This window comes from Comamonas odontotermitis, assembly GCF_020080045.1.
Taxonomy (GTDB): Bacteria; Pseudomonadota; Gammaproteobacteria; order Burkholderiales; family Burkholderiaceae_C; genus Comamonas; species Comamonas odontotermitis.
In genome coordinates, this window is record NZ_CP083451.1 from 1 (window position 1) to 57,307 (window position 57,307).

Genomic DNA, 57,307 nt, shown 5'->3' on the forward strand with positions numbered 1-57,307 from the left:
TGGATAACTTTTGCACAAGCTACAATAGCCAGTCAATCAACATTCCCCCTTATCCACAATTACAAGATTGAGTGGGGCGAATATTTCCGCGAGATACGCAATGGATGAAGCCAGCCTGGGCCAAGGTCTGTGGCGCGCAGTTGTAGAGCAACTGGCCCAAGAAATGCCCGAGCAACAGTTCAACACCTGGATCAAGCCGCTGACCGCCGTCGTGTCAGACGACCTGTCCAAGGTCACGCTCTATGTCGCCAACCGGTTCAAGTTGGACTGGATCCGCGCCCAATATGCCGGCCGACTGGCTGCCATGCTGGAGGAAACCTATGGTCAGCCCGTCGCCATCGAATTGGCCATTGCCCAGCGCGATGCTGCCGTGCGCACCGTGGTGCGCCCGGTACGCACCGGCGCGCCAGCGGCAGGTTACGCCAGCGGCACGTCGTCTGGCATGGGCTTGGGTCCCTCGTACGGCCCGGCCAACCGCAGTGGCGGTGGCTACCAGCAGAACGCGCAAGATTATGGCAGCGACGGCTTTCGGGGCAATGCCCAGCAGCATGCGGCTCAGCACGAGGCTGCCCCTGCCACAGCCGGTGGTGGAAGCTCTGAAATTGATAGCATCAACGGCAGCGGCAACTTCCGCAACCGGCTCAATCCAGCCCTGACCTTTGACACCCTGGTCGAAGGTACGGCCAACCGCATGGCCCGCTCGGCCGCCATGCATGTGGCGGCTTCACCCGGCCATCTGTACAACCCACTATTCATTTATGGCGGCGTGGGCCTGGGTAAAACCCACCTGGTGCATGCCGTGGGCAACAAGCTGCTGGCCGACAACCCGGACGCCAAAGTTCTCTACATCCATGCCGAGCAATTCGTCTCGGATGTGGTCAAGTCCTACCAGCGCCGCACCTTCGACGAGTTCAAGGAGCGCTACCACTCGCTCGATCTGCTGCTGATCGATGACGTGCAGTTTTTTGCCAACAAGGACCGCACCCAGGAAGAATTCTTCAACGCCTTTGAAGCGCTGCTGGCCAAGAAGAGCCACATCGTGATGACCTCCGACACCTATCCCAAGGGCTTGGCCAACATCCACGAGCGTCTGGTGTCGCGCTTTGATTCGGGTCTGACGGTCGCCATCGAGCCGCCCGAGCTGGAAATGCGCGTGGCGATTCTGATCAACAAATCACGCGCCGAAGGCACAGAAATGCCTGAGGAAGTGGCGTTCTTCGTTGCCAAGAACGTGCGTTCCAACGTGCGCGAACTCGAAGGCGCGCTGCGCAAGATCCTGGCCTACTCGCGCTTCAACCAGAAAGAGATCTCGATCCAGCTGGCACGCGAGGCACTGCGCGATCTGCTGTCGATCCAAAACCGCCAGATCAGCGTGGAAAACATCCAGAAGACCGTTGCCGATTACTACAAGATCAAGGTGGCGGACATGTACAGCAAGAAGCGCCCGGCCAGCATCGCCCGCCCGCGCCAGATTGCCATGTACCTGGCCAAGGAACTGACGCAGAAGAGCCTGCCCGAAATCGGTGAACTGTTCGGCGGCCGCGACCACACCACCGTGCTGCACGCCGTGCGCAAGATTGGCGGCGAACGCCAGCAGCTGACCGAGCTCAACCAGCAATTGCATGTGCTGGAGCAGACTCTGAAAGGTTAACCAATGGAAACTTTCGTTTTATCCGAAACAATCGTTTTCGCAAATCGCCTGCTTTGCGCAGGCACAATGGCAGATGGGACAGGGGCAGAGGGGGCTCCTTGCATGGCTGCTGTCCGCAACAACTCCGCAATTTGACAAGAGGTTGAAATGATTATCCTCAAGGCCACACAAGACAAGGTCATCGCAGTTCTGCAATCGGTCGCCGGCATTGTCGAGCGGCGCCATACCCTGCCCATTCTGGCCAACGTGCTGATCCGCAAGACCGGCAACGCGCTGCAGCTGACCACCAGCGACCTGGAAATCCAGATCCGCACCACCGCAGAGCTGGGTGGCGACATGGGCGATTTCACCACCACCGTGGGCGCGCGCAAGCTGATCGACATCTTGAAGACCATGCCTGGCGACCAGACCGTGAGCCTGGAGACGCAGCAGTCCAAGATGATTCTCAAGGGTGGCAAGAGCCGCTTCACCCTGCAGACCTTGCCCGCTGAAGACTTTCCGCTGGTGCAAGAGGCACCCTCGTTCGGCCCCGTGTTCAGCGTGCCGCAAAAGGTGCTCAAGGACCTGATGAGCCAGGTCTCCTTCGCCATGGCGGTGCAGGATATTCGTTACTATCTCAATGGCATCCTCTTCGTGGCCGAAGGCAACACCCTCAGCCTGGTGGCGACCGACGGCCACCGCCTGGCGTTCTCCAGCGCCACGCTGGATGTGGAAGTGCCCAAGCAGGAAGTGATCCTGCCGCGCAAGACCGTGCTGGAGCTGCAGCGCCTCCTGAGCGACGCGAGCGGCGACAACCAGCCCGTGATCGAGATGCAGTTTGCCAGCAACCAGGCGCGCTTTACCTTTGCAGGCATGGAATTCGTCACCAAGCTGGTCGAAGGCAAGTTCCCAGATTACAACCGCGTCATTCCACGCAACCACCCCAACAACGTGACCCTGGGCCGCGCGCCGCTCCTGGCCAGCATGCAGCGCACGGCCATCATGACGAGCGACAAGTTCAAGGGCGTGCGCCTGACCATCGAGCCCGGCACGCTGCGCATTGCAGCCAACAACGCCGAGCAGGAAGAGGCCATGGACGAGCTCGACATCGACTACGGCGGTCCATCGGTGGAAGTCGGCTTCAACGTCACCTATCTGATCGACGTGCTCTCCAACATGAGCCAGGACATGGTGCGCATCGACTTTGCCGACAACAACAACTCGGCCCTCATCACCAATCCGGAGAACGACAGCTTCAAGTACGTGGTGATGCCCATGCGCATGTAAGCGCATTGCTCCTGAAAAGAGAGCTTGCAGCGTATGCTGCAACTCTCTTTGCGATAGATAGATATTTGAATTCAAGACAAAACAGGCGCCTCTAGCTCCTGTTTTTGCAGTACCAAGGCAGCTTCATGACCGCAGAAAACCAGCCGGAACAATCTCCCAGCACGCCAAGCACCCCTGATGCAGGCGGCTACGGCGAAGGCGCCATCCAGATTCTGGAAGGCCTGGAGGCGGTGCGCAAACGCCCCGGCATGTACATCGGCGATACCTCCGACGGCACCGGCCTGCACCATCTGGTGTTCGAGGTGGTGGACAACTCCATCGACGAAGCGCTGGCCGGTTACTGCGACGATATCCTCGTCACCATTCATGCCGACGGATCGCTGTCGGTGGTGGACAACGGCCGCGGCATCCCTACCGGCGTGAAGATGGACGACAAGCATGAGCCCAAGCGCTCGGCTGCCGAAATCGCCCTGACCGAGCTGCACGCGGGCGGCAAATTCAACCAGAACAGCTACAAAGTCTCGGGCGGCCTGCACGGCGTGGGCGTGTCCTGCGTCAACGCACTGTCGGTCAAGCTCAAGCTCATCGTGCGCCGCGAAGGCCAGGTTCACCAGATCGACTTCTCGCGCGGCCATGTACAGAACCGCCTGATCGAAACCGTCGATGGCGTCGAAGTCTCGCCCATGCGCATCGTTGGCACCACCGAAAAACGCGGCACCGAAGTGCACTTTCTGCCCGACCAGGAAATCTTCAAGGAAAACTACGAGTTCCGCTACGAAATCCTGGCCAAGCGCCTGCGTGAACTCTCCTTCCTGAACAACGGCGTGCGCATCCGCCTCAAGGACGAGCGCGACGGCAAGGAAGACGACTTCTCCGGCGCTGGCGGCGTGCAAGGTTTCGTCAACTTCATCAACGCCAACAAGAAGGTGCTGCACCCTACGCCCTTCTACGCCACCGGCTCGCGCCCGGCGGAATCCTACGGCGGCATTCCCGGCACCGAAATCGGTGTGGAAGTGGCCATGCAGTGGAACGACGGCTACAACGAATCCGTTCTCTGCTTTACCAACAACATCCCGCAACGCGACGGCGGCACCCACCTGACCGGGCTGCGCGCCGCAATGACCCGCGTCATCGGCAAATACATAGAGCAGAACGAACTGGCCAAGAAGGCCAAGGTGGAAGTGACGGGCGACGACATGCGCGAAGGCCTGTGCGCCGTGCTGTCGGTCAAGGTGCCAGAGCCCAAGTTCAGCAGCCAGACCAAGGACAAGCTCGTATCCAGTGAAGTGCGTGCGCCGGTGGAAGACATCGTCGCAAAGACGCTGGCCGAATACCTGGAAGAAAAGCCCAACGACGCCAAGATCCTGTGCGGCAAAATCATCGACGCGGCCCGCGCCCGTGAAGCCGCCCGCAAGGCGCGCGAAATGACGCGCCGCAAAGGCGTGCTGGACGGCATGGGCCTGCCCGGCAAACTGGCCGACTGCCAGGAAAAAGACCCTGCGCTGTCTGAAATCTACATCGTCGAGGGTGACTCCGCAGGCGGTTCGGCCAAGCAAGGGCGTGACCGCAAGTTCCAGGCCATCCTGCCACTGCGCGGCAAGATCCTGAACGTGGAAAAAGCACGCTACGAAAAACTGCTGTCCAGCAACGAAATCGTCACGTTGATCACCGCACTGGGCACCGGTATCGGCAAGGCCAGCGAAGACTCAGGCAAAAGCAACAGCGACGACTACAACCTGGCCAAGCTGCGCTACCACCGCATCATCATCATGACCGATGCGGACGTGGACGGCGCGCACATCCGCACCCTGCTGCTCACCTTCTTCTACCGCCAAATGCCCGATCTGGTCGAGGCCGGCCACATCTACATTGCCCAGCCACCGTTGTACAAGGTGAAGAACGGCAAGGAAGAGCTGTACCTGAAGGACGGCCCTGCGCTGAACCAATTCCTGCTGCGTGTGGCACTGCAAGGCGCCAATGTCACCACCGGTGGCGACGCCCCCCGCACCATCGAAGGCGAAGAGCTGGCCAAACTGGCCAACATGCACCTGGCCGCAGAAACCGTGATCGAACGCCTCTCGTCCTATCTGGACGCCGAAGCGCTGCGCGCCATTGCCGATGGCGTGCAGATCAAGCTCGACACCCTGCAAGACGCCATGGACTGCGCCCCGGTGCTGGAAGCCAAGCTGCGTGAGCTGACGACCACCGGCGTGCCCGCCGAAGTGAGCGGTGAACTCGATCCACACACCGAAAAGCCCATCCTGCGCATCAGCCGCCACCACCACGGCAACATCAAGAGCTCCATCATCACGCAAGAGTTTGTTGAAGGCCACGACTATGCCGCACTGGCTGCCGAGGCGCAGAATTTCCACGGCCTGCTCGCAGAAGGCGCCAAGGTCACCCGTGGCGAAGGCGAAAAGGCCAAGATGGAAAAGGTGAGCGACTTCCGCCAAGCCATGCAATGGCTCATCAGCGAAGCCGAACGCACCACGGCCCGCCAGCGCTACAAAGGCCTGGGCGAAATGAACCCCGAACAGCTCTGGGAAACCACCATGGACCCCGATGTGCGCAGCCTGCTGCAGGTGAAAGTCAACGACGTCATCGAAGCCGACCGCGTGTTCACCATGCTGATGGGCGACGAGGTGGAACCCCGCCGCGACTTCATCGAGACCAATGCGCTGCGGGCGGGGAATATTGATGTTTGATTTTGCAGGCGCTCGCTGAGCCTGCAGATATGCTCAGAACCTGCGAGGTACTGACCCCAAAAACGCCCGGCAATGCCGGGCGTTTTCCGTTGCAAGAATGTACCGCCACCTGAATGATCAATTTAATTGATCATCATTCATTTTTCATGAGTAAATAGCATCCACTCCTTTCCATCGTGCATACTGGGAACGTTTGCTTCGCCACTGCTCACCCTGAGTCACGCGATACGGTGCTCTGGCGGCCTGCATTTTTCTGCCCTCAGCCTTTGCCATGAACACATTGCAGCTTTTCGAGCTCATGATCGCCATCCTGCCGGTGATCATCGGTTTGCACTACCTTGCCAACCGTTTGGGCCTTCCCGCTGCTGGCCGGGGGATGTTTGATGGCCTTCCTGCCCGGGCTTCCCGCGTTTTCTCCCGACCCCGAACTCATCCTCGTCATCTTTTTACCCCCGCTGCTGATCGACGGAGCCTGGGGAATCTCGGTGCGCTACCTGCGCAAACACATCATCGGCATTACTTCATTGGCCGTGGGTGCGGTGCTCTTTACCACCTTGGTGGTTGCTGTCGTCACGCACTGGCTGTTTCCTTCGTTGCCGTGGGCGGCATGCGCTGCATTGGGCGCGATTGTTTCGCCACCCGATGCGGTCTCCGCCCGTGCGGTGCTGCAGCAGGTCAAGCTGCCACGCCGGGTACTGATGCTGCTGGAAGGAGAGAGCCTGCTCAACGATGCCACGGGGCTCGTACTCTTTCGTTTTGCGGTTGCGGCTGCCATTACCGGCGCATTCAGCACCACGCAAGCCCTGGGAAGCTTTGCAGTACTCGCCTTGGGCGGGGCGGCGATAGGCGCTGCCGTGGGGGTTGCCTGGGTATTGATCGGACGCCGTCTGCAGGACGAGTACCTCGTCATCACATCCGCACTGTTGGTTTCCTGGGCAGCGTACATTCTGGCCGAGCGGCTCCATGTCTCCGGTGTCATCGCTACCGTCATCGCGGGCATGATTTGTGGCACCAACCAGTACAAGGTGTTCACTGCTGCAGGACGCGTGCGCGGCATCGCCTTCTGGACGGTCACTGTTTTCCTGATGGAAACAGCGGTATTCATGCTGATTGGCCTCTCGCTGCGTGGTGTAGTAGAGCGCATTGGCGGTTTTGGAATGGCGCTGGAACAAATGGCAGTGCCGGTTCTGTCGATTCTGCTGGCCTTGCTGGTTGCACGATTTGCCTGGATTTTTCTATCCGATGGTGCCATCTCGCTTTGCCGGTTGCTGGGCATGAGGCGCTACACCCCTTTGGGTGCACGCGGCGCACTGGTTCTGGGCTGGGCAGGCGTGCGGGGCGTCGTCACCTTGGCACTGGCGCTCAGCCTGCCTGAGGACTTTCCTGGTCGTGACTTCATCCTGGTGAGCGCATTCGCGGTGATCCTGTGTACCGTCCTGGTTCAGGGAACCACTCTCGGTTTGCTGATACGTTGGACGGGGTTGGTGCCACCCGAATCCGACAAGCCCCGCCTGTCCATGAGCGAAGCGGAGGCGGCGCTGATGCAGGTTCAACTGCAGGTCGTACAAAGCAGGGCCTACGACGGGGAAGGCAAGTTGATCCATCCTCAGATGCTGGAGCAGTACAAAAAGAAGGCATCCGTGTACACCAATTACGCGGGTAAGGAATCCGTGTTGATGCCCACGGTCCACGCCCATTTCGACGTGGTGCTGGAGGCAATCGCCGCCGCACATGCGGAGCTGATCCGCCTGCACAAAGTGGGAGACATTGACGAGCATACGTTGGTCGAGCTTCAGAAGAACCTCGATCTGGAAGAGCTGACTGCCATCGCCATTCGAGCTTAAGGCCGCTTCCCCCTCGATTTTTGGGCGCATTCCATGGGCTGTATGCGTATGAGAGACATCAACGACTGCTACAAAAAGCGTTATAGATGATCTCCAACGCAATGCGGCAGCGCGGGCCAAGTACCGGCCCATGGGCCATCTCCCCGGAAGCCTCTTTCAGCGCCAATAGGTATGCACCATCTTCTGCACCCCTGCCAATTGCGGCTGGGTAGCGGTCCAGGTTCGCGCAGCCTGGGTCAATGGCAAACCGCCCGCTATCCACAAGGCAGTGTCAGCGCCATGCCATGACTGGCTGCCAAGCCATTGCAGCACCTGCGCTATTTCGGGGGCTGAGGCGCCGGGCTCACCGCCGCAGATCCACTGCGCCTGCACGCGTGAAGGCGGTACATCAAAAGTGACGCGCTCCTGCGCATGGGCCACCCACAGCAACAGGGCGACGGTTTGGTCTGACGGCAGCATTTGCACCATGCGTGCGGCAGCAGGCAAGGCACAAGCGTCGGCCACAAACACATGGTGACCCGCACGCGCGGGCAGCCCACGGGCCGGGCTGAGGGCACCCACCGTACTACCGGGCACGGCGTGCTCGGCCCATACGGAGCCCGGCGACGGGCCATCGGCATCCGTGTGCAGCAGCACATCGACATCGATCCACGAGCCCGGAACATCGACCGCGCGAATGGTGTAGGTACGGCGCGCCATGCGCGGCTTTCCGGGTGGCCAGAGCAAGCGCCCATCCTCCTGCAAAGCAGGCCAGGCCGGCTCCGCGCCAGCGGTCGGCAGCAGCATGCGGATATGGATGCCAGCTTCCGCAAAAGGCTGGATATCGGTGCACTGCAGACGCAGGCGACGCATCTGCGGGCTCAGTGCCCGGTTGCTGATCACCCGCAGAATATGCAACTGCGTCGGGCTGCGTGGTGCCTGACCTTCCCAGGCAATGTCCCAGCTGCCATCGGGCAGCCCGATCTCGTCGGCATACTCACCCAGGTATTCCGTCAGTGACAGCTGCAGCAATCCGCCCATGGGGACTGTCGTGGGATCTATCTGGCACTCCAATTTGCGGCTGGCCAGCACCCGCAATTGCAGCGCACCCACCTCTTCCAGCGTCAGAAGAACCACATCAGGTTCAGGCTCGCTGATCCCGACGCCCTTGTCGCGCCACAGGCTGGTAAGCCATTGAACGAAGGCCGCCGCACGCGGTATGGTGATGCTTCCTTGAAGGGAAGAACTGGTAGATGCTGTCGTATCCATGGAAAGAGCGGTATTTGCATGCATTGCACTCAACGCTGGTAACGCCTGCAATAGCTGCCATTGGCGCGGTTCAACCAAGAACTGGGACTACAGAACCCAGAAGTCACGGCTGCAAGTATTGCCGCTGCTCAAAACAACCGCCGGTGAATGCTACATATTTACCACAAATGATAATGCACTTGAGAATAATTATCAGTTGAATCGTAGAATTCGCTCCAAGACAGCGGCGTGAGTGCCCGCTTCTTTTTTTAACTTTTTGAATTCTATGTTCTACGCGCAATACACCCCTGTTGTACGAGCCGCATTGATCGCCATGGGTGCTGCAGGCCTGGCCATGCCGCTGATGGCCCAAACCGCCCCATCCACCGACGACACCACCGCCGCTGACAAGACACTCTCGACCGTCACCGTTGTAGGTACCGTCGACGAGCTGCAAAGCCTCGATTTCTATGCGCCCAATTCCAGCGCTGTGATCCGCAAGGACGAGATCGACGCCCTGGGTGCACGTAAGCTCGACCAGGCTCTGCAATACCAGGCTGGTGTGCTGAGCGAGCCTTTTGGCGCAGACAACAAGGTAGAGTGGTTCAAGATCCGCGGGTTTGATGCTTCGGTTTCGCTCGATGGAACCCCCACCTCGCCCAATGGCTACTTTGTCTGGAAGCCTGAGGTATTCGGGGTCGAATCGGTCGAAGTGCTCAAGGGGCCCAGCGCTCTGGTATTTGGTGCCTCCGAGACTGGTGGCGTCGTCAACCTGGTGACCAAACGCCCTCAAAAGCAGCGCGCGCTTGAACTCAACACCGAGGTAGGCAACAACAACCGCCTGGGCTTGAGCGTTGACTATAACAACATCGCCAACAGTGATGGCTCGGTGTACTACCGCCTTGTAGCGCAAGCCCGCAAGGAAGACGGCATGCAGCGCGAGACCAACATGAAGAGCTACTATCTGGCGCCCAGCGTCACGATGGAGTTCAGCCCGCGCACTTCTCTGACGCTTCTGGGCAGCATCCAGCGCGAAGATGGACGCCCGACCAACGGCTTCCTGCCTGCGTACGGCATCATCATCGACACGCCGTATGGACGCATCGACCGCCGACTCAATGCCGGGGAGCCAGGCGTGGATCAGCTCAGACGCACCCAATCGAGCCTGGGGTGGCTGCTGAGCCACCAGTTCAACCAGGATTGGAAGTTCACGCAGAACTACAAATACACCAACCTCGATCTCGACCAGACCAATACTTTCGCCTACGGCTCCAACGGCGACCGTGAGCTGCGGCGTGGCTATACCTATACCGACGGCAAGGCCAAAACCCATTACCTGGACAACCGCATCAGCGGTCGCCTGCGCCTGGGTGACAGCGTGCAATTGCTGCCCACCTTCGGCATCGATTACCTCAAATCCGATACCGATGGTCTGAACAATGGCTTTGGCGCAGTGCCTAATCTCGACATGTTCAACCCCGTCTATGGCGCACCTTTTGACGTGACGGGCACGCCCTACGGCCTGCATTCCAAGCAATGGGGTGCTTATGCATCCACCCAAATGCGCGTAGGCAGCCACTGGAACTTCAACGCCGGCATCCGCCACGACAAGGCCAAGAACAATGGCCGTACCAATGGTGCCGATTCTGGCTATGACGTCAGCAAGAACTCCATCAATGCCGGCGCAATGTACATCACTGATTTCGGGGTCTCGCCCTATATCAGCTACTCCGAATCGTTCAAGCCCGTCGATGGTGTCGATGGCTACGGGAACGCCTACCGTCCCTATGAAGGCCAGCAAAGCGAAATGGGTGTAAAGCTGGAGCCGACTTGGCTGAACGGCGGCAACATTACGCTGGCATACTTCGACGTCAAGGAAAAGAACGCACTGGTCTCGGATGCCTCCAATATCCAGTCGCAGACGGGCAAGCGCACCAACAAGGGCATTGAGTTGCAGGGCGACTTCAAGCTGGGCACCAATACCCGCATCAAAGCTGCCTATACGCACAACAATTCCCGCCAGGATGTGACTGCCACGCAGACAGTGCGTACGCCGCTGATCCCCGACAACCAGGCCAGCCTGTGGGTGAGCCATGCCTTCGCCCTGGCCAACAGCCAGAAGCTGACCGTGGCCGCCGGCGCGCGCTACAACGGCTCCACCGAAGACCAACGCTACACCCCTGGCACACGCATCTCTGGCTATACGCTGCTGGATCTGATGGTGCGATACGACATCAGCCGCGAATGGGCGCTGCAATTCAATGCACGCAATCTTACCGACAAGACTTATGTCAGCGGCTGTGACTTCTACTGCTACTACGGCGGCGCACGCACGGTCGATCTTCAGTTGCAGTACAAGTGGAAGTAAACATGCCTATCTCGAAGGCTGCGCCCAACGCCTGGCGAGTGCAGCCTTCGGCCAGCTAGCCATGGCTCTTCCTGCAAGCAAGTCCGCCCGGCTGCGCCACATGCGCCCCGGGCGTCATGCATTCTTGCGCCAGCCGGGAAAAACCTTATTTTTATGAAAACCTCTTCCATTGCCGAACAGGCCCAGAGCCCTGCGCAGTGGTCGCTGCGGAGCTTGCTGACCGTGGTCTTTCTGGGCCTGACGGCCGGCGTGCAGATGAGCGACTACGGTCTGCAGGCCATCTCGCTGTCGGCCATCCAGAAGACTTTTGCCATCAGCGATGCCGCAGTCGGCGCGCTTCAAGGTCTGGCGGGTGTGCTGGTAGGCAGCGCGCTGGCGATACCGCTGGCTCGCTTTGCCGACCGCTTCTCGCGCAAGCGGGTGCTGCTGTGCCTGGTCCTGGCATCGACAGCCATGATGGTGCTCAGCGCACTGGCACCTAATTTTCCGCTGTTTTTCCTGGGCCGCTCGGCGGCAGGCATCACCGAATTTGCAATGGTGCCGCTGGTGTACTCGATGATTCCCGATCTGGCGCCCGAGCGCCACCGTGTGTTCGCCAATCTTGGTTTTGCTGCCCTGGTCTCGACCGGCGCGAGCGCGGGCTTTTACTACGCTGGCGATATCCAGACTGCTGCCATGGCATGGATTCCCGGCCAACTCGACCCCTGGCGCAAAGCCTTCTTGCTGCTGTCGGCAGCCGGCCTACCTCTGCTGGTGGCGGGCCTGTTCACCGCCAATCCGCCTCGCCATGCGATGCAGGGTGAGGCCACCGACGCGGGTTCACTACAAGGTTATCTGCGCAAGCACTGGCGGCCAATCGCGCTGTTCGTTGGCGTGGCTGGCAGCCTGATGATTGCCGTACAGGGCCTGAACCAGTTGATGGCCTTGGCGCTGGAGCGCCGCTTCGATGCCACGCCAGCACATATCGGCAAGGTGCTGGGAGGACTGGTGCTGGTCGCCACGCTTGGTTGCCTGCCGGTGGTGGGCTGGCTCGACCGCTGGCTTGCCAAGCGCCTGGGCGCCGCAGTGCGCCCCATGTTGATGGGCATATGTGCGCTGTTGGCTGTACCCGCGATTCTGATGCTCTATTCCACCGCTTCACTCCAGCAGGCATTTGTGGTCGTGGGCCTGTTCCTGTTCGTCACCTGCACGGCCAATGCATTGGTGCCCACCATGCTGCAGGATCTGGCCCCGCCACCGCTGCGCGCGCGCTGCTTTGCGCTGTGGAGCTTTGTGGTGTCGGTCTTCAGCGCCTTGGGACCTCTGCTGGCGGGCTTTGTATCCACCTGGCTGGTGCATGGCCGCATGCTCAGCGCCATCGCCATCACTGCAGTGCCCACCTTGCTGATTTCCGCCTATTGCGCATGGCGGCTGTTCCTGCATACGCGTAGCGCAACGCAAAGCGCAGCCCTGGTAGCTGCCGCGCCCGCTACGTAATGCCGGTCGCGCAGCAGGGCATACAGCCGGTTGCGCAGAACGGGCATGCGGCGGCATGCGTTCAACGGCTGGTGTGCTTTTCTACAGCTGCCGCCGTGTGGATGCAATGCGCGGCAAACGCCCATAGCTGCGCAGCCTGCTGCAGCACGCTTTGTGGCTGATCGCTCTCCTGATGGCCGCTGTCCGGGTTGAGCAGCAGCAACGCAGGCGCGCTGCTGCTGGAATGGCGACGGATATTGGCCAGCAGCTTGGCGGGTTCCCAGTAAGGCACCCGGTCGTCCTTGAGACCCGCTGTGCACAACACCGGCGGATACGCGGCATCACGCACATTCTCGTAGGGGGAAATAGCTGCCATCGCGTCGTAGGCATCCGGGTCTGCAAGCGGGTCGCCCCAATCGGGACGCAACAGCGGCACCAGCGGGTGGCCCGCATCGCTCATGGTGTTGAGCATATCGACAAATGGCACCTGCGCGATGACACCTGCCCACAGGTCAGGCCGCATATTCGCCGCGCCGCATACCAGCAAGCCGCCTGCCGACACGCCATGGCTCACCGTCTGCGCTGGCGTGCTGTAACCCATGCGCTGCAGGTGCTGTGCGCAGGCCAGAAAATCGCTCATCGAGTTGCGCTTGTGCTCGCGGCAACCGCCCTGGTACCAGTCATAGCCCTTTTCCGAGCCGCCACGCACATGGGCAATCGCATAGCAGTAACCGGCATCCACCCAGGCCAGCGCCGGCAGTGAAAACGCCGGCTCATAGGCAATGCCATATGCGCCATAGCCGGTGAGCAGCAAAGGCAATGGCTGTAGCTGGCCTCCTGCCAGATCCTTGCGGGAAAGCACGGTGATGGGCACTCGTTCACCATCATCAGCAACCGCGTGCATACGCTCGATCAGGTAGCGGTCCGAATCCAGCCCGCTATAGCTCTCGCGCTCCACCTCGGTGATCTGTCCGTCGCTCAGACGCACATTCAGCCAGCGCGGCGGCTGTGCCAGCGTCTGGTGGGAAATGCGTACATGCGTGGCATCCCAAGGCTGCGCCAGCGGCATCTCCAGCACGTACGAAGGCTCGCTGAATGCAATCACCGTCTCGTGGCCGTCGGGCCGCAGCAGCACGAGGCGATGCAGGCCATCCACGCGCTCCAGCCGCGCCAGGACAGACGCAAAAGGCTGCATTGCAATGATGGGGACACCAAGGCGGTGCGGCACCAGTGGCTCAACCGCTGCCGATGCGTGCAGGCCCTCGCCCGGCTTGCCGACAACCTCCATGCGCAGGATCTGCCGGTCGATTGCGCCATCCACATTGGTCAGCGCAATCAGGCAGCCATTCCACTCGTTGATTTCGTACCGAATGCCGCGTTCACGCTCACGCAACGTGCGTGGCGAATCGCACTCTGCCCCAGCTGCGATCAGGCGCACCTCACTCGTGTCAGGTCCGAACAGAGTCACCGCCACATAGCCATTGGCCGCTGTGCGCGCCACCTTCATGAACAAGGCTGGGTCGTGCTCTTCATGCACCAACTCGGCCACGCCACCAGTCACGGGCGTGCGATAGAGGCGCGAGGGGCGGCTATGAGCATCACGCCAGATCCAGAAAACGTTCTGCGACGACGGTGAAAACACCAGGCCGCCATATCCAAATGCATCCTCCGGTACGAGTTCCTGGGTTGCACCCGTCTGCGTATCGAGCAAGCAGATGCGATGACGATCATTGCCGATCACGTCCTCGGCCCAGATGAAATAGCGCTCATCCGGGCTGGCCTGGTGCTCGGCAGCCCGGTAATAGGCGTGGCCTGCGGCTCGTTCGGCCTCGTCCACCAGCGCCTCAACCCGTCCATCGGCATGGCGGCGTACAAACCGCTTGTGTCCCGGTGTCGCACTGGGCTCCACGCCATAGGTCCAGCCCGCAGGGGGCGATGCGGATGCGACTGCGGGCGCATGCACAACACTGCGCGCATAAGCCATCATTGCCTTGTAGAAGTCCTGTGCAGGTGCTGCCAGCGGCTGCAATAGCTGCTGCGTATAGTCGCGTTCGGCTTGCAGGTGCTGGCGCAAGCGCGGCGGCAGGTTCTCCATGGTGCGCGTGCCCACGGCAGGCACAAACTTCATCCAGGCAAACTCGTCGTTGCGGGTGCGCCCCAGTTGCTCGATCACATGGTCCTCACGCGGAGCCTGAGGCGCTGCCAGAGCAGGCCAGCCTATAGTGAACCGGCTTGCCTCGGCGCGGTTGGCGGTCAAAGAAGATTTCTCGGCAGGAAGCGGTGTGGAAGGGGACACGGGCAAGGCGGTCTCAGCAATAGGTTGAAAGATCAGCAAAGCGCTGCCGCAGGAAATCACGGCGCGATCTGGCGAAACAGGGCCGTCTATTGTTGTAATGCCAGGTATTCCCAGCTTCATATGGGGCCAATTGCGTGAGATGCGCAGCACCCATGGCGCCGCGACCAATGCGCAAGCACAGCGTTTTAGAATGAACCGATGCCAAGCGCACTTCCTCCTGCCGTTTTCCACCAACTCTCACTGGCGCGCAGCGTGCTGGACGCGGGGCTGGGAAGCGCCATCGTCAGCATGCATGTTTTTGGATCGGCTGTGGATACGGGTCTGCAACCTTCCAGCGATCTGGACTTGCTGGTGACCGTGGATGAGGCACCGAGCGAAAGCCAGCGCAGCGCTGTTCTGACGCAGCTCCTCACGGTTTCTGCGCCCCCTGGGACGTCGGTCATTCTTCGTCCTCTGGAAGTCACCGTACTGAGTCTCGCCCATTTGAAGCCCTGGCGCTATCCTGCTCGCCGCGAATTGCAGTTTGGCGAATGGCTCCGCCATGACCTGCTTGGCGGTGTGTTCGAAGCGCCGATGCCGGACCCGGATCTGGCGATCCTGATCACCAAGGTTCGAGACAGCAGCATTGCTCTGTATGGGCCTGAAGCCTCCGCGCTCCTTCCACCTGTACCACAGGCCGACCTTGAGCGAGCCCTTCTGGACACTGTCGGGCAGTGGAACCAGCCCGAGGACTGGGCAGGGGACGAACGAAACATTGTTCTCGCACTCGCCCGCTGCTGGCACACAGCGTGGACGGGCCGGATCTGCTCGAAGCAGGAAGCGGCCACCTGGGTACTTGAACGCGTGGACGACCGCCACAAAGCGATCGTCGCAAATGCCCGTGCTGCCTACCTCGGGTTGGAGCAGGACACTTTGCCCACCCAGCCCGAAGCCGTGCAGGCATTCGTGCGTGATGCTCGCACAGAAGTGGAGCAAAAGCTGGCTGGCTGAACGGCGAATCACCTGGCAGCTCCACTCGCGGTCGATACTGGCCGCTAGTCGAATAATGACCGCTTTGGCCTCTTGCAATGCACAACGACGAAGGAGTGCACGCCTTGGAGAGCGACGATGATCTGCTGCACCTTGAGGAGCGCCTCTCGGCACTCCCCGATCCCAGGCGCCACGGGTATGTTGATGCCCAGGGAGTGCGCATCTGGTTCGCCGTCTTTGGCTCAGGCCCGCCTGTTGTCCTGCTGCATGGCGGCATGGGCAACAGCACCAACTGGGCGTGTCTGATCCCCGAGCTGGTCGACCATGGATACTGCGCCATCACCATTGACAGCCGTGCCCAGGGCCGCAGCTTCTGGGACGGCAAGCCATTGCACTACACGGACATGGCGGCGGACGTTCGGCAAGTACTCGACCATCTCCACATATCCAGAGCCGCCATCGTTGGCTGGAGCGATGGCGCTGACACCGGGCTGGTGTTGGCCGAAACGTCCCCCGAACGGGTACATGCCCTCTTCTTCTTTGCATGCAATGTGGACGCTTCCGGAACCAAGCCGTTCGAGATGACGCCGCGCATCAAGCGTGTATTGCAACACCACCGCAAGCAATATGCCGCGTTGTCGCCAACACCCGACAACTTCGACGAGGTCTTTGAAGCAGTTCAACGCATGCAGTCGAGCGAGCCGAATTACCTGGCGGCTCAGCTTGCACGGATGGATGTACCGACCACGGTATGCCACGCTGAGAATGATGAATTCATCTTTCGTGAGCACCTGGCGTATCTGGCAGACACCCTGGGCAATGCCAGGTTCGTTCTCTTGCCTGGTGTTGGGCACTTTGCTCCCTGGCAACAGCCTGCCCTGTTCAACACCGCCGTCATCGCATTTCTGAAGCGCCTGCATACGCCCACCGAATGAACGGCACCATGAACCGATTCGTGCAGCCCTGCCGACAGCACTCCAGCCGCTGTCAACTCCGCATCACCCGTACGAAGGGTGCGTGCGCTACGCTTCATACCTTCTCTTGATCCCTCCTCCTTGTATGCCTTACATCATCGAAACCTTTGACAAGCCCAACAGCCTTTCCCTGCGTAAAGAGAATCGGGATGCACACCTCGAATTTCTCGATGAGCACAAGGCAGCGCTGATCGCATGCGGCGCCAAGCTGAATGACGATGGCACCGACCAAGGCGGCGGCCTGTATATCGTCGCCGTGGAAAGCGCCGAGGAGGCGCGTGCCTTCATCGAGCAAGACCCTTTTTTCAAGATCGGGCTGTTTGGAGACATCAAGATCACCCGCTGGCGAAAGGCCTATGTCGATGGCGTGTGCAAGCTCTGAAAAGAGTCCTCCAGCTGCATTGCATTGATGGTCGCCCTCTCGTGCTTTCGCTTATGCGACAGCCAACGGTGGCGATAGTGGTTTGTCCTGAGTTGTGTGCGGAACATGCGTTCTACAATGGGCGCATACAGGTTCAGATTTGAAGACCATCTGTAAGATGGCTTCGTCGCGCCTTATGGGTTTGTATCGGCCTCTTGCAGCACATCAAGGAGGCAATGATGCAAACCAGCGCTATAAAAATTCGTGGTGTCCAGGATGTCATATCCTTTATCGACGGACGCCAGGGAATCAAAGGTCGGGCGGGCGTTATCTGGTGGCTCGCGCTTGGCGGCCTGTTTCTCGATGCATTTTCCAATTCTGCACTCAGCGTAGGCCTCGGGCCGATGACGCGCGACCAGCAGCTGACCCCTGCTGAAGTTGCATGGATGACATCGCTTGCTTCATGGGTGTCGATCGCCTTCAATCCCATTGGCGGCTGGATGGCCGACCGCTGGGGCCGCATGCGCCCTCTCATCATCGCCAAGGTGCTCGCCGTCATCGGCGCGCTGCTGGTCACGTTTGCGCCCGACTATTCCACCATTCTGTTTGGCCGCTTCTTTGTAGGTGCAGCGTATGGCATTGATTTCGCCATTGCCATGGCCGTGCTGGCAGAGTTCACACCGGCACGGTTCAAGAGCCGCCTGAACGTATGGCAAGGCATGTGGTACATGGCCGTCTGTACCAACCTGGTGCTTGCGCTGTGGTTCAACTCCTGGGGCGTGGGCGATTCGCTGTGGCGTTACTCGGTTGCAGCCACCGCTGTATTCGGCTGCCTCATCCTGGTGCTGCAGCTTTGCCTGTTGATTGAAAGTCCGACCTGGCTGGCGCGCAAGGAACGCCTCGAAGATGCAGCGCGCTCAATGACACGCATCTATGCCCAGTCATTTGTTGCCGCCCCGGTTTCCGAACGCCTGCCGGTCATCAACCAAGCCAAGCGAGGGCTTGCGAATGTGCTGCTGATTTTCCGCGGCATCTATCTGCCACGCACCATTCTCGCGGCCACGGTGCAGATTGGCCAGTCGATCCAGTACTTTGCGGTGGGCTGGTATCTCCCGCTGATCAGCGCGTCGCTGTTTGGCAAGGATTTTCAGCAAGCCACGCTTGGCGCGCTGGTATTCAACGTCTTCGGCATCGTGGGCGGCTTTCTTTCACCCACGATCGGCCGCATTCTGGGATTGAGACGTGCCTCTGCCATTGGGTTTGCACTGGTCTTTTTGATGCTTCTGGTGCTAGGCCTCTTCAACGGAAAGATGCCAATCTGGGCAGCAGTAGCGGTACCGTCGCTGTTCATTCTTTTCCACTCCGGCGGTCCCGGCGCCAATGGAAAAAGCCTCTCGACGCTGTCTTTCCGCAGCGAATTGCGTGCGGGGGCGAACGGTGTCATTGGTGCGCTGGGTGCCATGGGCGCAGCCCTGGGGCTGCTCGTGTTCCCGCTGTTCCGCCAGCAGTATGGCCTGGAGACCACCTTCCTGATTCTGTCGGTGGTGCCGCTGGTTGCAAGCCTCATCTGCTTCACCATCAAATGGGATCCGACGCGCAGTGCCGTCAACCCGGACAACGAGCCGGACGCCCCCCAGTTTGAAGCCGATGCCGTCAAGGTGGTGGCAGCGCGATAGCCGACAAGAAGAGGAGACAGGCAATGGCCGACAACGACGTTATTTTGTCCATCGATGAAGGCACTTCAGGCACGCGCGCAGCTTTGGTGGGAAGAGACGGCCTCGTCTTCGGCCAAGACTACATTCCGCTGGATGTGTCGTGCCCGCGTCCGGGAACCGTTGAGCAAGACGCAGATGTTTTGCTGGAGAAGACGCTGCTGGTGTGCCGCAGGGTGATTGCACAAGCACAGGCGAGCGGAAAGCACATCGTCGCCATGGCCATTGCCAACCAGCGCTGCTCGGCGGTGCTGTGGGATACCTTGACCGGCAGGTCCCTCGCTCCCGTCATGGTCTGGCAGGATTCAAGGCACCGGGAAGAGCTGGCAGCCCTGTCCTCCCGCTGGGATTCGACCCTGGTGCAGTATGCGGGGCGGCCTGCGGGTGTCCGCTCGCCCTATCTGTGGGCCCGGCACAAGCTGCGAGAGGTACCGGAGATTGCGCAGGCCTACCGTGAAAAGCGCCTGGCCTTTGGAACCATCGATACCTGGTTGCTATGGCACCTTTCGAAGTCACGCGAACTGGTCACAACGCCGACGAACGTGACCTCGGGAAACGCATACGTCCTTCGGGAACACCGGTATCTGGATTCGTGGCTGGATGCGCTGGAGTTTCCGCAAGAGCTACTGCCCAGACTCCGGGAAGACGCCGACGATTTTGGCATCACCCGGCATGAGCTTCTGGGTATCGAAGTGCCCATTCTTGCCTGTGCAGGCGACCAGCATGCTGCAGCCATCGGCCTGGGCTGCCTGGAGCGCGGACAGGCCATGTGCGTGCATGGCACAGGCAGTTTCGTAGACGTTCTGACGGGTGTTGATCTGGCACCGCACGATGGCGCCCATGAGAGTTCCCTCACGATGACCGCCCGAAGAACCCACGGGCTGTCCCGCTTTGCCATCGAAACCTATGTGCCCACCACAGGCTCGGCCCTGAACTGGATATGCGAAAAGCTGGAATGGTTCAGTGATCCCAAGCAGATCAGTGAACTCGCCAGCGGCGCAACCACCTCTCCAGACCTGCTGTTCGTGCCCGCGCTGACGGGGCTTCGCATCCCCTCGATGGAGCCCGCAGCGCGGGCATCGGTACTCGGAATATCGATGGCTACCTCCAAGGCGGAGCTCGCAAAGGCCATTCTGGAAGGCATCGCGCATTCGGTAACCTCCTGCATGGATGCCAACCAGCAAGCGTCTGGCACTCGCGTATCGGAGCTGCTGGTCGGAGGCGGTTTGGCTGGCAGCTCCACCTTGTTGCAGATACAGGCCGACCTGATGGGCATGCCTGTGCGCCGTCTGGCCGAAACCGATAAGGCAAGCCTCAGAGGAATTGCCTTCCTGGCTGGGGGCTCCGGCCTGCTGTGGGATTCGCTGGAAGAGGCCTGCGCTACCTTGAAGACAGACGCTGTCTTCGAGCCGCAGATGGGCGAGGACGAGCGTGCACACCGGCGGGCGATATGGCACGCACGCGTGGCCGACGAACTGGCCCACGCAAGAAAGTACACACGTCTTGAATCAACGGAGAAAGCAGCATGATAGGTTGGCCAACAAACCTATATGGCAAGGACAGCGCCGAATTGACATTGACCGCCCCACTGCGGCTGGAGCGTGCCGAGCAACTGGCACAACTGGGCGACGAGAAATTCGACCTGCTGGTGATAGGCGGTGGTGTCACCGGCTCCTACGTCGCACTGGACGCCAGTCTGCGCGGCTACCGGGTTGCGCTCATCGAGAAAGACGACTTTGCGTCCGGCACATCGTCCAAATCGTCCAAGATGGTTCACGGCGGGCTGCGCTACATCGAGCAGGGAAACCTGGGCCTGGTTCGCCATTCGCTTCTGGAAAGACAACGCCTGCGCCGCAACGCCCGCCATCTGGTGCATCGGCTGCCGTTCCTGTTTCCCGTGATGGAACGCGAGGGCGTGTTTGACAAAAAACTGGCCAAGGCCTTCAACAGCCTGCTGTGGACCTACGATTTCGCCGGTGGCTGGCGTGAGGGAATCCTGCACCAGAAGCTGTCCAAAGCCGAGGTGCTCTCGCACTGCCCGACTTTCCGCGAAGACCACCTGATGGGCGGATTCATGTACTTTGACGCGCGGGTGGACGATGCGCGTCTGACCTTGACGATCGCCCGAACGGCAGTATTCCATGGCGCAACCGTCGTGAACCATTGCAAGGCGGTATCGCTGACGCGCAATGAAAGCGGCAAGGTCGACGGCGCCATCACCCAGGTTGATGGCAAGGAGATCCGCGTGCAAGCCCGGTCGGTGGTGATGGCAACCGGCGTCTGGCTGCGCGATTGGGATGGCCGAAAGAATGGGCAGGAAGCCACACTGCATGTTCGCCCCGCCAAGGGCGTGCATGTGGCCATTCCGTGGCTCAAGATCCGCAACGACTGCACAGTCACCATTCCGGTGCCGGGCCGCAGCAGGCGCGCCACGATCACAAGGTGGGGCAACGTCTCCTACCTCGGCACAACGGATGAAGACTACGAAGGCAGCCTGGATGATGTGCACTGCACACGCAAGGAACTCGATTTTCTGCTGGAAGGCGCCCGCTCGGCCCTGAAAACCGACCTGCAGCCAGAAGATGTGGTCGGCAGCATCGCCGGATGCCGCCCACTGGTCGGGCCGGCTGGTGGAAAAACCGTCGAAATGAAGCGCAACCACGAGATTCATGTCGCTGAAGACGGACTCGTCACCATCGTGGGCGGCAAGCTGACCACCTCTCGCCACATGGCAGAGCAAACTGTGGACACCGTGGAAAAGCAGCTGGGGCGGCGCAAGCGATGCACCACAAAGTCTGCCTTCCTGCTGGGCGCTGCGGGTTACGACTCACAGGCCATCACGGCCACAGGCGGCCTCTCGGCGCATCTGGGTGAGCGCTACGGAACAGAGGCACGTTTTGTCAGCGACATCATGCAGCCCCATCCGTCCCTCCTCAAGCCCATCGTGGAAGGGCTTGCGTACACCGAAGCGGAAGTCGTCTATGCGGTGCGCCACGAGATGGCAAGAACGGTGGAAGACGTGCTGTCCCGCCGGATGCGAGCGCGCCTCATGGCGCGCGACGCCTCCGCCTTGGCAGCAGCGCGCGTGGGCGAGATTCTGCAGGCCGAGCTCCATCTGAGCGCAAACGACATTTCGGAACAGGTGGCCGCATACCGCCATTCTGTTGAACGTGAAAAATCCATTCTTATGGGAGATATCCAATGCTGAGCAAAGATGCAATCAAACGTGGCTACAACCGTCGCAACTACGTGGTGGGCGCCCACACCCCGCCCGCCTATGCGGCAGGCATTACCGGGTTCGATGGCCCGGCAGGCCTTCAGCGCGAGCCGGTTCGGGTGACCCAGGCGCAGGTAGATGCACTGCAGAAAGTGGCAGACAAGGTGGAGACTGCCCGCGAAGCCGTCATTGCTGGAACACGCGACTGGTGGGCCCGTACCATGGTCGCAGAGACTTCGGGGCAGCCCGCCACACCGGATGCAGTCATCGTTCACGCCTCTCAGGTCGCGCAGATCCAGGCCGTGATGCGCATTGCCAACGAACATGCCATTCCGGTGACCGTGGCAGGCGGTCGCAGCAACGTCACCGGCGCGGCGCTTCCCGTGCGGGGAGGCATCGTCCTGGATATCTGCCAGCTCAACAAGCTGGTCGATTTTGATGAAGTCAGCCAGGTGGTGAATGTGGAAGCAGGCATGTTCGGAGACGTCTTCGAGGAGACCATCCAGGGCCAGTTCAAGATGACCATGGGCCACTGGCCTTCGTCCTTCGGCATCAGCACCGTGGGAGGCTGGGTTGCCTGCCGGGGCGCGGGCCAGCTGTCGACCCGGTACGGCAAGATCGAGGACATGGTGTATGGCATGGATGTAGTGCTGGCCGACGGCAGCCTCATCACCGTGGGCGGATACCCGCGCGCAGCCATCGGCTCCGACCTGCAGCAGCTGTTCATCGGCTCGGAGGGCACGCTGGGCATCATTGTTCGCATCCGCTTCAAGCTGCACCGCCTGCCTGACTATGGCAAGGCCATTGCCTACGAATTCGGCACCTTCGCGCAAGGCCTGGAAGCCTGCCGCCAGATCATGCAGCAAGGGGCTAACCCCGCCGCCTTGCGCCTGTACGATGCGCTGGAAAGCGGTGTGCAGTTCAATCGCCCTGCGACCCATGTGCTGATGATTGCAGACGAAGGTGCTCCAGAAATGGTCGACGCCGTCATGCAGATCTGTGAGCGCGTGTGCAAGGCCACCGGCACCGAACTGGACGGCGCGGCCATTTTGGAGCGCTGGCTGGACACGCGCTACCTCACCGGCAAAAGCGCGGAAGGCTTCAAGAAGAGCCCCGGTTTTGTCGCCGATACGCTGGAGATGTCTGGCTGCTGGCGTGATCTCCCCGCCATCTATGACGAGGTGGTCAAGGCCATCGCATCGGTGCCTGGCACGCTGGCCGGCTCCGCCCACCAATCCCATGCATATGTCGATGGCGCGTGCCTCTACTTCTCGCTGCGCGGCGAGGTCGAAGTGGACAAGCGGGCCGACTGGTACCGCGCCGCCTGGGATGCGGCCAATGCAGTCATACTTCGTTACAATGCCACATTGAGCCACCACCACGGCGTGGGCCTGCTGCGCGCGCCTTATATGGCCGAGTCGCTGGGCACGGCATTTTCATTGCTGCAGTTGACCAAGAAAATGCTGGATCCCAAGAATCTGCTCAATCCGGGCAAACTTGGGCTGTCCGACGAAGTAACGCCTTAACCGAAACGATTGCCACCATGGACCGCTCCCTGGGCGCAAGGCTCGCCAGATACCCCGTCATGGCTACCCTCTACGGTGCCGAGCAGATGGGCGCATTCCTGGCCAGCGATGCCGAAGTCGCCATCGTCGCGAATATCGAGCTGCGAAAGCTGCGCCTGGTGGTCTCCACGATCACCAAGGCAGACAAGCTCGCCATCGTGAACATCGACAGCTGCGACGGCATATCACAGGACAAGGGGGCGGTGGACTACCTGGTCGATATTGGTGCCAGCAGCCTGCTGTCCACCAGAATGGCGACCATCCAGCGGGCCAACAAGGCGGGCCTGCTCACCATGCTCAAGGTGTTCGTGACCGACCGGTCCACATGGCCACGCAGCGTCAAGGCCATCGAGCAAAGTGACCCCAACCTCGTCCAGATCATGCCGGCGCCGATGCTGGCGCACATCTCCGAGGCCGAGAAGCAATCCATGCCGCCCATTGTGGCGTCCGGTTTCATCTGCAACCAGGAACACGTGGCACTGGCGCTGCGCTCAGGCGCGTGTGCGGTATCCAGCAGCGATGCGGAGCTGTGGAGCCGGGCTTCTTGATATCACGCAGCCCATTCTCTGCGTCAAAGAAATAAAAAAAGGAGCTGCCTGCGCGCATCGGTATTGGGTTCTCAAGCGTTTTAGCCATCAAAGCCCATTCTGCTCTGCGCAAGCAGCTATGCTTTACCAAATCTTCGGTTTGCTGGCTGGCTCAGAAGCCTTCATTTGCACCCAGATAGCGCCACTGCCCCACCGGCAGATTGCCCAGTGTCACCTTGCCGATGCGAATGCGCTTGAGGCCCACCACATGCAGGCCCACTGCTTCGCACATGCGGCGAATCTGGCGCTTCTTGCCTTCGCGCAGCACAAAGCGCAGCTGCTCCGGGTTTTGCCAATCCACCTCGGCGGGCAGCAGTGCCTGACCGTCCAGCGACAGGCCATGGCGCAGCAGCGCCAGCTTGTCTTCGGGGAAATGGCGCTGCACGTCCTTCTCCACCGCGCCGTACACCACACGCACCAGGTATTCCTTGTCCACCTCGGAGTCTTCGCCAATGATGTGCTTGGCGATGCGGCCGTCCTGCGTCAGCACCAACAGGCCGATCGAGTCGATGTCGAGCCGGCCGCAAGGCGCAAGCCCCTTGAGCTGGCTGAAGTTGAAACGGGTCTTGCTGCGGTCCTCGCGCCAGTGGTTGGGCGGGTTGATCAGCACCACAGCAGGCTCGTGGCCATCTTCGGCCTGCCCGCTGACATAGCCCATGGGTTTGTTGAGCAGGATCGTGACCTGCTGTGCCTGCTGCTCCTGTGCGGCGCGCTGAATTTCGATTTTGTCGGTCAGGTTCACCAACTGGCCCATCGTGGCGACCTCGCCATTGACCAGCACCCAACCATTCTCGATCCAGGCATCGCCCTCGCGGCGCGAACACATGCCCAGATCAGACAGGCGCTTGTTCACACGCACCTGGCCTTCAGCCTTGAGCTGCACGTTCTGCGCCTGGGCGGTCGCCGTCTGCATGGTGCGTGGCGTAGCATCTGCCCGCCACACATTCGCCTTGGGTTCGCTGCGGGCAGGCGGTGCAGGACGAAAACCATCACGTGAACGTTCATAGCCCCCCGGCTTTCCTGCCGCGTTGCGGGCCCCACGCGCACCCTCGTCCCCTGCGAACCGGCCTGGCGCGCCGCTGCGGCGCGCGCCTCCACCTGCACCGGCATTGCTGCGCGGTGATCCGCTTGCGCCGCGCGCGGCGGGAGCGGACGCAGGCTTGCTGCTGAGCGTCAGTTTTTTACGGCCGTCCCCCTCGGGCGAGGAAGATGCGGGCGATGGGGATGGGGCAGGAGCATTTGGCATAGCCCTGTATTGTCGCGCGAATCCCATGCCTGGCTGCCCCGCACGGCCTTGTGATCCGCCTGTCGGTGCCTGACGGGCTTACATTTTCCCGGGGTTCTTACGGAAATCGAGTCCCACGCCCCGTATTGCATCCCCATGCCAGTTCCAGCCTACGGCAAGAGGTTTGCAAAGCAGCATGAACACAGGCTTTTCACCGCGATGCGCAAATGCAAGCAGGTATGACGGATGCAACAGCACTGTTTCTGGCCGCTCCATAGCGGCGTAGCATGAAACCTCGTTTGAAAAGTATTGGAGAAACACCATGAAATGGCTTTCCCTGTGTGCGGTTCTGGCCTGTGCAGCGGCTGTCAGCGGTTGCGACCGAGGCCCTTCATCCGTACCCACTCCGCGCGCCACACCCGGCACCATGCCCGCACCCGCCACGGCGGCCCCTGGCACTCCGAGTACGGGCCCAGGCTCCGCACCCGGCGCTCCGGAAAGCAAGCCTTGAACAAGGGCCCTCTACTGCTCAAGCGCGCTCGGGGTTGACGAACCAGCCCTTGCCACGCAGGGCCTGCAGATTGAGCACACGCAGGCCGCCGTATTCAATGCGTATGGCGCCTTGCTCCTGCAGCGCCGCCAGTGCCTCGTTCACGCGCTGGCGAGACAGCCCCACCAGATAGGCCAGTTCCTGCTGGGTGATGCGCAGCACATCGCTCACGCCGGGGTAGAGCACCGGATTGAACAGGGCCGCCAGGGTGCGCGCAACACGCTCTTCGGGCCGGTTGAGGCGGTCGATCTCGCGTGCCGAGATGAACTGCGCCAGCCGTTCATTGAGCTGGTGCATCATGAAACGGTTGAATCCCAATGAATGATCGAGCAGCCAATGGAAGGTATCGACCGGAATACCGCCAATCGTGCTTTTGCGCAGGGCCTGGATGTCGTAGCGATAGGGTTCTCGCTTGAGCGCCGTACCTTCGCCAAACCAGCCACTGCGGGGCATGCCCGCGAAAGTCATGGTGCGGCCTTCGCTGTCCTCGGCACTCATCTTGAGCAGGCCTTCGATCACACCAAACCAGAAAGTGACCGGGCGCCCGACCCGGCACACATATTCACCAGGCTCTGCTTCCGTCACCACCAGTTGCCGCACGGCATGGTCACGCTCCGCAGGCTGCAGAACGCGCAACCAGGGGATGCCCGCCAGTTCATCCGGGGTGGGTGCACGCCGGCGTTGGTACAGGGATGCGGTGACAGTCATAGGGCGCAAGATTGCCGCAGAGCCTGTCGCATTCCTATAGGGAACGCACTAGTGTGCGAGGCTGGTTTGTCGCTTGCGCGCCAGCTACACTGAGGCCCAGCTTTTGATTGCATTGGAAACACCATGACCGATTTGAACACCGCCTTTGAAGCCGCCAAGGACAACGCGATGAACCTCAGCGAGCGCCCGGACAACCAGACCCTGCTCAAGCTCTATGGCCTCTACAAGCAAGGCGCCGTGGGCGACAACAACGAACCCAAGCCCGGCTTCACCGACTTTGTCGCATCTGCCAAATGGAATGCCTGGAACCAGCTCAAAGGCGTGGCGCAGGACGATGCCAAGCAGCAGTACATCGACCTGGTGAAATCGCTGGAATAACCACCAAGCCAGCCCACCCAACAACGGCCCCAGGGCCGTTTTTTATTGCCCCTGTATCGACCGTGCCGGTCAGGCATTGACCTTCAAACATGGGCACCCTGCAGTCTGGCTCGCGGGGTCGGATTTGCTTCTGCGTTACATCAAGATGGCGCAAGCTATCCGTCTTTTCTTCCGTTACCACAACCTGCTCCTCATCACAGGTAAACACCGAGAGTGCTTTCCCTAGGATTGTCGTCATAAAGACAAAATAACGTCAAAGCTGCTTCTACATTCCGTTTCAACAACGACGTGTGCTTTCAAAGCATGCGATCCATAAAAACGGTTCAGGAGACGGCACATGTCCACTACCTTTCCCAAGCTCTTGCTGCAGCATGCCGCCAGCCGGCCGCACGACGCTGCGTTGCGCGAGAAGGAATACGGCATCTGGCAAAGCTATGACTGGGCGCATCTGGCGGCCCTGGTCTCGCATATCGCGGCAGGCTTGTCGCAAGCGGGCCTCGCACGTGGCGAGCATCTGGTGCTGATCGGTGCCAACCGCCCTCGCCTCTATGCCACCATGCTGGCTGCGCAGTCGCTGGGCGCGATTCCCGTGCCGCTGTACCAGGACGCCGTTGCTGCGGAATGCGTGTTCCCCCTGAACAACGCCGAAGTGCGCTTTTGCCTCGTAGAAGACCAGGAGCAGGTGGACAAGCTGCTGGAGCTGCGCGAGCAGTGCCCGCTGATCAGCCACATCTTCTACGACGATCCGCGCGGTCTGCGCAACTATTCGGAGCCGGGCCTCGCATCGCTCGACAGCCTGATCGCCACTGGCAAGGCGTATGTCGACAGCCACCCCCAGTGGTTTGAGGGACAGGTGCACGCTACACAAAACGAGGACGTTGCCGCAATGTTCTTCACCTCGGGCACCACTGGCAACCCCAAGGGCGTGGTGCACACCCACAGTTCGCTGCTGGAGAGCGCCTCTGCAGGCGCCGAATTCGAGAATCTGACCAGCAAGGAAGAAGTGCTGGCCTACCTGCCCCCCGCCTGGATCGGCCAGAACATCTTCAGCTATGCGCAATGGCTGGCCTGTGGCTATGTGGTGAACTGCCCTGAATCGAGCAGCACCGTCAACATCGATCTGAAGGAAGTCGGCCCCACCTACTACTTTGCGCCGCCCCGTATTTTTGAAGGCATTCTGACCAGCGTGATGATCCGCATGGAAGATGCAGGCCTCATCAAACGCAAGATGTTCCACCACTTCATGGAAGTGGCCAAACGGGTGGGCCCCGCCCTGCGTGATGGCCAGCCCGTGAGCCTGGCGGACAAGATCAGCTACCGGTTGGGCGATTGGATGGTGTTTGGCCCACTGCGCAACAACATGGGCTTCAGCCGCGTGCGCGTTGCCTATACCGCTGGCGAGGCGATCGGGCCTGACCTGTTCACCTTCTTCCGCTCCATCGGCATCAACCTCAAGCAACTGTATGGGTCGACCGAAACTGCCGTTTTTGTCTGTATCCAGCCAGACAACCAGGTGTTTGCCGACACGGTGGGCAATCCGATCCGCGGTGTCGAAATCAGGATGGCCGACAACGGCGAAATCCTGGTCAAGTCCAAAGGGCTGCTCAAGGAATACTACAAGAACCCCAAGGCCACGGCCGAGGTGCTGAGCGAAGACGGCTGGTACCACACCAGTGACGCGGGCTTCATGGACAAGAGCGGCCAGCTCAAGATCATCGACCGGGTCAAGGACGTGGGCCGCTTGAAAGGCGGCGCCAACGACGGCGCGATGTTCGCACCCAAGTATGTCGAGAACAAGCTCAAGTTCTTCCCTTTCATCAAGGAAGCGGTGGCACTGGGGGACGGCCGCGAAAAAGTCTGCGCGATGATCAACATCGACTTCGAGGCCGTGGGCAACTGGGCCGAGCGCCAGAACCTGCCCTACGCGGGCTACACCGACCTGGCGCAAAAGCCCCAGGTTTATGCACTCATCAAGGATTGCGTGGAGAAGGTCAACGCCGATCTGGCAACCGATGCCATGCTCGCTGGCAGCCAGGTCACGCGCTTTCTGGTACTGCACAAGGAGCTTGATGCCGACGATGGCGAGTTGACCCGCACCAACAAGGTGCGCCGTGGCTTCATCGCCGACAAATACGGCGTGCTGGTCGATGCGCTGTATGCCGGCCGTGCGGAACAGTTCATCGAAACGCAGGTGAAGTTCGAAGACGGCCGCACCGGCAGCGTGAGCGCCACCTTGAAGATCGACGACAGCAAGACCTTCACGCCCGTGAAGTCTGTCGCCTGAAGCCCTTGCCGAGAGAAAGCCACCCATGAGCAAAAAAATCGGTGACGTCATTTTGGACATCCAGAACATCAGCCTGCGATTTGGCGGTGTGAAGGCGCTGACGGACATCTCCTTCAACGTCAAAGAGCATGAAATCCGCTCGATCATTGGCCCCAACGGTGCCGGCAAGAGCTCCATGCTCAATTGCATCAACGGCGTCTATACGCCATCGGAAGGCTCGATCACCTTCCGTGGCCAGACCTTTGCGCACATGAACAGCCGCCAGGTGGCGGAGATGGGCGTGGCCCGTACCTTCCAGAACCTGGCGCTGTTCAAGGGCATGAGCGTGATCGACAACATCATGACCGGCCGCAACCTCAAGGTCAAAAGCAACATCCTGATGCAGGCCTTGCGCATCGGCCCTGCGCAGCGCGAGGAAATGCAGCAGCGCGAGTTTGTCGAGCACATCATCGATTTCCTGGAGATTCAGGCGTACCGCAAGACACCCGTGGGCCAGTTGCCCTACGGCCTGCAAAAGCGTGTGGACCTGGGCCGCGCACTGGCCATGGAACCACAGGTGCTGCTGCTGGACGAGCCGATGGCAGGCATGAACGTTGAGGAAAAGCAGGACATGTGCCGCTTCATCCTGGATGTGAACGACGAGTTCGGCACCACCATCGTGCTGATCGAGCACGACATGGGCGTGGTGATGGACATATCGGACCGCGTGGTGGTGCTGGACTACGGCAAGAAGATCGGCGACGGCGCACCCGATGAAGTGCGCGCCAATGAAGACGTGATTCGCGCCTACCTCGGCGCTGGCCACTGAGCACAGGTTCCAGGAGCGAAGCATGGCATTTTTTCTCGAAACTCTGTTTGGCGGCCTGATGGTGGGCATGCTCTATGCGCTGATTGCGCTGGGCTTTGTACTGATCTTCAAGGCATCGGGCGTCTTCAATTTCGCCATGGGAGCCATGGTGCTGTTTGCAGCCCTGGCCATGGCGCGTTTTTCCGAATGGATTCCCAAATGGCTGGGCATGGAGCCGGGCGTCATCAGCATCACCCTGGCGCTGGCAGTCGCCATGGCCATCATGGTGGGCGTGGCCTGGCTGATCGAGCGCTTTGCGCTGCGCTACCTCGTCAACCAGGAGCCCATTGCCCTGCTGATGGCAACCCTGGGCATCGCCTACTTCCTGGACGGTCTGGGGCCGCTGATTTTCGGTTCGGCCGTGTACAGCATCAACGTGGGCATGCCCAAGGATCCGATGTTCGTGCTGGAGAACATCTTCCAGGGCGGCGTGCTCATCAGCCAGGAAGACCTGTATGCCGCAGCTATTGCCGCCGTGCTGGTGGTTGCCTTGAGCATCTTTTTCCAGAAAACCAAGACTGGCCGCGCACTGCGCGCCGTGGCTGACGACCACCAGGCCGCGCAATCCATCGGCATTCCGCTCTCGCGCATCTGGGTGATCGTCTGGTCGGTCGCAGGCTGTGTGGCTCTGGTGGTGGGCATCATCTGGGGCAGCAAGCTGGGTGTGCAGTACTCGCTGTCGCTGGTGGCACTCAAGGCCCTGCCGGTGGTGATTCTGGGCGGCCTCACATCAGTGCCGGGCGCGATTGTCGGCGGCCTGATCATCGGCATTGGCGAAAAGCTCTCCGAGGTCTATCTGGGCCCCATGGTGGGCGGCGGCATCGAAACCTGGTTTGCCTATGGCCTGGCGCTGTGTTTCCTGCTGTTCCGTCCTCAAGGTCTCTTCGGGGACAAAATCATCGACCGCGTGTAACTGGAGACCTGACCTATGTTTTATCGTGAAAATGGCCAGTTCAAGACCAGCTACGCGGCCGATCAGCAGATCTTCCCTGTTCTTCAGGACAAGTGGGCCATCATTGCCATCCTGCTGGTGGCCTTTCTGGTGGTTCCTTTCACCTTCAGCAACTACACCTTCCAGGCGGTGCTGATTCCCTTCCTGATCATGTCGCTGGGCGCCATCGGTCTCAACATCCTGGTGGGCTACTGCGGCCAGATCTCGCTGGGAACGGGCGCCTTCATGGCCGCCGGAGCCTATGCTGCCTACAACTTCCATGTGCGCTTCGAAGGCATGCCGCTCATTCTGTCGCTGATCGGCGGAGGCCTTGTCGCCATGTTGATCGGCGTGTTGTTCGGCCTGCCCAGCCTGCGCATCCGTGGCCTCTATCTGGCGGTGGCCACGCTGGCAGCGCAGTTCTTTGTCGATTGGCTCACCAGCCGTGCAGCCTGGGTCACCAACAACTCTTCTTCGGGCTCGGTAAGCGCCGGCAAGCTGTCGGTGTTTGGCATGGCTATCGAGACGCCGGTGCAGAAATACCTGTTCTGCCTCGCCATCCTGTGCGTGCTGGGCCTGCTGGCCAAGAACCTGGTGCGCAGTGCCGTAGGCCGCGAGTGGATGGCCATGCGCGATATGGACGTGGCCGCCAGTGTGATCGGCATTCGTCCCATGTACGCCAAGCTCTCGGCCTTTGCCGTCAGCTCTTTCATTGTGGGCGTGGCGGGCGCACTATGGGGCTTTGTGCATCTGGGTGCATGGGAGCCTGCGGCGTTCAGCTTGGATCGCTCGTTCCAGTTGCTGTTCATGATCATCATCGGCGGCCTGGGCTCCATTGTGGGCAGCATCTTCGGCGCGGCTTTCTTTGTGCTGCTGCCTATCTTCCTCACCCAGGCGCCGCACTGGCTCGGTCTGCCGATTTCCACCGCCACCGCCACCTATCTGGAGCACATGGTGTTTGGCGCGCTGATCGTGTTTTTCCTGATTGTCGAGCCGCACGGATTGGCCAAGCTATGGGCCACGGCCCGCCAGAAGCTGCGTCTGTGGCCTTTCCCCCATTGATCCGTTTTCAGCAGAGCAACGCAGAGTGTTCGTGAGAGGGGTAATCAGTCCCCAACAACCCAAAGGAGATAGAACCATGTCTTTCAAGAAAGCTGTTATCGCCGCTGCCACCGCAGCGCTGGGTATGGGCGCACTGATTGCAGCCCCTGCCGCACAGGCCCAGGAGCAGTTTGTGCCGCTTCTGGTGTACCGCACCGGTCAGTTTGCGCCTCTGGGCATTCCATGGGGCGACGGCAAACAGGATTACCTCAAGCTCGTCAATGCCAAGGGCGGCATCAACGGCGTGAAGATTGCCTTTGAGGAATGCGAGACCGCCTACGACACGGCCAAGGGCGTGGAGTGCTATGAGCGCTTCAAGACCAAGGCAGGTGTCTCCAGCTTCGACACGCAATCGACCGGCATCACCTTCGCCGTGAGCGCCAAGGCCCCTGGTGACAAGATGCCCGTCGTCACCCCAGGCTACGGCCTGTCGCAGTCTGCCGATGGCCGCGCCTTTGAATGGAACTTCCCGCTGCTGGGCAACTACTGGACCGCTGCCGACTCGATGATTCAGGACATCCTGAAGAAGGAAAAAGGCAATCTCAAGGGCAAGAAGATCGCACTGGTCTACCACGATTCGCCTTACGGCAAGGAGCCCATCCCCCTGCTGCAGAAGCGCGCAGCCAAGGACGGCTTCGAGCTGATGCTGCTGCCGGTGACCGCCCCGGGCGTGGAGCAGAAATCGACCTGGCTGCAGATCCGTCAGAACCGCCCCGACTACGTGCTGCTGTGGTCTGCAGGCGTGATGACGCCTACGGCCGTGCGTGAAGCCCAGGCCACCGGCTACCCCCGCGAGAAGATGTACGCCATCTGGTGGGCAGGCTCCGACCATGACGTGAAGGACATCGGCGCTGGCGCCAAGGGTTACAACACTGTCACCATCCACAACACTGCCGAGCGCGACAAGGTGCACGACGAGGTCAAGGCCATGCTGTATGACAAGGGCCAGGGCACCGCATCGGACGCCAAGGAGCTGGGCCAGTTGGCGCACACCCGCGGCATGATGATTGCCATGCTGCAGGTGGAAGCCATCCGCGCTGCGCAAGAGAAATTCGGCAAGGGCAAGGTGATGACCAGCGAGCAGGTGCGTTGGGGGCTGGAAAACCTGAACCTCACGCAGGAACGCCTCAATGAACTGGGCTTTGGCAAGATCCTGCGTCCGTTCAAGACCAGCTGCGAAAACCACCTGGGCGCCGACTGGTCGCGCATTGCACAGTGGGACGGAGCCAAGTTCACCGCAGTCTCCGACTGGTACCAGGCTGACAAGAGCCTGATCGACCCACTGGTCAAGGAGTATGGCGAGAAGTACGCCAAGGAAAAGAACCTGCCGATTCGCAGCTGCAACTAATCCGCAGAACCATAGCTGTTCGCGCTTGCCTGGCAATATCTTCAAATGGATTTCATATTGAAATTATTGTCTGGTAAGCGCAGACAGCTTCACTTTCAATAGCATACGGTGAGGCCATGAGCACATCCAATCCCGCATCTACCGCAGCGCCGCTGCTTGTGGTCAACGGCATCGAGGTCATCTACAACCATGTGATCCTGGTGCTCAAGGGCGTGTCGCTTTCCGTACCGCAAGGCGGTATCGTTGCCATTCTGGGCGGCAACGGCGCGGGCAAGACCACGACGCTGCGCGCCATCTCCAACCTGCTCAAGGGCGAGCGCGGCGAAGTCACCAAAGGCAGCATCGAGCTGGAAGGCGAACGCATCGAAAACCTCTCGCCGTCCGACCTCGTCAAACGCGGTGTGGTGCAGGTGATGGAGGGCCGTCACTGTTTTGCGCATCTGACCATTGAAGAAAACCTGCTGACCGGCGCCTACACACGCACCAGCAAGGGCGAAGTCGCCGCCAATCTGGACAAGGTCTACAACTATTTTCCGCGCCTCAAGACCCGGCGCACCAGCCAGGCGGCCTATACATCTGGGGGCGAGCAGCAGATGTGCGCCATTGGCCGCGCCATCATGAGCAATCCGCGCATGGTGCTGCTCGATGAGCCATCAATGGGCTTGGCGCCGCAGATCGTCGAAGAAGTCTTCAACATCGTGCAGGACCTGAACCAGAAGGAAAAAGTCACCTTCGTCCTTGCCGAGCAGAACACCAACATGGCGCTGAAGTACGCAGACTACGGCTACATCATGGAAAGCGGCCGCATCATGATGGACGGCGCAGCAAACGACCTGGCCAATAACGAAGACGTGAAGGAGTTCTACCTGGGCATGGGTGGCGGAGAACGCAAGAGCTTCAAGGACGTCAAAAGCTACAAGCGCCGCAAGCGGTGGTTGGCATGAAGCACCCCCTGAGTCGCTACGCGCCTTCCCCCTCTCTCTACGCGCTTCGCGCTATGGGAGGGGGACGACACCCTCGGAGCGGGGCGGCCCTTCCTCGGTGTCTCGCATATCGGGATGTGCCAGTTTTATAGGCCACGCCCTCCACCTTCATTCACAGGATTTGCCATGAGTGCCTTCTACGACGCGCTGGAGACGCGCACACCCCATGAACGCGAAGCTGCACTGCTTGCCGCGCTGCCGCACCAGATCGCACATGCACAGCAGCATTCCAGTGCGTTTGCCACTATCTTGCAAGGTGTGGATGCAGCGAGTATTACCAGCCGCGCGGCATTGGCGCGCCTGCCTGTCACACGCAAGCACGAGCTGCTGGAGCGCCAGAAGGCCGAGCGCTCCCGCCATGCGTTTGGGGGCTTCAACGCCATCGGCTTTGGCAAGGCCATGCCGCGCATGTTTGCCAGCCCCGGCCCGATTTACGAGCCCGAAGGCAATCGCCCTGACTATTGGCGCATGGCGCGCGCCATCTACGCTGCCGGCTTTCGCGCGGGCGAGTTGGCGCACAACAGCTTCAGCTATCACTTCGTACCTGCGGGCTCCATGATGGAGTCGGGTGCGCAGGCGCTGGGCGCCACGGTGTTCCCGGCAGGTACAGGCCAGACCGAGCAGCAGGTGCAAGCCATGCTGGACCTCCACCCCCATGGCTACATCGGTACGCCCAGCTTCCTCAAGATCATCCTGGAAAAGGCGCAATCCCAGGGCCAGAAGATTGCATCACTGACCAAGGCTCTCGTCTCCGGTGAAGCGTGCCCTCCATCGCTGCGCGACTGGTTTGCCAGCCAGGGCGTGGCTGCGTACCAGTGCTACGCCACGGCCGACCTGGGGCTGATTGCCTATGAGACCAGTGCCCGCGAAGGACTGGTCCTGGACGAAGGCGTGATTGTCGAAATCGTGCGCCCCGGCACTGGTGACCCGGTGCCCGAAGGCGAAGTGGGAGAGCTGGTGGTCACCACCTTGAATACCGACTATCCACTGATCCGCTTTGGCACAGGCGACCTGTCGGCGGTGCTGCCCGGCAACTGCCCTACGGGACGCACCAATACCCGCATCAAGGGCTGGATGGGCCGCGCCGACCAGACGACCAAGGTGCGGGGCATGTTTGTGCATCCCGGCCAGGTGGCCGAGATCGTGAAACGCTTTCCCCAGGTGGAAAAAGCCCGCCTTGTAGTGACCGGTGCCATGGCGAGCGACCAAATGAGCCTGCAGGTGGAAACACGCGAATTGGGCGTAGGCCTGGCTGAGCAGATTGCAGATGCCGTGCGCGAAGTCACCAAACTGCGCGCCGAAGTCGCCCTGTTGCGCCCGGGTGAATTGCCCAATGACGGCAAGGTGATCGAGGACGCACGCAGCTACGACTGATCGGGCGCATGGTGCAAATGCCATCGCATTTTGCACACCGCAATCGTCGACGCGCTCTTACATATTGCAGCCTTGGCGCTGTGGTAAAAACCATGTATGCGGCTGTGGCCTCCCTACGGGAGGCGCAAGCCGCATTTTTATGTGTTGGCCGCCGGTGCGGTGCCCCTCATAGCAAAGGAGAGACAACCTATGACGACTGAACACTCCCACAACTATCCGGAAAATTTCAAGGCCCGCGTGGTGGGCAAGGTCGAGCATCGCATTGGCGATGGTCAACTGGAAACGATCCCTGAAAACCTCGATGTCGACGTAGCCACGGCCATTGCCAGCTTTGTCCTGTCCTGGGAATCCGAGGGCCAGCCGGTGATCGTTTCCCTGTCCAAGCCCGAGTTCGAATACCACGTCGACAATGGCAATATCCTGGTGAAGTAGAAAGCGCTGCAGAGGACCTAAAAACCCCGTGGAAGGCGCCCCGCTCCTCACAGTGAGCGGGGCGCCTTTTTCATGCCCCTGCCACGGTTCAAGCACTACACCAGCGATGTCGTGATGTGTATGCCGCCTTCCAACAGCTTGTGCACCGGGCAGGCATTGGCGATTTGCAGCAGCCGCTTGCGTTGCTCGTCATCCAGCTCACCGGCAACCCGGATCGTGCGCTCGATGGCATTGCCCGCTCCGGCCCCTGCAGGGCTGAGCTGCAGATCTACTTCAACGTGCTGCAAGGGCCACTGCTTGCGCTGTGCATACATCTGCAAGGTGATGGTCGTGCAGGCCCCCAGCGCGGACAGCAGGAGTTGAGACGGGGTAGGCGCTGTCTCCCCGCCTCCAAGGCTTGCAGGCTCATCTGCATACCAGAGATGGCCCTGGGAGTTGCCGAGTGTGACGCGGTACGGTGTATCGGTGCTATGGGCTTGTGCACTATGGGTCATGGGAAAGGTCTTCCAGGTGAATCCGTTTGCAATGAATGGCCGCTCATGCACGGCAAACCATTTGTAGCCGAAAACGAAGACCTCAGGGAGATACCAGAAAAACACGCCGGTGCTCTGCAACCTTTGGCCTTTGCTGCGCAGCGGTCCGCCCCATCAGATCCGCAGAAAGGCCAAGCCACTCGGCACAGGCAGCGCTGCGCCCTGTACCTCGCTTCGAAGATACGATCCTCCTCGATCAGCACCAGAGGCGCGGAGCGCCATGCATCGCATGGTTCCACAACGCCCAGCCGCTCATGCCCACCAAGGCAATACCGGCCAGGCGGGCGCCAAGCTCCTGTCGCCAGGCGTTCAAGCCGCCCTGCATGCGGCGCAACAGCCAGGGAGCAGCCAGCAGCCATAGGGTGCTGCCCAGGCCAAATAGCACCATCGCCAAAGCGCCGTCGAGCACGCGACCCGTGAGTGCTGCAATGGCAGCAGCTGAATAAAGCAATCCACAGGGCAGGCCTGCCCATGCCAGGCCCGCCAAACCCAAGCGGCTCGGTGATTGCAACCACCGCTGTATGCGTGCGCCGAGCGGATGGAGCCTGCGTACTACCCAGTCCGGCGGGCGGGCGCCCCACAACAACAGGCCAAGCCCTGCAAAAAGCACAACGAGCTGAAACAGCGCCCACAACGGGCGCAATGCCTGTGACCACGCCACGAACTGCGCGAGCCCGCCAACCGCGCCTCCAGCCAGCGCGCCCAGGGCAGCGTAGCTCATCAGGCGACCTCCGTGCAGGGCCAAAAGCCGCGGAAGGGATGGCTCAGCAAGCTGTGCAGCCCCCTCATGCACCAGAAGTCTGGAGGTCACAGAGTCTGCGTCCTGCCTGGGTAATGTGTTCGCACACGCCAGTCGCGCACATGGCGCACCGCACATGGCAACGCAGTGGAAGCCACCGGTCAGCCCCAATGCCAGGCAGGTTGTCATTACGCCAATCAGCATCGATCGTCTGCATTGACATCTGGCTGGCCTGCACCGGGGGCAACCGCGCCATGTTGGTTCACCTCGGAGGACGACAGCGATAGCAGCATAGTGAGTGCGGTCGCCACCACCATCAACCCCCAGAACACCAGAAAGGCAATGCTATAGATGCCCATGCGGGAGAGCGGAAGCGGCGCTCCAGCCCATTTCAGGTCTTCCGGATCGACCAAGGCAAACACCAGCATTTCCTGTATACCAGCCAGCAGAAACGCCGGCCATGCGATCCACATCCAGCGCAGAGGCCAGCTTCTGGCCGATTTGCCTTCAGTCATGGCGCTTTTCGCTGGTTGGAGCGGCGTTTGTGGATGGTGCAGGGCTCACCGCATGATTGCGGCCTTGTATTGCAGGCGCCAGCGATTTTTCAGAATGCTGCATCAGTTGCTGGTTGATACGCAGGCCATTTTGGTAATAGTTGGAGTCGATGACAGGATCCTGCCCGTGTACTGCAATCCAGCCGGTAACCACGCCCGCAGCCACCACGCTGGCCGGACCGGCAATGAGCAGCCAGACGTGTCCGAACCGCCACCAGGGGGCGCAGGGTACCTGCTCGGACGGGTGCAGCGTGGATTTGGCAGTCATGGCAAGGCTCCTGTGTGGTCTAGAGGTGAAAAAAACGGCACTCATCGCGGCACCAGAAACACCGACTTTTCGCTCACGGACTCAAATGCAGCGCCGTCCTCGGCCCGCACCTCGAATTGGAAAGCATGTGATCCCGCAGGCAAGCTGTCATAAGGAATTTGCAATCGCACCGCAACCCAGCGCGCCTGTGCTGGTGCCACTTGCGTGGTGGATTCAGAAACCACCTCCAGCCCTGTCAATCCACTGGCGCTGATACGGTAGGTACGGGTTGCCTCGGTTGCATTCATGATCTGCAAGCGGTAAACGTTTTCCAGCTTGCCGCCCGGGGCCAGACGCGCCAGCGCAGCACGGTCACGCACCACGTCCACCTTGAGCGGGGTGCGCAGGTACAGGCTGGACATCATGGCTACCGTCAATGCGGCCAGAATGCCCGCATAAATCAGAACGCGCGGACGCAGTACGCGGCGCAGCATCTGCGCTTTGTTCCAGCCACCGGCCATGGCATTCTGGGTGGCAAAGCGGATCAGCCCACGCGAATAGCCCACCTTGTCCATGACGTTATTGCAGGCGTCCACGCACAGGCCGCATCCAATGCACTCGTACTGCAGGCCATTTCGGATGTCGATGCCTGTGGGACACACCTGCACGCACAGCTTGCAATCGATACAGTCTCCCAGGCCCTGGCCACGGTGGTCCACTTTCTTCGAACGCGGGCCGCGCGGCTCGCCGCGCATGCCGTCATAGCTGACGATGAGTGTGTCCTTGTCGAACATGGCGCTCTGAAAACGTGCATAGGGACACATGTACTTGCAGACCTGTTCTCGCATATAGCCAGCATTGCCGTAGGTGGCAAAGCCATAGAACAATACCCAGAAAATCTGCCAGGAACCCTGCAGTGCCGCCAGTTCAACCGCCAATCCCCGGATGGGCACGAAGTACCCGACAAAAGTAAAGCCGGTCCACGCTGCAACGGCAAGCCACAACAGCTGCTTGAGTGTTTTCTTGCCCAGCTTCTCGAAAGTCCAGCGGCCCTGGTCCAGGCGCAGGCGCGCACTGCGGTCGCCCTCAACCTTCTTCTCGATCCAGAGGAATAGCTCGGTGTAGACGGTCTGCGGGCAGGTAAATCCACACCACAGGCGCCCTGCTACTGCCGTAAACAGGAAAAGCGACAGTGCGCTGATGACCAGCAATGCCGTCAGGTAGATGAAATCCTGCGGGTACAGGACCAGGCCAAACAGATAGAAACGCCGCGCCCCCAAATCAAACAGCACCATGGGCCGGTCACCCCAGGTCAGCCAGGGCAAGCCGTAGAACACCAGTTGCGTGAGCCACACCATGGCCCAGCGCCAGCGTGAGAGCGCGCCAGTGATAGAGCGAGGGTAAATCTTCTGCTGCGCGGCATACAGTGCGTCCACCGTTTCTGCGGGTGCAGGAACGATAGGAATGGCGCCGTATGCATCCGTGCGCGTTTTAGGGGAAGGCGGCGGCGAATTCATACAAACTGCAGGCTTGGCGGCGGTACCACACCAGAGCCCTCTGACGAGAAAAGGGCCGCGGATGCCTTGGCCCAGGCTGCCATCGGTATAACCGCGCGATGGCGTTGAACATTACGGAAACGAGTGGGTGCCTTACTTGGCGGCGCCTCCCGGGTTCGACAAGCTCCATACATAAGCCGTCAGCACCTTGATCTGCTGCTCGGTCAACTTGCCTTCTTGTGCAGGCATCTGGTTGGTGCGCCCGTTGTTGACGATGGATACGATGGCCTGCTCTCCCCAGCCATGCAGCCATATCTGATCCGTCAGGTTGGGGGCGCCGACAGCCTGGTTGCCTTTTCCATCCACACTATGGCAAGCAGCACAGGCTGTGAACTTGGATTTGCCAAGGCTGGCCCGCAAGGAATCGTGCGGGCTGTTGGACAAGCTCATCACATAGTGCGCCAGATTGCGCACATCGTCGGCCGACCCCACGGCAGCCGCCATCGGAGGCATGCTGCCATTGCGGCCTTTGTGGATGGTCTCCGAAATCTGCTCTGGCGCGCCCCCATAGAGCCAGTCGCTGTCCGCCAAGTTGGGAAAGCCTTTGCTGCCGCGCGCATCCGAGCCATGGCATTGGGCACAGTTGTTCATGAACAGGCGCTCACCAATACCCAGGGCCGCCCCGTCCTGGGCCAGTGCCTGCGTGCTCATGCCGTCAAACCGCGCATAAACCGGCGCCAGTTCCTTGCTGGCCTGCTGCACCTCATTCTGGTAACTCTGGGCCGAACTCCATTTCTTTTCTCCGGCGTAGCTGCCCAGGCCCGGATAGAGCACCAAATATGCAAGTGCGAACACAATAGTGATGACGAACAGCCCCATCCACCACAGCGGCATGGGATTGTTGGCTTCAGTCAAATCTTCATCCCACACATGCCCGGTTGTGCTGTCCTCGCCTTTGGACACCACCTTCTTTCGGGCAGTCAGAAAAAGCAGAAGCAGGCACGCAAAAATACTGAGCAGCGTGATGGCCGCTACATACCCTGACCAGAAATTGCTCGTGAAATCGCTCATTTTTGTCCCCGCTCAACTTGTGATGGCCGGGCCTCATCATCGAAAGGCAGCATGGCGTCTTCGTCGAAGCGGAGGCGGTTGCTTCTGCTGTATGCCCAGCGTGCAATGCCGACAAAGCAGGCAAACGAGGCCAGGGTAAAGAAGATTCGTAAGTCGTTGATGTCCATTGGAAGCTCCATTACTTCAATGCACGGCCCATCACCTGCAGATAGGCCACCAGCGCGTCCATCTCGGTCTTGCCTTTGAGCTCATTGGAAGCCACAGTGATCTCGTCGTCGGTGTAAGGAACTCCGACCTTGCGCAATGCGCGCATGCGAGGCGCCGCATCGGATGGATCAACGGCTGTTGTTTGCAACCAGGGATATGCCGGCATATTGGATTCAGGCACCACATCGCGCGGATTGTTCAGATGCACGCGATGCCACTCGTCGCTGTATTTGCCGCCCACACGGTGCAGATCGGGACCCGTACGCTTGGAGCCCCACTGGAACGGATGGTCGTAGACGAACTCCCCCGCCACCGAGTAGTGGCCGTAGCGCAGCGTTTCAGCCCGGAACGGACGAATCATCTGCGAGTGGCAGTTGTAGCAACCCTCGCGCAGATAGATATCGCGGCCGATCAGTTGGGTGGCGGTATAGGGCTTGAGACCGGCGATCGGCTCGGTCGTGGACTTCTGGAAGAACAGCGGAACGATCTCGACCAGGCCTCCAACGGCAACGACCAGGACGATCAAGACGATCATCAGGAAGTTGTTGGTTTCGATACGCTCGTGGCTGAAGCCCTTGCTTGTGGTTTGCTCATTGCTCATGGTGTCGTACCTTGATCAGGCGTGCGCCGGTTGCGGTGCAGGAATGGCGACCCGGATGGAACGCCCGGAGATCACCGTCATCCATACATTCCAGAGCATCAGCAGCATTCCGCTCAGGTACAGGAGGCCTCCCAGCGCACGGATGACATAGAAGGGGTAGGTGGCCTTGACGCTTTCAACGAAGGTATAGGCCAACGTGCCATCGGCATTGACTTCGCGCCACATGATGCCCTGCATCACGCCTGCGATCCACATGGCGGCGATGTAGAGCACGATGCCTACGGTGCTCAGCCAGAAATGCAGTTCAATGGCACGGATGGAGTACATCTTCTCGCGACCGAACAGACGCGGAATCAAGGCATACAGCGAGCCCATGGTGATCAGACCCACCCAGCCCAGCGCGCCAGCATGCACATGGCCCACCGTCCAGTCGGTGTAGTGGCTGAGGGCGTTGACCGTCTTGATGGACATCAGCGGCCCTTCAAAGGTTGCCATGCCATAGAAGGACAGCGAAACAATCAGGAAGCGCAGGATCGGGTCGTCGCGCAGCTTGTGCCAGGCCCCCGACAGGGTCATGATGCCGTTGATCATGCCGCCCCAACTGGGCGCCAGCAAAATCAGGGAGAACACCATGCCAACCGATTGCGCCCAGTCAGGCAGAGCGGTGTAGTGCAGGTGGTGCGGACCGGCCCACATGTAGGTAAAGATCAGCGCCCAGAAGTGCACGATGGACAAGCGGTAGCTGTACACCGGACGGCCTGCCTGCTTGGGAATGAAGTAGTACATCATTCCCAGAAATGCTGCGGTGAGGTAGAAGCCCACGGCATTGTGGCCGTACCACCATTGCACCATGGCGTCCTGTACACCCGCATAAGCCGAGTAGCTCTTCATCCAACCGGAAGGAATGGCTGCACTGTTCACGATATGCAGCAATGCAACGGCAATGATGAAGGCCCCGAAGAACCAGTTGGCCACATAGATGTGGCGCACCTTGCGGATGCCCACCGTTCCGAAGAACACGATGGCGTACGCCACCCAGACGAGGGTGATGAGCACATCAATGGGCCACTCCAGTTCGGCATACTCCTTGCCCTGCGTGTATCCCAGTGGCAGGCTGATGGCAGCAGCCAGTATGACGGCTTGCCAGCCCCAGAAGGTGAAGCTGGCCAGCCTGGGGCAGAACAGCCGGGTATGCCCGGTACGCTGCACGATGTAGTAGCTGGTGGCAAACAGCGCGCAGCCGCCAAAGGCGAAGATCACGGCGTTGGTGTGCAAAGGACGCAGGCGCCCATAACTCAGCCATGGAATACCGGCACCGATCTCTGGCCAGGCCAGTTGTGCGGCAATGAACAGCCCTACAGCCATGCCGACAACACCCCAGACCACCGCCATGAAGGCGAATTGGCGCACTACGGTGTCGTCGTAATGGGTGGTGCTGGCTTGTGAAGAAGTCGCAACCATTTTGTCCCTCGTTGACAGGTCGGAAGCTCGGCTTGCCATGGCATCCATGGCCAAGAGGTCTGCCTGTTCGGCACAACAACGGATGAAATCCGGCTTTCCTGACCGATAGTGTTCGCCTTCGTTGCCCCAAGCCCTTTGACTTGCCTCAAGAGTCATGCAGGATGCGTTCAGCTTCCGGCTCCACGCTCTCGAACTGACCACTGTGTACGGCCCACCACAACGCGGCCACAACCAGCAACACCAGCAGCACTGACAGGGGGATGATCAGAAAGAGGATGTCCATTCAGTGTCTCCAGGCCGCTCAGGTGCGGCCCATTGCCTGCGTTTTGGGGGTTGCCGCCGTGCCTGAGACGGCGCCTGCCCGTGCCACGCCGGTCGCTGGCCAGCGGAGCAGCCGGGCCGCATTCAATACCACGGCCAGCGAGCTGAGCGCCATGCCCAGCCCTGCCAGCCATGCAGGCATGTGCCCCAGCATGGCCAGCGGCACACAAAGCACGTTGTAGGCAGCTGCCCATAGCAGGTTCTGGCGGATCACGCGCAGCGTGGCGCGCGCGTGCAGCATGCAGCATGCCACCACACGCAAGTCGCCACCAGGAATCACGATGTCGGATTGCGCCTGCGCCAATGGCAGCGCGTCTCCCATGGCGAACGACACCTGCGCGGCAGCCAGCACCGGCCCGTCGTTCAAACCGTCCCCCACCATGGCGATGCGGTGCCCCTTCGATTGCCGGGCCTGTAGCCAGTCCAGCTTTCCTGCAGGCGAGCATTGGCCGTGGGCCACTTCGAAGTCCAACTGGTGCGCCAGTACCTGCACCGCCTCTTCACGATCGCCCGACAGCAGGCAGATATGCAGCCCGGCCTGGCGCAGCGCCTGCAATGCCTGGAAAGCTTCTGGCCTCGGTGATTCGGTCAGGCTGAAGGCGGCCAAAGGCTGCCAAGGCCCCTGGTGGCAGCCGCGCCAGGCCAGAACCAGCCGAGCGCCGGGTGCCTCGTCTTGCGGCAATTCGGTGAATGCAGCCGATCCCAGACGCAGCTCGAACGATTGCCCTGTCGGTGGCATCGCAGCATGGATGGGGAAATTACCCAGCTGGACGACACGTGCCTGCAGGCCGTGGCCCGCAACTTCATGCACCTCGTCCATTCGCCAGCCAGACGCTTCACCCGTGTCTGGCTGCACCAGCGCGCGCGCGGCGGGATGATGCGATTGACGGGCCAGCAAGGCAGCCAGCCGAGATACTTCCTTGCCCGGCAACGGGCCCAGGATGGTGACCTGCTGCAAGCTCAACCGGCCATCGGTGAGCGTGCCGGTCTTGTCGAACACCACGGTATCGACATGGTTCAATTGCTCCAGCGCCTGCAGGCGCCGCACAAGCGCGCCATGGCGCGCTGCCGCACCAGCCGCGCACAGCAAGGAGGCAGGTGCAGCCAGCGACAGCGCACACGGGCAGGTGACGATGAGTACCGCCACGGCCACCATCAGCGCCTGCGCAGGGCCCTGTGGCCACCACAACACGGCCGCCAGCACGGCACACAGCAGTACACCCCACAAAAAAGGCCGCGCCACCCGGTCGGCCAATTGCACCATCGCCGGCTTCTGCGTGGCCGCCTGGCGCATCAGGGCCACCATGCCTGCGTAAACGGTCTGCTCGCCGAGCCGCACCACTTCGATATCCAGTGGCGCAACCAGGTTGGCGCTGCCGCTCACCACGCTGTCGCCGATTGTCTTGGGCCGAGGCGTGGCCTCGCCCGTGAGCAGCGATTCGTCCGCCTGCGAGTAGCCCCTGCGCACCACTCCATCGGCTGCAAAGATATCACCGGGCAGCACATGAATCGTGTCTCCCACGCGCAGATCGCTCAGCGCCACGGGCTGCAGCCCGCCGTTTTGCTCGACACGCTGGACCGATTGCGGCAGGCGATTCAATGCCGCGTCCAACAAACCCGCGTTGCGGTGGCGCAGACGCTGCTCCAGCAGGCGGCCGGAGAGCAGAAAGAACACGAACATCGTGAACGAGTCGAAGTACACCTCGCTCCCGAAAGGGCCACCCGGGTCCAGCGTGCCCAGCGTGCTGACGCCGAAGGCGATGCCCATGCCCAGGGCCACTGGCAGGTCCATGCCGACCTGACGCCTGCGCAAATCACGCCAGGCTCCCTTGAAAAAGGGCTGACAGGTGAACAACAGCACTGGCAGCGAAATCACCGATGAGGCCCAGCGCAGCAGCGATTCCATGTCTGCGCTCAGGTCCCCGGGTTGCGCCACGTACACCGGCCACGCGTACATCATGACCTGCATCATGCAAAACGCCGCCACCAGCCAGCGCCACAGCAACTGGCGGGATTCTTGCCTGCGCAGCTCACGCACCGAGGCATCCATGGCGGGCTGCACCCGGTAGCCCGCCGCCTCGATGGCGGCTATCCAGCGCGAGGGGCGTGTCTGCCCCGCCAACCACACTACCCGCGCGCGCTCGGCAGACGTGCTGACTTCCACCTGCTCCACGCCTGACACGGTGCGCAGTGCGTCCTCGATGGTCAATGCACAGGCAGCGCAATACATACCGCCGATCACGATGTGTGATTCCCACCGACCGGCAATGTCGTCCAGACAGCGACCAAAGCGCGGCCATTCCCGGGCATCGTCCAGCAGCAGCGTTCCCAAAACGGGACCGCTCCCCGCTTCGTGAGAGGCGGGATGGGAATCGTCTACGGGCCGTGCATGACTGTCCTGCATGGCAAGAGCTTAGTCAGCTCGCCATACCTGCATCTTGATGCGCATCAAGCGTTGCCGACTGCGCCCGGACATCCCATGCCTTGCGGCAGATGCAACCGATCTGCTTCTTGCAGACTGGTGGATGGCGTTACCCTCGTCCGCTGCTTTGCATCTCACAAAGCCGGATGCAAAAAAGCCAACATGCGTTGCATGTTGGCTTTCTGATTGCTATCGCTGTCGCCATAGCTGTTACCGTTGCCTTTGCTGCCAGCACCTGTCGCATCAGCGTAGGTGCTGGAGCAGGCAGTTAGCTGCCAGGGATTACTTGGCCACTACTCGCACCATTTCAAGACACTTGTTGGAGTAGCCCCATTCGTTGTCGTACCAGGAGACGACCTTCACAAAGGTCTTGTCCAGGGCAATGCCGGCTTCGGCGTCGAACACGGAGGTGCAGGTTTCACCACGGAAGTCGGTGGCCACCACCTTGTCTTCGGTGTAGCCCAGCACGCCCTTGAGCGCGCCTTGCGATTGCGCCTTCATCTCGGCGCAGATTTCTTCGTAGGTGGCTTCGCTGTTCAGCTCCACGGTCAGGTCCACCACAGAGACGTCAGACGTAGGCACGCGGAAGGACATGCCGGTCAGCTTCTTGTTCAGCTCGGGAATCACCACGCCCACTGCCTTGGCGGCGCCGGTGCTCGAAGGAATGATGTTTTCGAGAATGCCACGACCACCGCGCCAGTCCTTGTTCGAAGGGCCGTCCACGGTCTTTTGCGTAGCAGTGGCGGCGTGCACGGTGGTCATCAGGCCGCGCTTGATGCCCCACTTGTCGTTCAGCACCTTGGCCACGGGAGCCAGGCAGTTGGTGGTGCACGATGCGTTGGAGATGATGGCCTCGCCCTTGTAGCTCTTGTCGTTCACGCCGTACACGAACATGGGGGTGTCGTCCTTGGAAGGCGCCGACATGATCACCTTCTTGGCACCCGCGTCGATGTGCTTCTGCGCGGTTTCCTTGGTGAGGAAGAGGCCGGTGGATTCGATCACCACGTCCGCGCCCACTTCGTTCCACTTCAGAGCGGCAGGATCACGCTCTTGCGTGAGACGGATCTTCTTGCCGTTGACGATCAGGGTGTTGCCTTCCACAGAAACTTCACCGTCGAAGCGGCCGTGCACGCTGTCGTACTTCAGCATGTAGGCCAGGTAGTCAGGCTCCAGCAGGTCGTTGATGGCAACGATTTCGATGTCAGAAAAATTCTGCACTGCCGAGCGCAGCACATTGCGGCCGATACGGCCAAAACCGTTGATACCTACCTTGATTGCCATGGTTTTCTCCAAGTAAATGAAATTCTGGATGCCCATCCGGCTGCAGCAATGGCAATGTGGCGATCGATTCGCCACTGGGTGCCGCTTTTGAGGCCCGGCGGAGCGACAAGCGCATACGCCCCGGCACAGCAGAGCCACCGAGGCGCTTCAATCATGCCGCGTATTGTAGAGGCGCCCTGTATCGTGGCGCTTTTATGGGCCATTGGCCTGGTGCCTGCCTGTGACGGCTGCGCGACAGCAGCGGCACAGCCTGCAACCCGATAGGCATGAAAAAGGCCCCGCAACGGGGCCTTGGGATCGTCTTGCTCTGCAGACCGGGAGTTCAGGCTGCCACTGCCTCGGCCGCCTGTATGCGTCGGCGGCGCCACCGCATGCCCAGGCCGCCCAGAATGGCCAGCAGCAGGCCTGCACCCATCATCAACGGGGCTTCCGCGCTGCTGCGGTCGGCGTCTTCCTGCATGTACTTGGCCATCTGCGCATAAGGCAGGATTTCCTTGCCATCGCCCTTGACGGCGTATGCGTCGTTGTTCGAGCTGGTGGCGTCGTACGAGACCTGAATGGTGTCGGCGTTCGCCATATCCTGCACCTTGGATTCCGGCACCAGGGTTGGCAGGCGCACGGTCAGCTTGTCTCCGGACTGGGGCTGCACATCCACTTCATAGTAGTAGGAGTGGCTCTCGCCGCCGCGGCGACGCTTTTTCGTGACCGTCACCTTGCGGGCGCCTGCCACCTCGCCTTGCACCACGGCCAGGGCCGATTCCTGCGGGATGCCTCCGCCGGTAGCGCTCTGGTAGAGCAGATAACCGCCAAAGCCCAGCAAGGCAAGACCGCCAAGCAGCAGATAGCGCGCATATCCCAGGATGAAATTCATAGACTTTCTTTCTCCCCCCTTTTTCGAGGGTTCACTGTTATAGGTATGGCAACTATAGCCATAACCTATAACAACCAAAAGTCTATCTATCAGTGATTAGCGTTTCTGCAACGCCACTTGCACCGTGTTGGCCACATTTTCGGCGGTGAAGCCAAAGTGCTCGAACAGCACGCCAGCCGGTGCCGATTCGCCATAGGTGTCGATGCCGACCACGGCGGCGCAGCCGTACTTCCACCAGAAGCCAGTAACACCCATTTCCACGGCCACGCGTGGCAGGCCCGCTGGCAGCACGCTGGACTTGTACTTGACATCCTCCTTGTCGAAGGTCGTGGTGCTGGGCATGGAGACCACGCGCACGGCAATCTTGCGCTCGGCCAGCAGACGCTGGGCCTTCAAGGCCAGTTGCACTTCGGAGCCGGTGGCAATGATCACGGCCTCGGCCTTTTTCTTCAGGCCAATGTCGGCGGGCTCGGAGAGCACGTAGGCGCCACGGCTGATGTTGCCAATGGCCTCGCCATTCTTGGGCGCGTAAGGCAGATTCTGGCGCGACAGCAGCAGAGCTGTCGGCTTGTCGCGGTTGGTCAGCGCCACGCTCCAGGCCACGGCGGTTTCGGTGGTATCGGCCGGGCGCCACACGTCCAGATTCGGAATCAGGCGCAGGCTGGCTGCATGCTCGATGGACTGGTGGGTCGGGCCGTCTTCGCCCAGGCCGATGGAGTCGTGCGTGAACACGTGCACCACGCGCCGCTTCATCAGCGCCGCCATGCGGATAGCGTTGCGGCTGTAGTCGCTGAAGGTCAGGAAGGTGCCGCCGTAAGGAATGTAGCCGCCATGCAGCGCCACGCCGTTCATGATGGCGGCCATGCCGAATTCGCGCACGCCGTAGTTGATGTGGCGGCCAATCTGGCCGTCTTCGGTCTTGACCACGTTGCCCTTGTCATCCACACGGAAGGCAGGCGTCGACTTGGTGTTGGTGAGGTTGGAGCCGGTCAGGTCGGCAGAGCCGCCCAGCAGCTCGGGTAGCGCTGCGGTGAAGGCTTCCAGCGCCAGTTGGCTGGCCTTGCGGCTGGCCACGGTCTCGCCCTTGGCGTGGGCGCCGGCCACGGTTTCCACCGCGATCTGGGCAAAGTTCTTGGGCAGGTCGCCTGCCATGCGGCGCTTGAGCGCTTCAGCCAGCTCGGGGAAGGCCTTGGCGTATTCGGCAAACTGGGCGTCCCAGGTCTTTTCGGCCTTGGTTCCCAGTTCCTTGTGATCCCACGCGGCGTAGACGTCCGCAGGAATCTCGAACGGGCCATGGTTCCAGTCCAGCACAGAGCGGGTGAGCGCGATTTCTTCCGCACCCAGCGGCTCGCCGTGGGCCTTGCTCGTGTCCTGGCGGTTGGGGCTGCCCTTGCCGATGCTGGTCTTGCAGATGATGAACGATGGCTTGTCTGCCACCTTCTTGGCCTTGGCGATGGCATCGCTCACGGCCTTGGCGTCGTGGCCGTCGATCGGGCCGATGACGTTCCAGCCGTAGGCTTCAAAGCGCTGGGCGCTGTTGTCGACAAACCAGGGTTGCACCTTGCCGTCGATGGAGATGCCATTGTCGTCGTACAGCGCGATCAGCTTGCCCAGCTTCCAGGCGCCAGCCAGCGCGCAGGCTTCGTGGCTGATGCCTTCCATCAGGCAGCCATCGCCCAGGAAGACATAGGTGTGGTGGTCCACCACATCGTGGCCCGGACGGTTGAATTCGGCGGCCAGCAGCTTTTCTGCCAGCGCAAAGCCCACGGCATTGGTGATGCCCTGACCCAGCGGGCCGGTGGTGGTTTCCACACCGGGGGTGATGTCCACTTCGGGGTGGCCCGGGGTCTTGCTGTGCAGTTGGCGGAAGTTCTTGAGCTCTTCGATCGGCAGCTTGTAGCCGCTCAGGTGCAGCAGTGCGTAGATCAGCATGGAGGCGTGGCCGTTCGAGAGGATGAAACGGTCGCGGTTGATCCAGTGCGGGTTGACGGGGTTGTGCTTGAGGTGCTTGCTCCACAGCGCCACAGCCATGTCTGCCATGCCCATGGGAGCACCGGGGTGGCCGGAATTGGCTTGTTGAACGGCATCCATTGCGAGTGCGCGGATCGCATTCGCCATATTCTGAGTGTTGACCATGGGAGTGGGAGAGGTTGAAAGCAACAAACCCGGCATTTTACTGGCGTGCCCGCAAAGCCGCTGGGCCATTCGCACTTTGCCGTACGGAGATAGTGGGCCTCCGCCTACGCGGCAGGTGGCGCACCGCACCCAAACTACACCCTTCACAGGCCATGACAATGTATAAAACCCAGGCCTTCACGGCGTGCGACGCGCGTCCGCCACCCATCCAACGCTCGAAAGGACCTTCCATGCAATATCGCATTCGTACTGCCGCCATCGCTTTGGCCCTGGGCCTGTCTTCGCTGGCGGCATCTGCCAGCACCGCAGACAAGCTGGCAGCCGCTCAGGCCGCTGCCATTGATCTATCGCAAGCCATTGATACCGTACAGACCCAGCACGGGCTCAAGGTGGTGGAGGCCGAGATCGACATGAAGAAAAAGCAGCCGATCTATGAGTTCAAGGGCATTAATGCGCAAAACCACGAGACCCAGCTGAAGTTCAGCGCGCTCGACGCCTCCAAGATGCTGGAAACCAAGGACGAAGGCGCTGCCAAGAAGAAGTACACCGACCGCCTGGCCACCGCCAAGATCGGTATCAACGAAGCAATTGCCACTGCACTCAAGCACACGGCTGGCAAGGCCGTGGAAGTGGATCTGGACGACCACCTGGGCGTGCTGAGCTATGACGTGAAGATCATCGACGCCAACAGCAAGCTGGTGGAAGTGCGCGTCAACGCGGTTGACGGCACCACCAAGCAGTAAGCCGCACCCCTGCATACCCCGACACGACCCTGCCCTGCCAGTGGCAGAACATCCCAAAAGGCCAGCCATGCGCTGGCCTTTGCGTTTCAACAGCCCTGGCCGCTGTATGGCTGCACCATGTACACCGCATCTTCGCCATAGCCGCGCACGGCTGCGGCGTCAGCATCGGACAGGCCCGTATGCAGCGCATAGCCTTTGCGGCGCCAGTAATCCTGCGAGCCCTGCACCGATACCAACGCAGAGTGGCGGGGAGACCAGCTGCGCGCACTGTGCCAAAGCGCATCCAGCAGCGCCGATGCCAGCCCCTGGCCCGCACAATCAGGGCTCACGGCCATGTCGTGCAGATACAGGGTGTCGGGAGCTTCATAGTCTTCAAACGCACCGTGTATGGGTGTGACACGCCCCAGGGCGGAGCGGTAAGCCGCCAGGTAGGCCAGCACGGTATCCCCCTGCACGGCCACCAGCGAGCATTGCATGCGGCTGGCGATGCGGGCGCGATAGACCTCCGCACTCTCCATGTAGTGCCTGCCGTAGCAGGCCTCCTGCACCTGCATCAAGCCTTCAAGGTCGGCCAGCGCCAGCGGGCGGATGATGCGGGAATCATTGGAATCAGGGGCAGAAAAGCGCATGGCCTTATTGTCGGCCATGCGCTTTTCTATTGCATGCGCTACGGATTGTGGAGCGGCCGCATTCCGCCCCAATCACAAAGCAGGCAATGGCGCCTGCGAAGACGCGGGCACCGTGGTGCGCGCGGCATTCATCACCATGGACAGCAGGCTGTAGTAACCATTGATGCCAATCAAGTCCATCACGCCCTTGTCGCCGAACAGCTGCTGGGCCTTTGCCCAGGTGGCGTCGCTCACCTGGCGCGCCTGGTGCAGCTCGATGCAAAAATCATGCACCACGGCTTCGTCCTCGGGCATGGCAGAGGGCCGCTTGCCAGCGGCCACCGCATCAATGGTGGCCTGCGCCACGCCTTCGCGCAATGCGATCGGCGCATGAATTGCCCATTCCACCTGCTGCGTCCACTGGCGCGCAGTCACCAGAATGGCCAGCTCGGTCAGGCGCACGCCGATGGCGCTGCGGTAGCGCAGGTATTCGCCCAGGCGCTGCGTATGGTCCATCAGCTCGGGGCTGCGCAGCAGGGGAACAAAGGGCGAGATCAGCGCGCCTCGGGGGCCGTCGATGATGGGTCGCGCATAGCGGCGCTGTTCTTCGCTCCAGGCCTCTTGCGGCAAGGGCGGCATGCGGTCATTGGCAGATGTCATATCGGGGGTCTTTTCCTGTCCATTCATGCAGCCGCTGTGGCGCCATTCCGGGCCAGCACGGTATCGATGGCGTCGCCCAGACGCTCCACCACCTGGTCCAGCTCGGATTCACTGATGATGAACGGCGGCGCCAGCAGGATATGGTCGCCATTCCTACCGTCGATCGTGCCGCCCATCGGGTAGCACAGCACGCCGTTTTCCATGGCCTGGGCCTTGATCTGGGCATGGAGCTTGAGTGCCGGGTCAAAAGGCGCCTTGCTGCTCTTGTCCTGCACCAGCTCCACGCCCCAGAACAGGCCCCGGCCACGGATATCACCGACATGCGGGTTGCTGTCAAAGCGGGCATGCAGCTGCTTTTGCAGATAGGCGCCCCGCGCCAGCACCTGCGGCATCAGCTGGTCGCGCTGAATCACCTTCTGCACCGCCAGCGCCGCAGCAGCGGCCATCGGGTGGCCGATATAGGTGTGGCCGTGCTGGAACAGGCCGCTGCCCTTGCGCATGGCCTCCACAATCCTGCCCTGCGCCAGTACGGCGCCAATTGGCTGGTAGCCGCCGCCCAGGCCTTTGGCAATGGTCATCAAATCGGGGCTGATGCCTTCCTGCTCCACCACATGCAGGCTGCCGGTGCGGCCCATGCCGCACATCACCTCATCGGCGATCAGCAGAATGCCGTAGCGGTCGCACAGCGCGCGCAGGCCCGTCCAATAGCCAGCGGGGGCCGCCACCGCACCCAGGGTAGCGCCCACCACGGGCTCGGCGACAAAGGCAATCACCTTGTCGGTGCCCAGCTCCTGGAATTTGGCGTCAATCTCCGCCAGCAGGCGCGCTGTATAGGCCTGCAGGCTTTCGTCCGCGCGGCGGTCGCGGTACTCGTAGGCAGGCGCCACACGTCCCACATCCATCAGGATGGGCGCAAACTGCTTGCGGCGCCATTCGTTGCCACCGACGGCCAGTGCGCCCAGGGTGTTGCCATGGTAGCTTTGGCGGCGCGCGACAAAGTGCGTGCGCTCGGGCTGGCCGATCTCCACAAAATACTGGCGCGCCATTTTCAGCGCGGCTTCCACGGCTTCCGAGCCGCCAGAGACGAAATACACGTCCGTCATGCCCGCAGGCGCATGGGCGATCAAGTGGTCGGCCAACTCTTCCTGCACCTCCGTGGTGAAGAAACTGGTGTGCGCATAGGCCAGCTGGTCAATCTGGCGGTACATGGCAGCCATCACATCCGGCTGGGCATGGCCCAGGCAGGAGACGGCCGCGCCGCCACTTGCATCGATGTAGGCCTTGCCTGCCTTGTCAAACAGCTGAACACCCTTGCCGCCCACAGCAACGAGCGGAACCTTGGCCAGAGAACGATGGATAACATGGCTCATGATCGAGCACTCCTTATTCCGTTTCTAAATCAAACGATTACTTTGTCGGCTGCGTTCGCCGTGCTACAGCACTGCCTTCACTTCGCCTTCGCGTACTCCCTTTGATTGAGAAACGGCATTTGCGATGCGGCGCCGGCCCTGTGCTGGCGGCCATGCCGCATAGTATAAGGAACATTTGTTATTTTTTAAATATTTTCTGGAACAAATGATCCAAGGATGCTCATGTCGCTACTGATTTAATAGTCAAAGCATGCACCAGTATTGCGCCAGCGCCCCATTTCATACCAGAACAGCGCCTGGCTCAGGCAGCCGCCCTCTTCTGCCGCCATACCAGCCACCCCATGGCCAGCGCGGTCGCAATCAGGGGCACGATGGAGCCCAGGTTGAGCATGTTCCAGCCCTGGCTGGTGACCAACGCGCCCGAGGCGAACGAGGTCACCGCCATGGTGGCAAACACGAAGAAGTTGATGCAGGCCTGCGCGCGGTCCTTTTCCTCGGGGCGGTAGTTCTGCACCGCCAAGGTGGTGCTACCGGTGAACAGAAAATTCCAGCCCACGCCCAGCAGACTGAGCGCCAGCGTGAAATGCATCACGGTCTGGCCCGACAGCGCAATGCCCACGCAGATGGCATTGAGCACCACGCCTACAAACATGACCTGCATCACGCCAAAGCGCTTGATCAGATGCCCGGTGAAAAAGCCCGGGGCAAACATGCCGATCACATGCCACTGCAGCACGCCTGCGGCGGCGCTGAAATCAAATCCGCACACATCCATGGCCAGCGGCGTGGCGGCCATCAGCAGGTTCATGATGCCGTAGCTGGCCGCAGCCGCCAGGGTGGCCACGGCAAAGCCCGGCTGCCGAAGCAACTCGCCCACCGTGCGCTGCGGCACGCTGCCAGGCCCTGCGCCCGCTGTCTGTGGTGCAAAACGCACCAGACGCATCAGCCCCATCGACACGACCGCCACCACCATCAAGGCCAGGTAAGCGCCCAGAAACGGCGTGGCAAACATGGTGCGCGTGGCGCTGGCCAGGCCCGGGCCCAGCACCGCACCGATCAGCCCGCCCGCCAGCACCAGCGAGATGGCCTTGTCGCGCTGGGCAGGCGCCACCAGTTCGGCCGCCGCAAAGCGGTAGAGCTGTCCATTGGCGCTGTAGTAGCCCGCCACCAGGGTGGACAGGCACAGCAGCACAAAATGCTGCCAGTAGGCCGCCAGCGCGCACAGCGCCGCCGACCCCAGCGCCACCAGCAGGCCCAGCTGGAACGAGCCCTGCCGCCCCAGCCGCGCCTGGCTCCTGGCCACCAGCGGCGTGGAAAGCGCGCCGCCCACCACATAGCCCATCACCGGCAAGGTCGCCATCCAGGGTGCAGGCGCCAGGTGCAGGCCGACGAGGCCATTGATGGCAATGAACACCACGTTGTTGGTGAGAAACAGGCCCTGGCACAGGGCCAGCCATGCGATGGAGCGGTTCATTACGGTTTGTGATGTGTGTTGTATTCAGAACGTGTTTACGTTCTTAAGTCCAGCATGCAGGCGCTCATGGCGCTGCGCAGTCACCTGCGGCTCCATCGAACACCTTGCCCGGGTTCATCAGCCCCAAGGGGTCGAGTGCAGATTTGATAGCGCGCATTGCAGCCAGCTCCTGCGCTGTGCGGCTGAAAGGCAGATAGGGCTTCTTGTGCAGGCCGATGCCGTGTTCTGCAGACACGCTGCCCTGGAACTGTTGCACCAGTCCGTAGAGCACGGCCTCCAGCGCCTCGTCCTCGCCGCCAATGGTCTTGCCATCGGTCGTCACATGCAGGTTGCCGTCGCCCACATGGCCGAAGAACAGGCTGTGGTGGCCGGGCCAGCGGACGTCGAACGCGGCGCGGCAGGCGGCGGCAAAGCGGCCGATATCGACCTGCGGCAGGCTCACATCGAAATTGACGGGCGGGTGCATGTGCTGGGTCATCTCGGCCGGGGCTTCGCGCAGCTTCCACAGGCTTTTGGCCTGCTCGCCCGATTGGGCAATCACGGCATCCACCACCTCGCCCGCCTCCATGGCTTCGCCCAGGGCGGCTTCCACCGCATCCTGCAGGCTGGCTTCGTCCTTGCCGTCCACATCGATCAGCGCCAGGAGCGGGTGCTGCTCGGCAAAGGCGGGCTGGAGCTTTTGCCACTGCATCGAGGTCTGCACGAAATCGTTCCACATCAGCTCGAACGCCGCCACGCTGTTGCCAAAGCGCGACTGCATGCGCGCCAGCACTGCCAGGGCCTCGTCAAACCCCGGCATGGCAACCAGGCAGGTGGCCTTGGCCTGCGGCGCGGGGCGCAGGCGCAGCAATACGCGGGTGATTACGCCCAGGGTGCCTTCCGCGCCGATGAAGAATTGCTTCAAGTCATAGCCGGTGTTGTTCTTGAGCATGGGGCGCAGCATGGGCAGCACGGTACCGTCGGCCAACACCACTTCCAGGCCCAGTACCTGTTCGCGCATCATGCCGTTCTGCAGCACGCCGTTGCCGCCCGCATTGGTCGATACATTGCCGCCAATCTGGCAGCTGCCGCGCGCGCCCAGGTCCACGCCGAACACGCGGCTAGCCGCCACGGCCGCCTCCTGCACGGTCTGCAAGGTCACACCCGCCTGCACGGTCATCAGGCCGGTGCGCGCATTCACGTCTTCGATGGCGTTCATGCGCTCCATCGACACCGCCACGCAGCCGGGCACCGGCACTGCGGCGCCTGCCAGCCCCGTCAATCCGCCCTGCGGCACCACGGGCACGCGGTGGGCATGGCAGATGCGCAGCAAGGCGCTCACTTCGTCCGTGCTGCGCGGGCGCACCAGAGCGAGCGGCTGCACGGGGGCGGTGCCGCTCCAGTCGGTCCAGTATTTTTCAGGAATGGAATCCGCGCCGCTGCGCGCAAAGCCTTGTGCGCCCAGGGCTTGTTCCAACTCGGTCCAGAAGGCAGCGCCAGGGGCAGTCGCTGCGGTGGTGGGGCTCGGGGTAGTCATAGCCTTCTATTGTGGTGCGCCTGGCGCCACTGTGGCGCAGGCGGCGGCGCTCAGCTGTCATGCCGGTACAGCGGCGCACTATCAAAAAAATAGCATCTGGTGCCCATGGGGTGAACACCAGATGCGGTTTTTGCCACCAATAATGGTCAGCGTCCCTGGTTTTGCACAAACTGCAGCAGCACTTCCACCATGCGGCGCACATGCGGCTGGATCTTGGCCGCCACCTCGGGCAGGTAGTCGAAGGGCATGGTTTCCTGCATGTAAGCGCACTGCGTCATCTCCAGCTGGATGGCATGCACATTCTGCGCAGGCTGGCCATAGTGGCGGGTGATGTAGCCGCCGGTGTAACGGCCATTGAGCACGGAGGTAAAGCCGTCAGCCGCGCTCTTTTGCGCCTCTGCCAGCAATTGCTCGCCCAGGCCAGGGGCGCAGCTGGCACCCTTGTTGGTGCCCAGGTTCAGGTCGGGCAGCTTGCCTTCGAAAAAGCGCGGCAATACCGAGCGAATCGAGTGCGCATCCCACAGGCCAGCCGCGCCATGCTGCGCCTTGATGCGCGCCAACTCACCCGCCAATTGGTCGTGGTAGGGCTGCCAGACGGCATCACGGCGCTGGGCGATCTCGGCGTCGTCGGGCTCCAG

49 protein-coding genes and 1 pseudogene (1 of these 50 cut by a window edge) are annotated in these 57,307 nt (G+C 61.1%); 25 read left to right on the forward strand and 25 right to left on the reverse strand.

Annotated features, from left to right (window positions below):
* Window positions 1–100: 100 nt before the first annotated feature.
* The 4 genes and pseudogenes from dnaA (at window position 101) to LAD35_RS00020 (ending at window position 7,466) form a co-directional block, all read left to right on the forward strand.
* Window positions 101–1,651, forward strand: coding sequence for a chromosomal replication initiator protein DnaA (gene dnaA, locus LAD35_RS00005; RefSeq protein WP_224150730.1), 1,551 nt, complete (start codon window positions 101–103; stop codon window positions 1,649–1,651).
* Between the two features lie 147 nt (window positions 1,652–1,798).
* Window positions 1,799–2,917 (forward strand): DNA polymerase III subunit beta, encoded by a 1,119-nt coding sequence (dnaN, locus tag LAD35_RS00010; protein WP_224150731.1) that lies wholly within the window; start codon window positions 1,799–1,801, stop codon window positions 2,915–2,917.
* A gap of 125 nt (window positions 2,918–3,042) precedes the next feature.
* Window positions 3,043–5,622: a DNA topoisomerase (ATP-hydrolyzing) subunit B gene (gyrB, locus tag LAD35_RS00015; RefSeq protein ID WP_224150732.1), complete on the forward strand. Its 2,580-nt coding sequence runs from the start codon at window positions 3,043–3,045 to the stop codon at window positions 5,620–5,622.
* Window positions 5,623–5,893: 271 nt separating this feature from the next.
* Window positions 5,894–7,466, forward strand: a pseudogene (locus LAD35_RS00020) (Na+/H+ antiporter).
* A gap of 156 nt (window positions 7,467–7,622) precedes the next feature.
* On the opposite strand, the gene LAD35_RS00025 reads toward LAD35_RS00020, so the two are convergent.
* Window positions 7,623–8,714, reverse strand: a complete 1,092-nt coding sequence (locus tag LAD35_RS00025; RefSeq protein WP_224150733.1) for a siderophore-interacting protein — start codon at window positions 8,712–8,714, stop codon at window positions 7,623–7,625.
* A 265-nt stretch (window positions 8,715–8,979) separates the two neighbouring features.
* Between LAD35_RS00025 and LAD35_RS00030 the strand changes: the two genes are divergently transcribed.
* Both LAD35_RS00030 and LAD35_RS00035 read left to right on the forward strand, forming a co-directional pair.
* Entirely contained in the window at window positions 8,980–11,061 is a 2,082-nt protein-coding gene (locus LAD35_RS00030) for a TonB-dependent siderophore receptor (RefSeq protein ID WP_224150734.1), read from the forward strand.
* A gap of 153 nt (window positions 11,062–11,214) precedes the next feature.
* The gene (locus LAD35_RS00035) at window positions 11,215–12,537 is read left to right on the forward strand and encodes an MFS transporter (protein ID WP_224150735.1); all 1,323 of its coding nucleotides are present in this window, start codon (window positions 11,215–11,217) and stop codon (window positions 12,535–12,537) included.
* A 61-nt stretch (window positions 12,538–12,598) separates the two neighbouring features.
* Here LAD35_RS00035 and LAD35_RS00040 read toward each other — a convergent pair whose 3' ends face one another.
* Window positions 12,599–14,812: a prolyl oligopeptidase family serine peptidase gene (locus LAD35_RS00040; protein WP_224150736.1), complete on the reverse strand. Its 2,214-nt coding sequence runs from the start codon at window positions 14,810–14,812 to the stop codon at window positions 12,599–12,601.
* A 198-nt stretch (window positions 14,813–15,010) separates the two neighbouring features.
* Here LAD35_RS00040 and LAD35_RS00045 point away from each other — a divergent pair, with 198 nt between their 5' ends.
* From LAD35_RS00045 to LAD35_RS00080, 8 genes are all read left to right on the forward strand, one after another.
* The gene (locus tag LAD35_RS00045; RefSeq protein WP_224150737.1) at window positions 15,011–15,802 is read left to right on the forward strand and encodes an aminoglycoside adenylyltransferase family protein; all 792 of its coding nucleotides are present in this window, start codon (window positions 15,011–15,013) and stop codon (window positions 15,800–15,802) included.
* A gap of 77 nt (window positions 15,803–15,879) precedes the next feature.
* Window positions 15,880–16,716: an alpha/beta fold hydrolase gene (locus LAD35_RS00050; RefSeq protein ID WP_224150738.1), complete on the forward strand. Its 837-nt coding sequence runs from the start codon at window positions 15,880–15,882 to the stop codon at window positions 16,714–16,716.
* A gap of 124 nt (window positions 16,717–16,840) precedes the next feature.
* Window positions 16,841–17,137, forward strand: a complete 297-nt coding sequence (locus tag LAD35_RS00055; RefSeq protein WP_224150739.1) for a YciI family protein — start codon at window positions 16,841–16,843, stop codon at window positions 17,135–17,137.
* Between the two features lie 218 nt (window positions 17,138–17,355).
* Window positions 17,356–18,792, forward strand: a complete 1,437-nt coding sequence (locus LAD35_RS00060; protein ID WP_224152846.1) for an MFS transporter — start codon at window positions 17,356–17,358, stop codon at window positions 18,790–18,792.
* A gap of 23 nt (window positions 18,793–18,815) precedes the next feature.
* Window positions 18,816–20,357: an FGGY family carbohydrate kinase gene (locus tag LAD35_RS00065; RefSeq protein ID WP_224150740.1), complete on the forward strand. Its 1,542-nt coding sequence runs from the start codon at window positions 18,816–18,818 to the stop codon at window positions 20,355–20,357.
* Window positions 20,354–22,036, forward strand: a complete 1,683-nt coding sequence (locus LAD35_RS00070; RefSeq protein ID WP_224150741.1) for a glycerol-3-phosphate dehydrogenase/oxidase — start codon at window positions 20,354–20,356, stop codon at window positions 22,034–22,036. The genes LAD35_RS00065 and LAD35_RS00070 overlap by 4 nt, the downstream gene beginning before the upstream one ends.
* Entirely contained in the window at window positions 22,030–23,571 is a 1,542-nt protein-coding gene (locus LAD35_RS00075) for an FAD-binding oxidoreductase (RefSeq protein ID WP_224150742.1), read from the forward strand. Before LAD35_RS00070 ends, LAD35_RS00075 begins: the two co-directional genes overlap by 7 nt.
* A gap of 17 nt (window positions 23,572–23,588) precedes the next feature.
* Entirely contained in the window at window positions 23,589–24,158 is a 570-nt protein-coding gene (locus LAD35_RS00080; protein WP_224150743.1) for a glycerol-3-phosphate responsive antiterminator, read from the forward strand.
* Between the two features lie 151 nt (window positions 24,159–24,309).
* Here the strand turns inward: LAD35_RS00080 and LAD35_RS00085 are convergent, their stop codons facing one another.
* Together LAD35_RS00085 and LAD35_RS00090 are read right to left on the reverse strand one after the other, a co-directional pair.
* Complete coding sequence (locus LAD35_RS00085) at window positions 24,310–25,443, reverse strand: pseudouridine synthase (RefSeq protein WP_377779659.1); 1,134 nt, start codon at window positions 25,441–25,443, stop codon at window positions 24,310–24,312.
* Between the two features lie 78 nt (window positions 25,444–25,521).
* On the reverse strand, window positions 25,522–25,746 hold the full coding sequence (locus LAD35_RS00090; protein WP_224150744.1) for a hypothetical protein: 225 nt from the start codon (window positions 25,744–25,746) through the stop codon (window positions 25,522–25,524).
* Here LAD35_RS00090 and LAD35_RS00095 point away from each other — a divergent pair.
* Window positions 25,745–25,933 carry a hypothetical protein gene (locus tag LAD35_RS00095; protein ID WP_224150745.1) on the forward strand — a complete coding sequence of 63 codons (189 nt, stop codon included), beginning with the start codon at window positions 25,745–25,747 and terminating at the stop codon, window positions 25,931–25,933. The two genes, LAD35_RS00090 and LAD35_RS00095, sit on opposite strands and share 2 nt — an antisense overlap.
* An 18-nt stretch (window positions 25,934–25,951) precedes the next feature.
* Here LAD35_RS00095 and LAD35_RS00100 read toward each other — a convergent pair whose 3' ends face one another.
* Window positions 25,952–26,680 carry a Crp/Fnr family transcriptional regulator gene (locus LAD35_RS00100; protein ID WP_224150746.1) on the reverse strand — a complete coding sequence of 243 codons (729 nt, stop codon included), beginning with the start codon at window positions 26,678–26,680 and terminating at the stop codon, window positions 25,952–25,954.
* A 123-nt stretch (window positions 26,681–26,803) separates the two neighbouring features.
* Between LAD35_RS00100 and LAD35_RS00105 the strand changes: the two genes are divergently transcribed.
* The 9 genes from LAD35_RS00105 to LAD35_RS00145 all read left to right on the forward strand — a co-directional run bounded on the left by LAD35_RS00105 (window position 26,804) and on the right by LAD35_RS00145 (window position 36,358).
* Complete coding sequence (locus LAD35_RS00105; RefSeq protein WP_224150747.1) at window positions 26,804–27,058, forward strand: acyl-CoA-binding protein; 255 nt, start codon at window positions 26,804–26,806, stop codon at window positions 27,056–27,058.
* A gap of 337 nt (window positions 27,059–27,395) precedes the next feature.
* Window positions 27,396–29,342 carry an AMP-dependent synthetase/ligase gene (locus LAD35_RS00110; RefSeq protein WP_224150748.1) on the forward strand — a complete coding sequence of 649 codons (1,947 nt, stop codon included), beginning with the start codon at window positions 27,396–27,398 and terminating at the stop codon, window positions 29,340–29,342.
* Window positions 29,343–29,367: 25 nt separating this feature from the next.
* Window positions 29,368–30,150, forward strand: a complete 783-nt coding sequence (locus tag LAD35_RS00115) for an ABC transporter ATP-binding protein (protein ID WP_184710149.1) — start codon at window positions 29,368–29,370, stop codon at window positions 30,148–30,150.
* A 22-nt stretch (window positions 30,151–30,172) separates the two neighbouring features.
* On the forward strand, window positions 30,173–31,102 hold the full coding sequence (locus tag LAD35_RS00120; RefSeq protein ID WP_224150750.1) for a branched-chain amino acid ABC transporter permease: 930 nt from the start codon (window positions 30,173–30,175) through the stop codon (window positions 31,100–31,102).
* A 15-nt stretch (window positions 31,103–31,117) separates the two neighbouring features.
* Complete coding sequence (locus tag LAD35_RS00125) at window positions 31,118–32,182, forward strand: branched-chain amino acid ABC transporter permease (protein WP_224150751.1); 1,065 nt, start codon at window positions 31,118–31,120, stop codon at window positions 32,180–32,182.
* A 76-nt stretch (window positions 32,183–32,258) separates the two neighbouring features.
* Window positions 32,259–33,569 carry an ABC transporter substrate-binding protein gene (locus tag LAD35_RS00130; protein WP_224150753.1) on the forward strand — a complete coding sequence of 437 codons (1,311 nt, stop codon included), beginning with the start codon at window positions 32,259–32,261 and terminating at the stop codon, window positions 33,567–33,569.
* 116 nt (window positions 33,570–33,685) lie between these two features.
* The gene (locus LAD35_RS00135; protein WP_224150754.1) at window positions 33,686–34,513 is read left to right on the forward strand and encodes an ABC transporter ATP-binding protein; all 828 of its coding nucleotides are present in this window, start codon (window positions 33,686–33,688) and stop codon (window positions 34,511–34,513) included.
* Window positions 34,514–34,678: 165 nt separating this feature from the next.
* Window positions 34,679–35,926 carry a phenylacetate--CoA ligase family protein gene (locus LAD35_RS00140; protein WP_224150755.1) on the forward strand — a complete coding sequence of 416 codons (1,248 nt, stop codon included), beginning with the start codon at window positions 34,679–34,681 and terminating at the stop codon, window positions 35,924–35,926.
* Window positions 35,927–36,115: 189 nt separating this feature from the next.
* Window positions 36,116–36,358: a hypothetical protein gene (locus tag LAD35_RS00145; RefSeq protein WP_184710161.1), complete on the forward strand. Its 243-nt coding sequence runs from the start codon at window positions 36,116–36,118 to the stop codon at window positions 36,356–36,358.
* Window positions 36,359–36,453: 95 nt separating this feature from the next.
* Here LAD35_RS00145 and LAD35_RS00150 read toward each other — a convergent pair whose 3' ends face one another.
* The 14 genes from LAD35_RS00150 to tkt all read right to left on the reverse strand — a co-directional run bounded on the left by LAD35_RS00150 (window position 36,454) and on the right by tkt (window position 50,298).
* Window positions 36,454–36,852 (reverse strand): OsmC family protein, encoded by a 399-nt coding sequence (locus tag LAD35_RS00150; RefSeq protein WP_224150757.1) that lies wholly within the window; start codon window positions 36,850–36,852, stop codon window positions 36,454–36,456.
* Window positions 36,853–37,087: 235 nt separating this feature from the next.
* Window positions 37,088–37,834 (reverse strand): sulfite exporter TauE/SafE family protein, encoded by a 747-nt coding sequence (locus LAD35_RS00155; RefSeq protein ID WP_317986722.1) that lies wholly within the window; start codon window positions 37,832–37,834, stop codon window positions 37,088–37,090.
* Window positions 37,828–38,145, reverse strand: coding sequence for a hypothetical protein (locus LAD35_RS00160; protein WP_224150759.1), 318 nt, complete (start codon window positions 38,143–38,145; stop codon window positions 37,828–37,830). The genes LAD35_RS00155 and LAD35_RS00160 overlap by 7 nt, the downstream gene beginning before the upstream one ends.
* A complete protein-coding gene (locus tag LAD35_RS00165) occupies window positions 38,138–38,452 on the reverse strand; it encodes a FixH family protein (RefSeq protein WP_224150760.1) in 315 nt (104 codons plus the stop codon). The genes LAD35_RS00160 and LAD35_RS00165 overlap by 8 nt, the downstream gene beginning before the upstream one ends.
* Window positions 38,453–38,493: 41 nt before the next feature.
* The gene (gene ccoG, locus LAD35_RS00170; RefSeq protein ID WP_224150761.1) at window positions 38,494–39,948 is read right to left on the reverse strand and encodes a cytochrome c oxidase accessory protein CcoG; all 1,455 of its coding nucleotides are present in this window, start codon (window positions 39,946–39,948) and stop codon (window positions 38,494–38,496) included.
* Window positions 39,949–40,080: 132 nt separating this feature from the next.
* Window positions 40,081–40,998 carry a cytochrome-c oxidase, cbb3-type subunit III gene (ccoP, locus tag LAD35_RS00175; protein ID WP_224150763.1) on the reverse strand — a complete coding sequence of 306 codons (918 nt, stop codon included), beginning with the start codon at window positions 40,996–40,998 and terminating at the stop codon, window positions 40,081–40,083.
* Window positions 40,995–41,165, reverse strand: coding sequence for a cbb3-type cytochrome oxidase subunit 3 (locus tag LAD35_RS00180; RefSeq protein WP_377779663.1), 171 nt, complete (start codon window positions 41,163–41,165; stop codon window positions 40,995–40,997). Before LAD35_RS00180 ends, ccoP begins: the two co-directional genes overlap by 4 nt.
* Before the next feature lie 11 nt (window positions 41,166–41,176).
* Window positions 41,177–41,806, reverse strand: coding sequence for a cytochrome-c oxidase, cbb3-type subunit II (gene ccoO / locus LAD35_RS00185; RefSeq protein ID WP_224150764.1), 630 nt, complete (start codon window positions 41,804–41,806; stop codon window positions 41,177–41,179).
* 15 nt (window positions 41,807–41,821) lie between these two features.
* Entirely contained in the window at window positions 41,822–43,267 is a 1,446-nt protein-coding gene (ccoN, locus tag LAD35_RS00190) for a cytochrome-c oxidase, cbb3-type subunit I (RefSeq protein WP_224150766.1), read from the reverse strand.
* Between the two features lie 145 nt (window positions 43,268–43,412).
* Window positions 43,413–43,550 (reverse strand): cbb3-type cytochrome oxidase assembly protein CcoS, encoded by a 138-nt coding sequence (gene ccoS, locus LAD35_RS00195; RefSeq protein WP_224150767.1) that lies wholly within the window; start codon window positions 43,548–43,550, stop codon window positions 43,413–43,415.
* Window positions 43,551–43,568: 18 nt separating this feature from the next.
* Window positions 43,569–45,992, reverse strand: a complete 2,424-nt coding sequence (locus LAD35_RS00200) for a heavy metal translocating P-type ATPase (protein ID WP_224150768.1) — start codon at window positions 45,990–45,992, stop codon at window positions 43,569–43,571.
* Window positions 45,993–46,292: 300 nt separating this feature from the next.
* Entirely contained in the window at window positions 46,293–47,291 is a 999-nt protein-coding gene (gap, locus tag LAD35_RS00205) for a type I glyceraldehyde-3-phosphate dehydrogenase (protein ID WP_224150769.1), read from the reverse strand.
* Window positions 47,292–47,613: 322 nt separating this feature from the next.
* Window positions 47,614–48,162, reverse strand: a complete 549-nt coding sequence (locus tag LAD35_RS00210; RefSeq protein WP_184710180.1) for a hypothetical protein — start codon at window positions 48,160–48,162, stop codon at window positions 47,614–47,616.
* 96 nt (window positions 48,163–48,258) lie between these two features.
* Window positions 48,259–50,298, reverse strand: a complete 2,040-nt coding sequence (gene tkt / locus LAD35_RS00215) for a transketolase (RefSeq protein WP_224150770.1) — start codon at window positions 50,296–50,298, stop codon at window positions 48,259–48,261.
* Between the two features lie 230 nt (window positions 50,299–50,528).
* Here tkt and LAD35_RS00220 point away from each other — a divergent pair, with 230 nt between their 5' ends.
* Window positions 50,529–51,041 carry a PepSY domain-containing protein gene (locus LAD35_RS00220; RefSeq protein WP_224150771.1) on the forward strand — a complete coding sequence of 171 codons (513 nt, stop codon included), beginning with the start codon at window positions 50,529–50,531 and terminating at the stop codon, window positions 51,039–51,041.
* An 86-nt stretch (window positions 51,042–51,127) separates the two neighbouring features.
* Here LAD35_RS00220 and LAD35_RS00225 read toward each other — a convergent pair whose 3' ends face one another.
* The 6 genes from LAD35_RS00225 to hutG form a co-directional block, all read right to left on the reverse strand.
* Entirely contained in the window at window positions 51,128–51,688 is a 561-nt protein-coding gene (locus LAD35_RS00225) for a GNAT family N-acetyltransferase (protein WP_224150772.1), read from the reverse strand.
* 54 nt (window positions 51,689–51,742) lie between these two features.
* Window positions 51,743–52,309 carry a carboxymuconolactone decarboxylase family protein gene (locus LAD35_RS00230; RefSeq protein WP_224150774.1) on the reverse strand — a complete coding sequence of 189 codons (567 nt, stop codon included), beginning with the start codon at window positions 52,307–52,309 and terminating at the stop codon, window positions 51,743–51,745.
* A gap of 23 nt (window positions 52,310–52,332) precedes the next feature.
* Window positions 52,333–53,679 (reverse strand): aspartate aminotransferase family protein, encoded by a 1,347-nt coding sequence (locus LAD35_RS00235; protein ID WP_224150775.1) that lies wholly within the window; start codon window positions 53,677–53,679, stop codon window positions 52,333–52,335.
* Between the two features lie 301 nt (window positions 53,680–53,980).
* Window positions 53,981–55,153, reverse strand: coding sequence for an MFS transporter (locus LAD35_RS00240; protein ID WP_224150776.1), 1,173 nt, complete (start codon window positions 55,151–55,153; stop codon window positions 53,981–53,983).
* Window positions 55,154–55,217: 64 nt separating this feature from the next.
* On the reverse strand, window positions 55,218–56,669 hold the full coding sequence (locus LAD35_RS00245; RefSeq protein ID WP_224150777.1) for an FAD-binding oxidoreductase: 1,452 nt from the start codon (window positions 56,667–56,669) through the stop codon (window positions 55,218–55,220).
* A gap of 146 nt (window positions 56,670–56,815) precedes the next feature.
* Window positions 56,816–57,307: the 3' portion of an N-formylglutamate deformylase gene (hutG, locus tag LAD35_RS00250; RefSeq protein ID WP_224150779.1), read on the reverse strand. The gene runs 336 nt beyond the window's last position; 492 of the gene's 828 nt are visible here — the last part of the coding sequence; its start codon lies off the right edge, out of view — the gene reads right to left on this strand; its stop codon occupies window positions 56,816–56,818.

What these genes read in the sequence shown, in the direction of transcription:
- LAD35_RS00245 (WP_224150777.1), bottom strand. Translation starts at nt 56,669, where the DNA reads ATGACTACCCCGAGCCCCACCACCGCAGCGACTGCCCCTGGCGCTGCC.
- LAD35_RS00225 (WP_224150772.1), bottom strand. Translation starts at nt 51,688, where the DNA reads ATGGCCGACAATAAGGCCATGCGCTTTTCTGCCCCTGATTCCAATGAT.
- gyrB (WP_224150732.1), top strand. Translation starts at nt 3,043, where the DNA reads ATGACCGCAGAAAACCAGCCGGAACAATCTCCCAGCACGCCAAGCACC.
- LAD35_RS00050 (WP_224150738.1), top strand. Translation starts at nt 15,880, where the DNA reads ATGCACAACGACGAAGGAGTGCACGCCTTGGAGAGCGACGATGATCTG.
- LAD35_RS00025 (WP_224150733.1), bottom strand. Translation starts at nt 8,714, where the DNA reads ATGGATACGACAGCATCTACCAGTTCTTCCCTTCAAGGAAGCATCACC.
- LAD35_RS00110 (WP_224150748.1), top strand. Translation starts at nt 27,396, where the DNA reads ATGTCCACTACCTTTCCCAAGCTCTTGCTGCAGCATGCCGCCAGCCGG.
- LAD35_RS00135 (WP_224150754.1), top strand. Translation starts at nt 33,686, where the DNA reads ATGAGCACATCCAATCCCGCATCTACCGCAGCGCCGCTGCTTGTGGTC.
- LAD35_RS00165 (WP_224150760.1), bottom strand. Translation starts at nt 38,452, where the DNA reads ATGACTGCCAAATCCACGCTGCACCCGTCCGAGCAGGTACCCTGCGCC.
- LAD35_RS00060 (WP_224152846.1), top strand. Translation starts at nt 17,356, where the DNA reads ATGCAAACCAGCGCTATAAAAATTCGTGGTGTCCAGGATGTCATATCC.
- LAD35_RS00235 (WP_224150775.1), bottom strand. Translation starts at nt 53,679, where the DNA reads ATGAGCCATGTTATCCATCGTTCTCTGGCCAAGGTTCCGCTCGTTGCT.
- ccoP (WP_224150763.1), bottom strand. Translation starts at nt 40,998, where the DNA reads ATGAGCGATTTCACGAGCAATTTCTGGTCAGGGTATGTAGCGGCCATC.
- LAD35_RS00115 (WP_184710149.1), top strand. Translation starts at nt 29,368, where the DNA reads ATGAGCAAAAAAATCGGTGACGTCATTTTGGACATCCAGAACATCAGC.
- LAD35_RS00200 (WP_224150768.1), bottom strand. Translation starts at nt 45,992, where the DNA reads ATGCAGGACAGTCATGCACGGCCCGTAGACGATTCCCATCCCGCCTCT.
- LAD35_RS00055 (WP_224150739.1), top strand. Translation starts at nt 16,841, where the DNA reads ATGCCTTACATCATCGAAACCTTTGACAAGCCCAACAGCCTTTCCCTG.
- LAD35_RS00030 (WP_224150734.1), top strand. Translation starts at nt 8,980, where the DNA reads ATGTTCTACGCGCAATACACCCCTGTTGTACGAGCCGCATTGATCGCC.
- LAD35_RS00075 (WP_224150742.1), top strand. Translation starts at nt 22,030, where the DNA reads ATGCTGAGCAAAGATGCAATCAAACGTGGCTACAACCGTCGCAACTAC.
- LAD35_RS00045 (WP_224150737.1), top strand. Translation starts at nt 15,011, where the DNA reads ATGCCAAGCGCACTTCCTCCTGCCGTTTTCCACCAACTCTCACTGGCG.
- LAD35_RS00085 (WP_377779659.1), bottom strand. Translation starts at nt 25,443, where the DNA reads ATGCCAAATGCTCCTGCCCCATCCCCATCGCCCGCATCTTCCTCGCCC.
- LAD35_RS00130 (WP_224150753.1), top strand. Translation starts at nt 32,259, where the DNA reads ATGTCTTTCAAGAAAGCTGTTATCGCCGCTGCCACCGCAGCGCTGGGT.
- ccoO (WP_224150764.1), bottom strand. Translation starts at nt 41,806, where the DNA reads ATGAGCAATGAGCAAACCACAAGCAAGGGCTTCAGCCACGAGCGTATC.
- LAD35_RS00095 (WP_224150745.1), top strand. Translation starts at nt 25,745, where the DNA reads ATGAAATGGCTTTCCCTGTGTGCGGTTCTGGCCTGTGCAGCGGCTGTC.
- ccoS (WP_224150767.1), bottom strand. Translation starts at nt 43,550, where the DNA reads ATGGACATCCTCTTTCTGATCATCCCCCTGTCAGTGCTGCTGGTGTTG.
- LAD35_RS00210 (WP_184710180.1), bottom strand. Translation starts at nt 48,162, where the DNA reads ATGAATTTCATCCTGGGATATGCGCGCTATCTGCTGCTTGGCGGTCTT.
- LAD35_RS00080 (WP_224150743.1), top strand. Translation starts at nt 23,589, where the DNA reads ATGGACCGCTCCCTGGGCGCAAGGCTCGCCAGATACCCCGTCATGGCT.
- LAD35_RS00140 (WP_224150755.1), top strand. Translation starts at nt 34,679, where the DNA reads ATGAGTGCCTTCTACGACGCGCTGGAGACGCGCACACCCCATGAACGC.
- gap (WP_224150769.1), bottom strand. Translation starts at nt 47,291, where the DNA reads ATGGCAATCAAGGTAGGTATCAACGGTTTTGGCCGTATCGGCCGCAAT.
- LAD35_RS00180 (WP_377779663.1), bottom strand. Translation starts at nt 41,165, where the DNA reads ATGGACATCAACGACTTACGAATCTTCTTTACCCTGGCCTCGTTTGCC.
- ccoG (WP_224150761.1), bottom strand. Translation starts at nt 39,948, where the DNA reads ATGAATTCGCCGCCGCCTTCCCCTAAAACGCGCACGGATGCATACGGC.
- LAD35_RS00100 (WP_224150746.1), bottom strand. Translation starts at nt 26,680, where the DNA reads ATGACTGTCACCGCATCCCTGTACCAACGCCGGCGTGCACCCACCCCG.
- LAD35_RS00105 (WP_224150747.1), top strand. Translation starts at nt 26,804, where the DNA reads ATGACCGATTTGAACACCGCCTTTGAAGCCGCCAAGGACAACGCGATG.
- LAD35_RS00230 (WP_224150774.1), bottom strand. Translation starts at nt 52,309, where the DNA reads ATGACATCTGCCAATGACCGCATGCCGCCCTTGCCGCAAGAGGCCTGG.
- LAD35_RS00155 (WP_317986722.1), bottom strand. Translation starts at nt 37,834, where the DNA reads ATGCTGATTGGCGTAATGACAACCTGCCTGGCATTGGGGCTGACCGGT.
- LAD35_RS00240 (WP_224150776.1), bottom strand. Translation starts at nt 55,153, where the DNA reads ATGAACCGCTCCATCGCATGGCTGGCCCTGTGCCAGGGCCTGTTTCTC.
- LAD35_RS00160 (WP_224150759.1), bottom strand. Translation starts at nt 38,145, where the DNA reads ATGACTGAAGGCAAATCGGCCAGAAGCTGGCCTCTGCGCTGGATGTGG.
- LAD35_RS00120 (WP_224150750.1), top strand. Translation starts at nt 30,173, where the DNA reads ATGGCATTTTTTCTCGAAACTCTGTTTGGCGGCCTGATGGTGGGCATG.
- LAD35_RS00125 (WP_224150751.1), top strand. Translation starts at nt 31,118, where the DNA reads ATGTTTTATCGTGAAAATGGCCAGTTCAAGACCAGCTACGCGGCCGAT.
- LAD35_RS00150 (WP_224150757.1), bottom strand. Translation starts at nt 36,852, where the DNA reads ATGACCCATAGTGCACAAGCCCATAGCACCGATACACCGTACCGCGTC.
- LAD35_RS00065 (WP_224150740.1), top strand. Translation starts at nt 18,816, where the DNA reads ATGGCCGACAACGACGTTATTTTGTCCATCGATGAAGGCACTTCAGGC.
- LAD35_RS00145 (WP_184710161.1), top strand. Translation starts at nt 36,116, where the DNA reads ATGACGACTGAACACTCCCACAACTATCCGGAAAATTTCAAGGCCCGC.
- LAD35_RS00220 (WP_224150771.1), top strand. Translation starts at nt 50,529, where the DNA reads ATGCAATATCGCATTCGTACTGCCGCCATCGCTTTGGCCCTGGGCCTG.
- LAD35_RS00035 (WP_224150735.1), top strand. Translation starts at nt 11,215, where the DNA reads ATGAAAACCTCTTCCATTGCCGAACAGGCCCAGAGCCCTGCGCAGTGG.
- LAD35_RS00090 (WP_224150744.1), bottom strand. Translation starts at nt 25,746, where the DNA reads ATGGTGTTTCTCCAATACTTTTCAAACGAGGTTTCATGCTACGCCGCT.
- dnaN (WP_224150731.1), top strand. Translation starts at nt 1,799, where the DNA reads ATGATTATCCTCAAGGCCACACAAGACAAGGTCATCGCAGTTCTGCAA.
- LAD35_RS00070 (WP_224150741.1), top strand. Translation starts at nt 20,354, where the DNA reads ATGATAGGTTGGCCAACAAACCTATATGGCAAGGACAGCGCCGAATTG.
- ccoN (WP_224150766.1), bottom strand. Translation starts at nt 43,267, where the DNA reads ATGGTTGCGACTTCTTCACAAGCCAGCACCACCCATTACGACGACACC.
- tkt (WP_224150770.1), bottom strand. Translation starts at nt 50,298, where the DNA reads ATGGTCAACACTCAGAATATGGCGAATGCGATCCGCGCACTCGCAATG.
- dnaA (WP_224150730.1), top strand. Translation starts at nt 101, where the DNA reads ATGGATGAAGCCAGCCTGGGCCAAGGTCTGTGGCGCGCAGTTGTAGAG.